This window comes from Paraburkholderia elongata (assembly GCF_013177735.1).
Classification (GTDB): Bacteria; Pseudomonadota; Gammaproteobacteria; order Burkholderiales; family Burkholderiaceae; genus Paraburkholderia; species Paraburkholderia elongata.
In genome coordinates this window covers 1-56951 of record NZ_WOEZ01000064.1, presented here as the reverse complement: position 1 = coordinate 56951, position 56951 = coordinate 1, and the positions used below count along the sequence as shown (strand labels likewise).

Here is a 56951-nt window from a genome sequence, read left to right as displayed (position 1 = left end):
TGGCGCAATCGAACGCATGGCCACAGCGCGGACAAAGCGCGCTGCTTTCGGAGCGGGAAGCTGACGATTTCATGACGAGCCGGTGGCCTCGCTTCAGCCTGGATTACAAAATGATGCCACGACTGGCGTGCCAGGGTGAGTCGGCCGTTCGGCCAATTCACGGGCAGTTCTGAACGGCGATAAGCTTGCTCGCCGGTAGCCGCTGCGGGCCGTCCATTGCGCAGTGCGCAAAGCCCGCGCCGCCCGTCACCGGTGCCGGTGTCGAAAACCCTGTTGCAGCGCGCCAGTCCTGTACAATTCGCCCTGTTTTAACTGTTCCGTGCCTGAGCCTGCCGCCATGTCCGAGCTTCCTGACCTTTCGCAGATCGCGCCCACCCTGAAGGCTGAAATCCTGGCCGAGGCGCTGCCTTACATTCGCCAGTATCACGGTAAGACTGTGGTGATCAAATACGGCGGCAACGCCATGACTGAAGAACGGCTGAAGCAAGGCTTCGCGCGCGACGTGATCCTGCTGAAGCTGGTCGGTATCAATCCGGTCATCGTGCACGGCGGCGGTCCGCAAATCGACCAGGCGCTGAAGAAAATCGGCAAGCAGGGCACGTTCATTCAGGGCATGCGCGTCACCGACGAAGAGACGATGGAAGTCGTCGAATGGGTGCTCGGCGGCGAAGTGCAGCAGGACATCGTCACGCTGATCAACCATTTCGGCGGTCACGCCGTCGGTCTGACCGGCAAGGACGGCGGCCTGATCCACGCGCGCAAGATGCAGATGCCGGATCGCGACAATCCGGGCCAGTACGTCGACATCGGTCAGGTGGGCGAAGTCGAGGCGATCAATCCCGCGGTCGTGAAAGCGCTGCAGGACGACGCGTTCATTCCGGTGATCTCGCCGATCGGCTTCGGCGAAGACGGCCTGTCGTACAACATCAATGCGGATCTGGTCGCGGGCAAACTGGCGGTCGTGCTGAACGCCGAAAAGCTTGTGATCATGACCAACATTCCGGGCGTGATGGATAAGGAAGGCAATCTGCTGACCGATCTGTCGGCGCGTGAAATCGACGGCCTGTTCGCAGACGGCACGATCTCCGGCGGCATGCTGCCGAAAATCTCGTCGGCGCTGGATGCAGCGAAGAGCGGCGTGCGTTCGGTGCACATCATCGACGGGCGCATCGAGCACTCGGTGCTGCTGGAAATTCTCACCGAACAGCCGTTCGGCACGATGATCCGCTCGCATTGATTCCTGCCTCAAACCCGGCCCACACGGCTCGCCAGTCAGGCGTGCCGTGTGGGCCGTGCAGTTGCGCTGCCGCTGCGTCCCGCGGTACACAGCGCGCCGCCCTTCGGCGCAAAAACGCTCTCCCGTCTTTTATCGCCTTCCGCGTCGCGAACCGTCGTCAGCGTTCGCTGCGTGAAGCGACTGCCTGCGCCTGAACGGCGTCCTCCATCATGCGCACCCCCACTTCCCGACGCCGTCGTCCGCACATCGCAGGCGGCAGTCCGGTCTGGCTGTTCGATCTCGACAACACACTGCATCACGCCTCGCACGCGATCTTCCCGGCGATCAATCAGGGCATGACGCAGTACATCATCGACGCATTGCAAGTCGACATCGACGAAGCCAACCGTCTACGCACCGGCTACACGCAACGCTACGGCGCGACGCTGCTCGGTCTGGCGCGCCATCATCCGCTCGACCCGAACGACTTCCTGAAAGTCGTCCACACCTTCCCCGATCTCGGTTCGATGATCCGTCACGAACGCGGCGTCGCCCGGCTCGTCGCGTCGCTGCCCGGTCGCAAGATCGTGCTGACCAATGCGCCCGAAACCTATGCGCGCGCGGTGCTCGCGGAGTTGCGCCTCGAGCGTCTGTTCGAACAGGTGATTGCCATCGAACATATGCGCGATCGCCGCCACTGGCGCGCCAAACCTGATCATTCGATGCTGCGCCGGGCGATGCGCGACGCGCACGTCTCGCTCAAAGACGTGATCCTCGTGGAAGACACGCGCTCGCATCTGAAGAACTACCGGCGGCTCGGCATCCGCACCGTGTGGATCACCGGCCACCTGCCGCGCAAACCGTACGCGGACGGCGTACCGACGCGTCTGCCGGGCACCGGCCGGCCGCACTATGTCGATCGAAGCATTCGTTCGTTAAAATCGCTACGACTGGGCACCCGCTCGGTTCGATTGAAGGGACAGCAGACGGGACGACAGCCATGCAGCCGATCGACAAGCCTGACGAAGCCGTAGCCGAAGACGAACCCCCCCCGTCGCCCGCCCCGCGTACGCCGCGCCTGAAGCCGGGTGAGCGCCGCGTGCACATCCTGCAGACGCTTGCCGCGATGCTGGAGGCACCGAAGAGCGAAAAGATCACCACGGCGGCACTCGCCGCCCGGCTCGGCGTCTCGGAAGCCGCGCTGTACCGCCATTTCGCCAGCAAGGCGCAAATGTTCGAAGGGCTCATCGAGTTCATCGAGCAGACCATCTTCGGCCTGATCAACCAGATTGCCGACAAGGAAAGCAACGGCGTGCTGCAAGCCCGTGCGATCGCGCTGATGCTGCTCAACTTCCCCGCGAAGAATCCCGGCATGACGCGCGTGCTGACCTGCGAAGCGCTGGTCGGCGAGCACGAGCGGCTGACCGAGCGGGTCAATCAGATGCTGGAGCGAGTCGAGGCGTCGTTGAAGCAGTGTTTGCGGCTGGCTCAGATGGAGGCAAACGCAAGCGCGGGTGAAAACGCAAGCCCCAGCGCAAATGCGCATGCTGCCCCGCTGCCCGCCGGCTACGATCCCGCGATCCGCGCGAGCTTGCTGCTGAGCTACATCATCGGTCGCTGGCATCGGTATGTGCGCAGCGGCTTTGCGCGGCCGCCGGCTGAACACGCCGATGCACAGCTGCTGCTGATTCTTCAGTAGTCCGCGCCGCCCGCGCAACGGCGCGGCAGCGCCCGCGACGCTGCCGCATGAAATTTTCCGCTATACTTTGCGCCTGACTTCGGCACCTCGATACTCCTGAGACCGCTGTCCAGAACACCCTGAACACCTATCACGCGCCGATTTGCTGACTCGATTGCGGGCGCGCGAACTGCCGGGAACGTTTCCCGCGGTTCACTATAAATGCGGCTAAAGAGGTCGTCAGCCGCGCACACCGTTTCTCCTCCGTGCCTCGCCGACGCCAATCTAGCCGCCCTGTATTTGTTAAATGGCGGAATGAATGGAATCGATCGGTATCGTCGCTCCCCAAAAAATGCATTTCACCGAGCCGCTGCTCATGCAGAACGGCAGCTCGCTGGCCGGTTACGACCTGATGGTCGAGACCTACGGCACGCTCAACGGCGCGCGTAGCAATGCCGTGCTGGTGTGCCACGCGCTCAACGCCTCTCACCACGTGGCGGGCGTGTACGCCGACAATCCGAAAGACATCGGCTGGTGGGACAACATGGTCGGCCCGGGCAAGCCGCTCGACACCAACAAGTTCTTCGTGATCGGCGTGAACAATCTGGGTTCGTGCTTCGGCTCGACCGGGCCGATGAGCATCGATCCGGCTACAGGCAATCCGTACGGCGCGACCTTTCCTGTCGTGACGGTTGAAGACTGGGTGAACGCGCAGGCGCGCGTCGCCGATGAGTTCGGCATCACGCGCTTCGCGGCGGTGATGGGCGGCAGCCTCGGCGGCATGCAGGCGCTCGCGTGGAGCATGATGTATCCGGAGCGGGTGGGCCATTGCATCGTCGTTGCGTCCACCCCGAAGCTGTCCGCGCAGAACATCGCGTTCAACGAGGTGGCGCGCTCGGCGATTCTGTCGGACCCCGACTTCCACGGCGGCAACTACTATGCGCATAACGTGAAGCCGAAGCGCGGCTTGCGCGTCGCGCGCATGATCGGCCACATCACGTATCTGTCGGACGACGACATGGCCGAAAAATTCGGCCGTTCGTTGCGCCGCGCGGAAGGCGCGGTGGACGCGTACAACTTCAACTTCGATGTCGAATTCGAGGTGGAGTCGTATCTGCGCTATCAGGGTGACAAATTCGCCGACTACTTCGACGCGAACACGTACCTGCTGATCACCCGCGCGCTCGACTATTTCGATCCGGCCAAAGCCTTCGACGGCGATCTGACCGCCGCCGTCGCGCACACCACGGCGAAATACCTGATCGCCAGCTTCTCGACCGACTGGCGTTTCGCGCCGGCCCGCTCGCGCGAACTGGTGAAGGCGCTGCTCGATCACAAGCGCACGGTGACCTACGCGGAAATCGACGCGCCGCACGGCCACGACGCCTTCCTGCTCGACGATGCGCGCTATCACAACCTGATGCGCGCCTATTACGAACGTATTGCGAACGAGGTGAACGCATGAACCAGCGAGCACTCGATTATCTGGCGCTACGCCCGGACTTCCGCGCGATCGCCCGCTGGGTCGAACCGCGCGCCACCGTGCTCGATCTGGGCTGCGGCGACGGCTCGTTGCTGTCGCTCCTGACCGAAGAACTGGACGTGCAGGGCTATGGCATCGAAATCAACGACGCCGGGGTTTTGGCGTCGACGCAGAACGGCGTCAACGTGATCCAGCAGAATCTGGAAGACGGCCTGCGTCTGTTCGAAGACAGCAGCTTCGATTTCGCGGTTTTGTCGCAGACGCTGCAAACCATCCATCAAACGGCCGCGATCCTGCGCGAGACAGTGCGGGTGGGCAAGGAATGCATCGTCTCGTTCCCGAATTTCGGTTACTGGGCGCACCGGCTGTCCGTGCTGCAAGGCCGCATGCCGGTGTCCAAGTCGTTGCCTTACCAGTGGCACAACACGCCGAACGTGCGGGTGCTGACGATCAAGGATTTCGAGGCGCTGGCGCCGGAAGTCGGCATCGAGATTCTCGACCGCGTGGTGCTTCACGATGGTCAGGTGGTGCGGTGGGGGGTGAACTGGCGTGGTAGTCTTGCGGTCTATCGCGTCAAGAAAAGCTAACGCCACTTATCCACATGTCGAACCCGCCGCACGAGGCGCCTGCACTTACCGCTCACGAAGAACATCCCGGCTGGCGCGCGTTCCTGAATACGCGCATGCTGATCTGCGTCTTTCTCGGCTTTACGTCGGGACTGCCGCTGTTCACGCTCGTCTATCTGGTACAGGCATGGCTACGCTCCGAAGGCGTCAATCTGAAGGAAATCGGCCTGTTTGCGCTGATCCAGTTCCCGTACACCTGGAAATTCGTCTGGGCCCCGTTGATGGACCGCTACGTGCCGCGTTTGCCGGGCTGGCGTCCGGGCAGACGGCGCGGCTGGATGCTGGTTACGCAGATTCTGGTCGCGGGCGCGATCGCCACTCTAGGGGTCGTCTCGCCGCGCGATTCCATCTGGACAGTGGCCGCGTTGACGGCGCTGGTCGCGTTGTTCGGCGCGAGCCAGGACATCGCGATCGACGCCTACCGGCGTGAGTTGCTGAGCGACACGCAGCAGGGTCTCGGCAATGCAGTGCACGTGAATGCTTACAAGATTGCCGCATTGGTGCCGGGTTCGCTGGCGCTGATCCTCTCCGACCATCTGCCCTGGGCTACCGTATTCGCGGTCACCGCTGCGTTCATGCTGCCGGGCATGATCATGACGCTGGTGGTACGCGAACCCGAGGTACACGGCGCGCCGCCGAAAAACCTGCGCGATGCGATCGTGCTGCCGTTCCGCGAATTTATCCAGCGCGATGGTTGGCGTGGCGCGCTCTTTGTGCTGGCGTTCATCTTCCTGTACAAACTCGGCGACACGATGGCAACCACGCTATCGACGTCATTCTTTCTCGACATCGGTTTCTCGCGCACGCAGATCGGCGTGATCGCCAAGACCACCGCGTTCGGTGCGAGTCTCGCGGGTGGGATTATCGGCGGGATCTGGCTGATGCGCATTGGCATCGGCCGTGGGCTGTGGATTTTCGGCATCCTGCAGATGGTGTCGACGCTCGGCTTCGCGTGGCTCGCGCATATTGGCCCAGCCTCGCCTGGATTGGCTGTCGTCTATGACATCGCGGTTTGGCTGAGTCAAGGTACGACGAAATTGCTGTCGGTGTTCGGCATCGACTGGACCGTGCAACTCGATCCGCGCTCGGTGGCGCTCGCGCTCGTCTATGGCCTTGAAACCTTTGCGACCGGCCTGACGATGTCTGCCTTCGTCGCATATATCGCCAGTACCACTGATCCGCGCTACACGGCCACGCAGTTCGCGCTCTTCACGAGCCTCGCTTCGGTGCCGCGCACGCTCGCGTCCGCGGCAAGCGGCTACGTCGTCGCGCAGATCGGCTGGTTCGACTACTTCATCGTGTGTACTGCGCTGGGGCTGCCCGGCATGCTGCTTCTGCTGCGCATCGCGCCCTGGAGAACACAGTCGTGACGGTGCTTCAGTCAACGCGCCTGGTGCGTCTGGAATCGGATGCCTCAAGGATTCGTTCGCCCAAGGCCGGCCGCGCGGTGCTGCGTGCGGCCTTGGCGCTCAGTTGCGCAAGCCTGACGTTGGCGGCGCCATTGAGCGCCTACGCGACCGCTATGTCCACGGTCGGCACCGGTGCGGCAGCGCCGGCCACCGCCACCACGCCGGTGCCAGTGCCGACGCCGGCGGCAAAGTCGGCGCCGAACACAGCGAGTCCTGAAAACGCGACATCGGCGGCAACCGGCGCGGCCAGCGCCACGAACGCCCTCAGCGCACCTGCGGCCGCCACGCCGCCCGCTTAAACCCACCCCCCCCCCCCGCCTGTAACGGCCAAAACGCCCGCAGCCACCTCGGCGCCGGCAGCGACCGCAAAAGCGCCTGCCGCGACTTCCTCGCCTGCCGCAACCGCCAACGCCCCCACGCCCCCGTCTTACAGTGCTCCGAACACACAGTTGCGCTACGGCGGCTACCTCGTGTTTCGCAACCTGATCCCGTCGCCCATGCTCGAGGCGCAAGCCGCCGAAGAGTTCAGCCAGATCGTGTACGGCGCAGAGCACGCGAACCGCCTGTACGGCGACACCGACGCCCACGTCACGCGGGTTCGTTCGATCGTCGACAAGCTGATTCCCTACTCGCTGAAGTGGAACGAGCGGGCGAAGGGCTGGAAGTGGAATGTGGCGGTGGTGCGCTCGCCCGATATCCGCATGTACTGCCTGCCGGGCGGCAAGATCGTCGTGTATAGCGGCCTGCTCGATCGCGCGCGTCTGAACGACAACGAACTCGGCATGCTGATCGGTCACGAGATCGCACACGCGTTGCGCGAGCATGCGCGCGAGCGGCTCGGCGAACTGCAGGCCAGTCAGCTCGACTCATCCGGCACGATCCCGCAGCTATTCGGACTCGCCGATCTGGGCGCGGCGCCGCTCGGCATCGGTTCGCGATTGCTGGAGATGAAGTACGAGAGCACCGACGAAACCGAGGCCGATGTAATCGGCAGCGATATCGCCTCTCGCGCCGGCTTCGATCCGCGCGCGGCGGTCACGCTATGGGACAAGCTGGCCACGGCGACGCGCAGCAATCGCGACCAGGGCTATATCTACGTGCACCCGTACACGCCGGTGCGGCGCCAGGACATCATCAAGCGTTTGCCAGATATGCTGCCGCTCTATGCGAAGGCAATCGGCAAGAGCGTCGACGTGCTGCCGGACTATGCCGGCATAGGGCGCCCGCGCCGCAAACCGGTCAGCGAGTGAGTTGCGTGAGCCGCGGCGCTTGCGGCCTCGCCTGTGACTTACGCGGTTCCTTTGCAGTTCAAGCCGTACTTATTTCTTGACCTTGTGGTCGTAATCGACCGTCAGCGGCGCATGGTCGCTGAACTTGATATCGCGGAACACGTCGGTGCGTTTCGCCTTGCCGGCGATGCCCTGCGTCGCGATCTGATAATCGATCCGCCACCCCACGTTCTTCGCATACGCCTGACCGCGATTACTCCACCACGTGTACTGTTCCGGCCGCTGATCCAAAGTACGGAACACGTCGACGTAACCCACTTCGTCAAACAGCTTGGTGAGCCACTCGCGCTCTTCCGGCAGGCAGCCTGAATTCTTCTGGTTGCTCTTCCAGTTCTTGATGTCGATCTCTTTGTGGACGATGTTCACGTCGCCGCACACGATCACTTCGCGCTCCTGGGCCAGTTCCCCGAGATGCGGCATGAACTCGTCCATGAACCGGAACTTGGCCTGCTGGCGATCTTCCCCACTCGACCCCGACGGCACGTACACCGAGATCACCGACAGTTTGCCGAAGCGCAATTCGACATAGCGCCCTTCCGGATCGAATTCCTCGCTACCGAACCCGATCACCACTTCATCCGGCTCATGGCGCGTGTACACGCCCGCGCCGCTATAACCCTTCTTCACCGCATGCTGGAAATAACCGGTGAAACCGTGCGGCGACATGAATTCCGGCGTCAGATCGTCTTGCGAGCATTTGATTTCCTGCACGCACAGTACGTCGGCTTTCTGTTCGCCGAACCAATCGAAAAAACCCTTCTTCGCCGCTGAGCGGATGCCGTTCAGGTTGGCGGTAATCACACGCAACATGTCGTTCCTTTTATGTTCGATTCGTTGTTAGAGCAAAGGGCAAAAAGCATACGGTCATTCGACCTTGACGCCCTTCAGCGATTCTTTGGCAGGCGGATATTCGAGCTTTAGCGCTTCGAACGTGCGCAGCAATAACTCGGCGACCATCACATTGCGATGAGTCTTCGAATCGGCCGGAATCACGTACCACGGCGCGTAGTCGGTCGACGTCGCGGCTAGCGCATCGCGGTACGCCGCCTGATATTTGTCCCACTGCTTGCGGGCTTCGAGATCGGAGACGTCGAATTTCCAATGCTTGCTCGGATCGTCAATGCGCGCTTGCAGACGCTCACGCTGCTCATCTTTTGAAATGTGCAGCATGCACTTGATGATGGCCGTACCGCTGTCGGCCAGCAGTTTTTCGAACTGGCGAATGTGACAGCAGCGTCGCTCGAATGCGTCGGCATCCAGATTGCCGAGCACGGTCGGCACCAGCACATCTTCATAGTGACTGCGATTGAAGATCGTCAATTCACCGGCAGCGGGCGCCTGCGCATGCACGCGCCAGAGAAAATCGTGCGCCAGTTCGACGGGCGTCGGCGCCTTGAACGGCACGATGTGCAAACCGAGCGGATCGACTTCATGAAACACCGCGCGGATCGTGCCGTCCTTGCCGCTCGTGTCCATGCCTTGCAGCACCAGCAATACCCGACGCTTCTGCTGCGCGTGCAGGCACTCCTGCAACGTGTCGAGCGTAGCTCCAATCTCCGACAAACGCGCCCGGTCGGCATCTTTCGAACCGGTCGAAAAAGGCTTCGCGGCCGGGTCGAAAGCGTCGAGCGAGAATTTGCTGTTCTTCTTGGCGTCGTCGAAATACGGCACGCGGAAATCGTCGAGTTCGGGTTGTTTCGCCATTCACACTCCGTGATCTGCGTTCAGCGGTACATAAAATAAAAGCGGGCCCGCAAAATGAAACGGGCCGTTGCCCCACTTTCGTTTCCGGCAACAGCCCGCGGTGACCGAAGCTCGCGCTTCAGCCGCTACATTCAACCGGGGTTCAACCGAGGTTCAACTCAGCCACAACCCAAGTTCATTCAGGACAGCTTCTTCTTCAGCAGTTCATTCACCTGCGCCGGATTGGCCTTGCCCTTGGTGGCTTTCATCGCCTGCCCGATCAGTGCGTTGAACGCCTTTTCCTTGCCGGCGCGGAATTCCTCAACGGACTTCGGGTTCGCGGCGAGCACTTCGTCGATGATCGCTTCCAGCGCGCCGGTGTCCGAAATCTGCTTCAAACCCTTCGCTTCGATGATGCGATCGGCAGCGGCTTCGTCGGTGGCCTTCTCTTCCCAGATCGCGAGGAAAATTTCCTTGGCGATCTTGTTCGAGATCGTGCCGTCGGCGATACGTTGCAGCAACAGCGCGAGTTGCGCCGACGAAACCGGGCTCTCCGCGATGTCCAAGTCTTCACGATTCAGTTGCGACGACACTTCGCCCATCAGCCAGTTAGCCGCGACCTTCGCCTGCGCCGGGCCGACCTTGACGACAACCGCTTCGTAGTACGCAGCCATGGCCTTGCTCGACGTCAGCACGTTGGCGTCGTACGGCGTGAGGCCGTATTGCGACACGAAACGCTGCTGAATCGCCACCGGCAGTTCCGGCATTTCGCTCTTCACGCGCTCGACCCATGCCGCGTCGATCACGAGCGGCATCAGATCGGGATCGGGGAAATAGCGGTAGTCGTGCGCGTCTTCCTTGCTGCGCATCGAACGCGTTTCGCGCTTGTCCGGATCGTACAGACGCGTTTCCTGCACCACCGTGCCGCCGTCTTCGATCAATTCGATCTGACGGCGCACTTCGTACTGAATCGCTTCTTCGAGGAAGCGGAACGAGTTCAGGTTCTTGATCTCGGCACGCGTGCCGAATTCCGCCTGACCGACCGGACGCACCGACACGTTCGCGTCGCAACGGAACGAGCCTTCCTGCATGTTGCCGTCGCAGATGCCGAGCCATGTGACCAGTGTGTGCAGCGTCTTGGCGTAGGCGACCGCTTCCGCCGCGCTGCGCATTTCCGGCTCCGTGACGATTTCGAGCAGCGGCGTGCCGGCGCGATTCAGGTCGATGCCGGTCATGCCCGCGAAGTCTTCGTGCAGCGACTTGCCCGCGTCTTCTTCGAGGTGAGCGCGCGTCAGGTTGACGACCTTCTCGTACGCTTCCTTGCCCGCCTTCTCGTTAGCCGGGACCTGAATCGTCACCTGACCGCCTTGCACGACAGGGATTTCGTACTGGCTGATCTGATAGCCCTTCGGCAGATCGGGGTAGAAATAATTCTTACGCGCGAAGATGCTGCGCGGTGCGATCGTCGAGCCGATCGCGAGGCCGAACTGAATCGCGCGCTCCACGGCGCCGCGGTTCATCACCGGCAGCGAGCCCGGCAATGCCAGATCGACGGGGCAGGCCTGCGTGTTCGGTGCAGCGCCGAATTGCGTGGCGGCACCCGAGAAAATCTTCGATTGGGTCGACAGTTGCGCGTGGGTCTCCAGACCGATCACGACTTCCCATTGCTTGGCCATGGTGCTCACACTCCTGCCGGTGCTTTACGGTGCCAATCGGTCGCGCGCTGGAACGCGTCGGCTACTTGCAGCATCCGGGCTTCATTGAAATAGTTGCCGATGATCTGCAGACCCACCGGACGCTGCGCATTCGCGCCCGCGCCGAAGCCGCACGGCACGCTCATGCCCGGCAAGCCGGCGAGGCTCACCGACAGCGTGTAGATGTCGGCCAGATACATCTGCACCGGATCGTCGCCCTTCGCGCCGAGGTCCCACGCCACCGACGGCGCCACCGGTCCCATGATCACGTCGCACTGCTTGAACGCTTCCTGGAAGTCTTGCGCGATGATGCGGCGGATCTTTTGCGCCTGCAGGTAGTACGCGTCGTAATAGCCGTGCGACAGCACATAGGCGCCTACCAGAATACGACGCTTCACTTCCGGACCGAAGCCTTCTGCACGCGATTTCTTGTACATGTCGAGCAGATCGCGGTATTCCGCGGCACGATGGCCGAAGCGCACGCCGTCGAAACGCGACAGGTTCGACGAAGCTTCCGCCGGTGCGATCACGTAGTACACCGGGATCGACAACTCGGTTTTCGGCAGCGAGACTTCTACCAGCGTCGCGCCGAGCGCTTCGTATTGCTTCAAGGCGGCGTCGATCGAGGCGCGCACGTCGTCGGCAAGGCCTGCGCCGAAATACTCTTTCGGCAGGCCGATGCGCAGGCCGGCGAGCGGTTTGTCCGCGCCACCTTCCTTCCACGTCTTGCCGATGTAGCGCGTGAAGTCTTCATCGTCGCGCGTGAGGCTGGTCGAATCGCGCTCGTCGAAACCGGCCATGGCGTTGAGCAGCGTCGCGCAATCCACAGCGGTCTGGGCCATCGGGCCGCCCTGATCCAGCGACGACGCGAACGCGATCATCCCGTAACGCGACACGCGGCCGTATGTCGGCTTGATGCCGGTGATGCCGGAGAACGACGCCGGCTGACGAATCGAGCCGCCCGTATCCGTGCCTGTGGCAGCGGGTGCGAGGCGCGCCGCGACCGCGGCCGCCGAGCCACCCGACGAACCGCCCGGCACAGCCTTACGATCCCACGGATTCTGCACGGGACCAAAGTACGAATTCTCGTTGGACGAGCCCATCGCGAACTCGTCCATATTGGTCTTGCCCACGCACACCATGCCGGCGTTCTGCAGACGCGCGACCACCGTCGCGTCGAACGGACTTTCGTAGTTCGACAGCATCTTCGAGCCGGCCGTGGAGCGCCAGCCCTTGGTGACGAACACGTCCTTGTGCGCGATCGGCAGGCCGACCAGCGGGCCGGCGTGGCCGGTGTGAAGCAGCGCGTCGGCCGCTTTCGCCTGCGCGAGCGTCAGGTCGGCGTCGACCTGAATGAAAGCGTTCAGGCTATTGGCCGCGTCGATCCGCTTCAGATACAGCTGCGCCAGTTCGACTGCGGAGCATTCCTTGGCCGCCAGTGCGGCGCGCAGTTCGGTCAAGCTTTTTTCATGCATTGCGTTTTATCCTGGGCTTGATTCGCGAGTCTTGGTCGATCACTTACTCGATCACCTTCGGCACGAGGTACAGGCCGTCCTGGACGGCCGGCGCCGGGCGCTGGAAAGCTTCACGGTCGACCGTTTCGGTCACTGCGTCGTCACGCAGACGCAGTGCGACGTCTTCGATCTGCTCGATCGGATGGGCAAGCGGGGCGATGCCGGTGGTATCGACCGCCTGCATTTGCTCGACGAGCCCGAAGAAATCGTTGAGCTGGGCAAGCGTGTGCTCAGCGTCGGCGTCAGCCAGTTCGAGCCGCGCGAGGTGCGCGATGCGTTTAACATCGGTCAGGGTCAGAGCCATGCAGTCACCGGAAAATGTGGTGGACCGCCGCAGCGCGGGAAAAACGATGCTGCGACAGCGGGTTACGACACTGGAGGAAGACCTCGGAAAAGGGGCCAGCGGCGGCAAAAAGTGCCGTCCGTTTCCTTCAAAACATCCAAAATTATAAGGTATCATTACGCGTTCGACCCAAACCCGGACCGACTTACCAAGGCCTTTCTGAACAATTCCCAAAGATAGTTCGGATTTTTCTGACTGGGCCTTGCTCCGGCCTCCGGTAGACTCCCTCGCAGCTTCAAGTTCCTGTGGCGCCGCATCCGCCCGGTTGAAGCTGTTATTTTTCCGCTGCCGCCCTGCGCATACGTTGCGAGGGCCGGCCCCAAGCGAGACAGGATTTTGAATGTTCGGTTTTCTGCGCAGCTACTTCTCCAACGATCTGGCGATTGACCTTGGCACTGCCAACACGCTCATTTACATGCGTGGCAAAGGTATCGTTCTTGATGAGCCGTCGGTGGTCTCGATCCGCCAGGAAGGCGGTCCCAACGGCAAAAAAACCATTCAGGCAGTCGGTAAAGAAGCCAAGCAGATGCTTGGCAAGGTGCCGGGCAACATCGAGGCGATCCGCCCGATGAAAGACGGCGTGATCGCCGACTTCACCGTCACCGAACAGATGATCAAGCAGTTCATCAAAACTGCTCACGAATCGCGCATGTTCTCGCCGTCGCCGCGCATCATCATCTGCGTGCCGTGCGGCTCGACCCAGGTCGAGCGTCGCGCAATTAAAGAAGCGGCACACGGCGCGGGCGCTTCGCAGGTCTACCTCATTGAAGAACCCATGGCTGCGGCAATCGGCGCAGGCCTGCCGGTGTCGGAAGCAACCGGCTCGATGGTCGTCGATATCGGCGGCGGCACGACCGAAGTCGGCGTGATCTCGCTCGGCGGCATCGTGTACAAGGGTTCGGTGCGCGTAGGCGGCGACAAGTTCGACGAAGCCATCGTCAACTACATCCGCCGCAACTACGGCATGCTGATCGGCGAACAAACCGCAGAAGCGATCAAGAAAGAAATCGGCTCCGCGTTCCCGGGTTCCGAAGTCAAGGAAATGGAAGTGAAGGGCCGCAATCTGTCGGAAGGCATTCCGCGCAGCTTCACCATCTCCAGCAACGAAATTCTCGAAGCCCTCACCGATCCGCTGAACCAGATCGTGTCGTCGGTGAAGATCGCACTCGAACAAACGCCGCCGGAACTGGGCGCCGACATCGCCGAACGCGGCATGATGCTCACGGGTGGTGGCGCACTGCTGCGCGATCTGGACCGCCTGCTCGCCGAAGAAACCGGCCTGCCGGTGCTTGTCGCCGAAGACCCGCTGACCTGCGTTGTGCGCGGCTCGGGCATGGCGCTCGAACGCATGGACAAGCTGGGCAGCATCTTCTCGTACGAGTAAGCGAGCCCGTCTCCATGTCAGTAGCGCGGATCAGGCAAACGGCCCCTTGCGGGCCGGTTTGCCGTTGGCTGGGCCTGCCAGCCTCTGCGCGCTGAACGCGCGTCTCTCGCGCGCCGCCGTCTCACCCAACCGCTCACGCCCCCGGCGACCATGGAATACAGTCCGCCGCCCCTGTTCAAGCAAGGCCCTTCCGCCCTCGCACGGCTGGTGTTTTTCGTCGTGCTGGCGCTCGCCCTGTTGATCTCCGATGCACGCTTCAAAACGCTCGAAATCGTTCGCGGCGTGCTCGGTGCGGGTCTTTATCCGTTGCAACGCGCAGCCCTCGTGCCGCGCGACGTCTTCATGGGCGCTGCCGACCTCGCCGTGACCAGCGCCACATTACGCAGCGAGAACGACAAACTGCGCGCCAAAGATCTTCAGCTCTCGCAGCAAGCCAATACGGCCGCCGAACTGGCTGCCGAAAACACCCATTTGCGCGCGCTGCTGCAACTCTCGCAGCGCTCGACCACGCAATCGCTGCCTGCTGAAATCCAGTACGACACGCGCGATCCGTTCACGCAAAAGGTCGTAATCGGCCGCGGCGCCCAGCAAGGCGTCCAGGGCGGTTCGCCGGTCGTCAACGAAGACGGCGTGATCGGGCAGGTGACGCGGGTGTTCCCGCTGCAAGCCGAAGTGACGCTGCTCACCGACAAGGACCAGGCAGTGCCCGTGCAGATCGTGCGCACCGGCTTGCGCAGCGTGATTTACGGCACACCGAAGGGCGATACGCTCGATCTGCGCTTCGTGCCGATCAGCGCCGACGTGCAAACCGGCGACGAACTCGTCACCAGCGGGCTCGACGGCGTTTATCCGCCGGGGCTGCCGGTCGCCAAGGTCGTGCGCGTCGACAAGCAGGCCGATACGGCGTTCGCGCGGGTGATCTGCTTGCCGGTTGCGCCCGTGCGCGGCGCGCGTCAGTTGCTGGTGCTGCACTATCTGAACAACGTGCCGCCGCGTCCGGCGGAAGAGCCCGATGCGGCCACGGCCGCCAAGGACGCGAAAGCGAAGAAGGGCGGCAAGCCCGCGGACAGCAAGGCTGCGGCGGATAAATCCGCTGCGAAGCCTGCTGAAAAGCCGGCCGCTGCTGCCAAGCCCGCTGAAAAACCGCCGGCCAAAGCCACTGCCGCGGAGAAGAAAGCCGCTACCGAAAAGAAACCGGCCGCTGACAAGAGCGCGAAGCCGCAAGCCACGCCGGGGGCACAGCCATGAACCGTCCGCAATACATCCTGCAGCCGGTCAATCCGTACTTCATCGCGTTCAGCCTCGCTGCGGCGTTCTTGCTGAACCTGATGCCGTGGGGGCGCCTCGCCGGCGTGCCGGACTTCGTGGCGCTCGTGCTGCTGTTCTGGAACGTGCACCAGCCGCGCAAAGTCGGCATGGGTATCGCGTTCTTTCTCGGCTTGCTGATGGACGTGCACAACGCCAGCCTGCTCGGCGAGCACGCGCTGGCGTATACGTTGTTGTCGTATGGCGCGATTACGATCCATCGCCGGGTGCTGTGGATGTCACTCGGCGTGCAGACCTTCGCGGTGATGCCGCTCCTGGTCGTCGCGCAACTGGTGCCGTTCGTGATCCGTCTGCTGACGGGCGCGGCGTTTCCGGGCTGGAGCTACCTGATCGACGGCTTCGTCGAAGCCGCGCTGTGGCCGGTCGCCAGCGTGCTGCTGCTGATGCCGCAGCGCCGCCCGGCCGACCCGGACGATACGCGGCCGATTTAATCACGCATTGAGCACGCCGGCCGTTCCGATAGAACCTCGGTACCCGGCCCGCTCGACGCGCATCGCTGTTCATGCCTCCCGGTTCCGGCCGGTTTGGGCGCACACTCATGATGGCCGTCACGCGGCCTTTTGCAGAATCGCATGACCGAATTCAAGGACACTCAGCAACAGCTCTCGAAGTTCCGCCTGCGCGTCGCGGCGGCGGGCGTGTTCGTGTTCGTCTGCTTCGGGCTGATCGGCTTCCGTTTCCTGGTCCTGCAGGTCTGGCACTACAGCAAGTACTCGCTGCAAGCCGACGAAAACCGCATCTCGGTCGCGCCGATCGTGCCGAACCGAGGCATCATCACCGACCGTAACGGGGTGGTGCTGGCCAAGAACTACTCGGCGTATACGCTCGAAATCACGGCGTCGAAGCTGAACGACACGCTCGAAAACGTGATCGACAACCTGGCCACCGTGGTTTCGATCGACGCACGCGACCGCCGCCGCTTCAAGAAGCTGCAGGAAGATTCGAAGAATTTCGAAAGCCTGCCAATCCGCACCCGCCTCACCGACGACGAAGTCGCGCGCTTCACTGCGCAACGCTTCCGCTTTCCGGGCGTGGAAGTGCGCGCACGGCTGTTCCGCCAATACCCGCTCGGGCCGACCGCGGCGCACGTGATCGGCTACATCGGCCGGATTTCGCAGCGCGATCAGGACCGCATCGACGACGCCAGCGATCAGAACGACAGCGATCCGGACCACTACGATCCGCGCCTCGACGCGAACAACTACAAGGGCACCGACTACATCGGCAAGATCGGCGTCGAGCAGAGCTACGAGACGGAACTGCACGGCCAGACTGGTTTTGAGGAAGTCGAAGTAACCGCCGGTGGCCGGCCTGTACGCACGCTGTCGCGCACCCAGGCAACGCCCGGCAATAACCTCGAACTGTCGATCGACATCGGCCTGCAGCAGGTCGCCGAGCAGGCGTTCGCGGGCCGCCGCGGGGCGCTGGTCGCGATCGAACCGGCAACCGGCGACGTACTCGCGTTCGTGTCGGCGCCGAGCTTCGATCCGAATTCGTTTGTTGACGGCATCGATCAGCAGACCTGGGACGAGCTCAACAATTCGCCCGACCATCCGCTGCTGAACCGCCCGCTGCACGGCACCTATCCGCCGGGCTCGACCTACAAGCCGTTCATGGCGCTCGCCGCGCTGACGCTGCATAAGCGCACGCCCGGCTGGGGCTTCCAGGATCCGGGCTCGTACACGTTCGGCGGCCATACGTTCCGCAACGACGTGCGCTCGGGCCAGGGCTGGGTCGACATGAACCGCGCGATCGTGGTGTCGAACGACACGTATTTCTACATGCTTGCGCACGATCTCGGCGTCAACAACATCGCCAACTTCATGAAGCCGTGGGGCTTCGGCCAGATCACCGGCATCGACATATCGGGCGAAGCGCGCGGCATCCTGCCGTCGACGGAATGGAAGCGCAAGGCATACCGCAAGCCCGAACAGCAGCGCTGGTATGAAGGCGAAACAATCAGTCTGGGTATCGGCCAAGGCTATAACTCGTTCACCATTCTGCAACTCGCTCACGCCACGGCCACGCTCGCGAACAACGGTGTCGTGATGAAGCCGCACCTCGTGCGCGACATCGAGAATCCGATTACGAAAGATACGCGCCCGGTCGTGCGCGATCCGAGCGACAAGATCGCCGTGAAGCAATCGGACATCGACATCATCAAGCGCGCGATGGAAGGCGTCGTGACGAACGGCACGGCGTCGAAGCTGTTCATCGGGGCACCGTATCAGGCGGCCGGCAAGACAGGTACGGCGCAGGTCTACTCGCTGCAAGGCGCGAACTACAAAGGCCACGCGATCGCCGAACATCTGCGCGACCATGCGCTCTTTATCGCCTTCGCGCCGGCCGAACAGCCAAAGATCGCGCTCGCGCTGATCGTCGAAAACGGCGGCTGGGGTGCGGAGTCGGCCGGTCCGATCGCACGTCGTGTGCTCGATTACTACCTGGTCGGCAAGAACAAGCCCGGCGCAGAAGCGGCGGCGGTCGCGGCAGCGGCCTCGGCGACCCAGGATGCGTCCGCGCCTGAAGTGGGTGACGCACCGACGCCGCAGGACGCGGCGCAGCCGGTCAAGATCGCGGCGGGCTTCACGGCACTGCCGATGCCGGGCGCCGCTTCGGCCGCGGCGGCGGCTTCCGCGGCGGCGGCCGCATCGGCTACAGCCGCTGCATCGGCGGCTGCGGCCGCGACATCGCCGGCTACTGCTGCTTCCGCATCCAGCGCGTCGGCGGCCGTCGCCGCATCCGCGTCCGCCGCCACAAAGAATCCGGCGCCGCGTAAATCCGGCGCCCCGCACAAACCCCGCCCGAGCAGCGAGCCGGTACCGACCGCCGCCGCCCCGTCGCGGGATGACAGCATTCAGCCTACGTCGCCACGCCAGCCGGTTTCCGGCGGCATCGACGAGTAAGGAGAAAGGCATGCAATTCGACAAGCGCGCCTGGCTCGACCGCATCAAGCGGATGTTCGTGGGCTTTGACCGGCCGCTCGCCCTGATCGTGTTTCTGCTGCTGTGCGTCGGCATCGTCACGCTATACAGCGCGACGCTGGACATGCCCGGCCGGGTGGAAGACCAACTGCGCAACATCATGCTGACGTTCGTACTGATGTGGGCGCTGGCCAATGTGCCGCCCACCACGCTGATGCGCTTCGCGGTCCCGCTCTATACGTTCGGGATCGCGTTACTGGTTGCGGTAGCGCTGTTCGGCCTCACGCGCAAGGGTGCCAAACGCTGGATCAACGTCGGCGTGGTGATCCAGCCGTCGGAGATTCTGAAGATCGCCACACCACTGATGCTGGCCTGGTACTACCAGCGCCGCGAAGGTGTGATGCGCTGGTACGACTTTCTGGTCGGCTTCCTGATCCTGATTGTGCCGGTCGGTTTGATCGCGAAGCAGCCTGATCTCGGCACCGCCGTACTGGTGTTCGCGGCCGGCTTCTTCGTGATTTACTTCGCGGGGCTGAGCTTCAAGCTGATCGTGCCGGTGTTGATTGCCGGCGTGATCGCGGTCGGCTCCATTGCGGCGTTCCAGGACAAGATCTGTCAGCCGGAAGTGCAGTGGCCGCTCATGCACGATTATCAGAAGCACCGTATCTGTACGCTGCTCGATCCGACGTCCGATCCGCTTGGCAAGGGCTTCCACACGATCCAGGCGGTGATTGCCATCGGCTCGGGCGGCCCGCTCGGCAAGGGCTGGCTCAAGGGTACCCAGGCGCATCTGGAGTTCATCCCCGAGAAGCACACCGACTTCATCTTCGCGGTGTTTTCCGAGGAGTTCGGGCTGGCGGGCGGGATCGTGCTGCTCACGCTTTATATGCTGCTGATTGCGCGCGGTCTGTATATCGCGGCCAATGGGGCGACGCTGTTTGGGCGGCTGCTGGCCGGATCGCTGACGATGGCGTTCTTCACCTACGCGTTCGTCAACATCGGCATGGTGAGCGGGATCTTACCGGTGGTGGGCGTGCCGTTGCCATTCATGAGTTATGGCGGCACCGCGCTCACTACGCTGGGGGTCGCGATCGGCCTCATCATGAGCGTCGCGCGGCAGAAGCGGTTGATGCAGAGTTAGAGCGGGGCGGAGCTTAGGGCTTACAACTCAAGGCGCAGACCGCAGAGCCGAAGGCTGCAGAAGCGAGGGATGCCGAGCCAAATGACGCGAAGTCAAAGCAGACCACAGCTGGCCCAATAAACAAAAGGGGCGCACCGTCAGGAGCGCCCCTTTTTCATTGACTGCGGCTTCATTTACTGCGGTTTCACTTCCTTCTGATCCCGCAATTGCGCGCTCAGTTGCTGATACTTGAGCTTCGCCGCCGGATCGCCCTGTGCCGCCGCTGCCGCATAATACGCGCGCGCTACGTTCAGGTTCTTGTCGACACCATCGCCACCGCGTTCGTAGAACGAGCCGGTCACGTACTGCGCAGTCATGTCGCCACCTTGCGCGGCCTTCTTGTACCAGATGAACGCCTGCTGGTTATCGCGAGTCGTGCCGCGGCCATCGAGGAACTGGTTGGCCAGCGCGAGTTCCGCCTGCACGTGCCCCTGCTGCGCGGCCTTCAGGAACCACCGATGCGCTTCGACCGGATCACGCCCGACGAACTCACCGTCGTCGTACATCTTGCCGTACACGTACTGCGCGTGCGACATGTTGGCATCGGCGGCTTTGCGCAGCCACTTCTTGCCTTCGTCGACGTTCGCTTTGGTCCCTTCACCGTTGAGCAGCATCATCGCGTAATTGAACTCGGCAAGCCGGCTGCCGTGCTCCGCCGCTTTACGGAACTCAGCAAGCGCCGCGCCCATATTGCCGGCGTTGTAATCGGCGACCGCGTTTTGCGTCTCCGGATCGTTCGACTTCGCGACGCGGTTGTCCTGCGCATACGCCGTCACATTCGCCATCAACGCCGCTGTGACCGCCAGACGCACCGCGACGCACTGCACCATCCCCTTCATGTCCTCACCTCCTGCAACGCCTGGCGGGTCGCGCGCAACATCCACATGACGTCGGCGGCCAGAGCGATAAAACGAAAACCTGCATCGCGATGCTGCTTTGCGCTCGCGACATCCATAGCAAAAATTCCCGTGGCGATACCGGCCTTGTCGGCGGCGCTGACAATGCGCGCCATCGCCGTCTGCACGTCGGCATGCTTCGAATCGCCGAGGTGGCCAAGGCTCGCGGCGAGATCGGCCGGCCCGACGAACAGGCAATCGACGCCCGGCGTCGCCGCGATCTCCTCGACTTCCTGCAAGCCGCGCGCCGACTCGATCTGCACGATGATCGCGATCTGCGCGTTAGCAGTCTGCACGTAGTCGCGCCGCATGCCGTACGAAGCCGCCCGCACCGCGCCGGCGACGCCGCGCTGGCCGTCGAGCGCATTGGCGGTCGGATACTGCGTCAGACGCACGGCGTGTGCCGCCTCTTCCGCGCTTTCGATGTTCGGGAACATCAGCGTGCGCGCGCCGGCGTCGAGTACGCGCTTGACGAGCCACGCCTCGCTCGCGGGCACGCGCACGACCGGTTCGCTCGGCAGATGCGCGGCGGCGATCGCGCGCAATTGCGAGGTGACGTCGCCGCTATCGTTGGGCGCATGCTCCATGTCGATCAGCAGCCAGTCGAAACCGGCGTGCGCGAGCGCCTCGGCTGCAGAATCGCTGCCGAGCGAAAGCCACAGACCGAACAGCGGATCGGCTTCTTTCAGACGTTGCTTGAGGGGATTCGTGAAGGTGCTCATTGCCGCGCTCCCTGGCGATGGGACACATCGCCTGAAACACGGGTGAAGATGCTGGCGTGGCGGAACCGGCCAACGCCAAGGCCGTGACGGCCTGAATGCCTGCTGCGACGCAATGCGGTGACCGGCATGTCTCGCTCCGTGTGGTTATCGGAGCGATCATACCGTGACAATAACGCGGAGGTTGGGCCGCGGAAGTTGCGGCCGTGAGCTTGGGTCGTGCGGCCCCGAGTTTAATCGCGGACCACGTCGGCCCAACAGTTCGGCGTCTCGAACAAACGCACCTTATGCAAACGCAGATTCACGCCGTAATGCGCGTCGTAGACGTTCGCGAGGATGTCGAACGCGACGGCGGCGAGATTTTCAACGGTCGGGATGCGATCGAGCACGACCGTCTTGTGCCCCGCCATGGTTTCCAGAAAACCGCGCACCTGCGTATCGCCTTCGTAGACGAGGAACGCGTGGTCCCACTTGTCGACCAGATGCTCGACCGCGAGCGACTTCACGTCGGCGAAGTCCATCACCATGCCGCGATCCGGCGCGCCTTCAGTGTCGACCAGGTCGCCTTGCAGCGTGATTTCGAGCACATAGCGATGCCCGTGCAGATTACGGCACTGGCTGCGGTGATCGGGGATGCGGTGGCCCGCGTCGAATTCGAGTTTTCGTGTAATCGTCAGCACGGCAAATCAGGGAATGTTCAGATACTTGTGGGTCTGCATCGACAGGCGCCATTGCGGATGGCGTTTGCACCAGTCGATCGCGAGCTTGGTGTTGAGCTCGCGCGACGGGCCGTCCATCGGCTGGACGAGGAAATACTCGAAGTCGAGCTTCGCATACTCGGACAAACGCTGGTTGTCCTGCGGAATCACGACCTTCAGTTCGTTGCCCTTGGTGACGACGAGCGGCGCGTCGGCCTTCGGGCTCACGCAAATCCAGTCGATCGTCTCGAGCACCGGCAGCGAGCCGTTGGTTTCGATGGCGATTTCGAAGCCGGCGGCATGCAGCGCATCGACAAACGGCTGATCGATCTGCAGCATCGGTTCACCGCCCGTGCAGACCACGAAGCGCTCGCCCTCGCCTTCCGGCCATTGCGACGCGATCATCTGCACCAGCTCTTCGGGCGTACGGTACTTGCCGCCGTTCTCGCCGTCGGTCCCGACAAAATCCGTGTCGCAGAACTGGCAGACAGCTTCCGCACGATCTTCTTCGCGGCCCGACCACAGATTGCAGCCGGCGAACCGGCAGAACACGGCCGGACGCCCGGCATTCGCGCCCTCGCCCTGCAATGTGTAGAAGATTTCCTTGACCGCGTAAGTCATGCTGCTTTCTGCCTTGTGTTCCTGAAAATAATCGCCTGCGCTGCGCCCGCTCGCACGGTGCGCTAGCGTAAAACTGTCGTGAGACCGTCAGACCGGCTCGGTCACCTTCTCGCCGGCCAAGTACGCTTCATAACCTCGTTTGCGCAAGCGGCAGGCCGGGCATTCGCCGCAGCCGAAGCCCCATGCATGCAACTCGGCACGCTCACCAACATAGCAGGTATGCGTTTCGACGCGCACCAGTTCGACCAGTTCGTCGCCGCCCAGCTCGTGCGCGAGACGCCACGTGTCGGCCTTGTCGAGCCACATCAGCGGCGTTTCGAGCAGGAAACGCGTGTCCATGCCGAGGTTCAGCGCGACCTGCAATGCCTTCATCGTGTCGTCGCGGCAATCGGGGTAGCCCGAGAAGTCAGTCTCGCACATGCCGCCGACCAGCACCTGCAAACCACGCCGATACGCGATGGCCGCAGCGATCGTCATGAACATCAGATTGCGGCCCGGCACGAACGTATTCGGCAAACCGTTCGTGGTAGCGTGGATCTCGATCTCGCGCGTCATCGCGGTATCGCTGATCGAACCGAGCACCGACAGGTCGATCATGTGATCTTCGCCGAGACGGTCGGCCCACGCCGGAAAAGCGCGCACCACTGCGTTACGAAACCCTTCGCGGCATTCGAGTTCGACTCGGTGCCGTTGGCCATAATCGAAGCCCAGTGTCTCGACCGTTTCATAACGTTCGAGCGCCCAGGCGAGGCACGTGGCGGAATCCTGGCCGCCGGAAAACAGCACCAGAGCGCTCCGTTTAGCGTCTTTGCGGATCACCGTGAAACTCCGTGAATGATGAGTGCCACGTCGCGCTGCGCGAGGTGCGCCATGCAAGCAACGCGGCGTGACGCGTGCCGGCACTGCTGCCGGCCCAAAGCAGTATAGGCCGCGCCTTCCACATGCAGAGTCGCTGGGCGCTTATACCGTTAATCGTCGGGCGAAGGGTTCGCCACCTGTTGCAGCCTTGCCGTGTTGCGGCAGAGTGCGCAAAAGGTCCAGCTTCAGGATACGAAAAGACGAGTCTGGTGCGTTGGCGCGCCAGTGGCGCACTCGCATGCAAGTCCTTGAACTGTCGCGATTTTATCACGCGACGCCCAATGCCGCCGAGCACGCCCCGCGTGCCGCGGCAAGCAAGCCATGCCGCCACGAAGCCCGTCAGAAACCGGACATAAAAAGGAAAAGCCCCAGGAATCTTGCGATTTCCTGGGGCTGAATCCTGGTGGCCTGGGACGGAATCGAACCATCGACACGCGGATTTTCAATCCGCTGCTCTACCAACTGAGCTACCGGGCCAACGAAGAACGAAATAATATCAAAGGGTCAGCAGCACGGCAAGCCCCTTCTCGAAAAAATCTGCCGCGCCCGAACCTGCGCGCATTGCGCGTGCCGCTCCCCCTTCTCACTCTCCTTTGTTCTTACCGAGATCAACACCGAGCTGCTTGAGCTTGCGATACAAGTGCGTGCGCTCGAGGCCAGTCTTCTCCGCGACGCGCGTCATGCTGCCATTCTCGCGCGCGAGGTGATATTCGAAGTAAGCACGCTCGAACGCATCGCGCGCGTCGCGCAACGGGATGTCGAACGAGATCGACGCCGTTTGCGCGGCCAACGCACCGCTGCCCATGCCGTCCGACGACAGCATCGGCAACGCGGCAGCCGATGCCACGGCCGAAGCGCTGACCGGCAACACCGGCTTGGCGACCGCGCCGCCCGGCGCACCTGCCGCATTGCCGCGGGCCAGGCCTTGCTCGACTGCCTTCAGCAGCTTCTGCAACGCAATCGGCTTCTCGAGGAAATTGAGTGCGCCGATCTTGGTTGCTTCAACCGCCGTATCGATGGTTGCGTGACCGGACATCATGATCACCGGCATGGTCAACTGCCCTTGCGCGGCCCATTCCTTGAGCAAGGTCACGCCGTCGGTATCGGGCATCCAGATGTCGAGCAGCACCAGGTCTGGCGCCTGGCGCAAGCGGAATTCGCGCGCTTCCTGCGCGTTTTCCGCGGCCTCCACGACATGCCCCTCGTCGCTCAGGATCTCCGAGAGCAATTCCCGGATGCCCATTTCATCATCTACCACCAGGATGGTTGCCATTTACGCTGCCCTTGTCTGCACTGTTGCTTTTGTCGTTCCCTGCGACGCATTCTCATGCGTCGGCCGCGGCCCTGCTCCAGGCGCCGTAGCATCGTCTGCCAGCTGAAGGAAGAGGATCGAAATCTGCGCGCCTTCGATCACATCGCCCGCTTTCATGCGGTTGCGAATGTCGATGCGCGCGCCGTGTTCGTCGACGATCTTCTTGACCATCGCAAGACCGAGACCTGTACCTTTGGCCTTGGTCGTCACGTAAGGTTCGAATGCACGTGTGAGGATACGCGCGGGGAAGCCCGGTCCGTTATCCGATACTGTCAGACGCACCGCGACGTGTACCTTGCCTTCCGCGTCGGGGTCTCCGTATTCTACTGTCCTCGTCTCGAGCAACACATGCGGTTGTTCGACGTCGGCTACGGCGTCCTGCGCATTCTGCAGCAGGTTGTGAATCACCTGACGCAATTGCGTCGCGTCGCCGCGAATCGCCGGCAAGTCTGCGAGCTCCACTTGAATCGCGCCCTTGCCTTCCTCGATACCGTACAGCGTTAGCACTTCGCTGACCAGTTCGTTCAATTGCAGATGCGCGAGCACCGCCGGCGGCGTACGCGCATAGTCGCGGAAATTGTCGACCATCTGCTTCATCGCCGCGACCTGATTGACGATGGTGGTCGCGCCGCGCTTCAGCACATCGGCATCCGATGGCGAGAGCTTGTCAGCAAGCTTCATCTGCAAACGCTCGGCGGAGAGCTGAATCGGCGTGAGCGGATTCTTGATCTCGTGCGCAAGACGCCGCGCCACTTCGCCCCAGGCGATTGAACGCTGCGCGGAGATCACATCCGAAATATCGTCGAACACGATCACGTAGCCGGAAGTCTGCATGTCTTCCGCGTCGCGGTCAGTGGCTGACACAAGGCGCGCGCCGCGCACAAGCAAGGTGAGCGGTTCAGTCTCGCCCGGCACCTGCACCGAAAACTGCTGCTGCCAGTGGCCGCGGTCGTCGTGACCGTCGCCGCTCGCGGCTTCGCGATCGGCAAACGCCTTGCGCACCATTCCGCCGAATTCGCTCAACACGCCGATCTGCTCAAGCGCAGAACCCAGCACTTCCTGGAACTGCTGACGGAAAATCCGCTCAGCGCCGCGGTTCGCGGTGGTGAGGCGGAACTGCCGGTCGAACACGAACACGCCAGCGGTCAGGTTCGCGAGAATGCTTTCCAGATAGGCCTTGGAATGCTCGAGCGCGATGCGGTTGTTCTCGACCGCCGCGCGCGCTTCGGACAGCTGCCGCGTCATCGCGTTGAACGACTGCGTGAGAAAGCCCAATTCGTCGCGCGATTTGATTTCACGCTTCGGCGTGTAGTCACCCTCGGTCACTTCCTTGGTGCCCTGCGCGAGCAGGAACAACGGCCGCGCAAGCTGATTACCGAGCGCAAGTGCCAGCATCATCGCGATGAAGGTGGCGAGGAACAGCGCAAGCGTCAGCGTGCCGATGTACATCTTGCGCAAGCCGGTGCGGCCCAGCGCCTTCTCCTGATACTCGCGATAGGCCCGCTGCACCGCATCGGCATTACGCGCGAGCGTGGGCGACACCGGCTGCGTGAGTTGCAGGAAGCGTTCGGTGGGCTGCAGCAGCGACGCGTTCGCATCGGGAATGCGCTGCACGACGCGCAGCCGCAACGCGCCCTTGCTGCCATGCGCATGCGGATCGCCATCGAGTTCGCCTTCGATCGCTGCGTAACCGCGGCCACGCGCCTGATCGATCATCAGCGGCGTGGGCAAGTCGTTCGGCACGAGGGTCGCGTAATTGCCGGACGCCTGCGCGATCACGTGCATATCCGGCGTCGCGCCCGACATGCTGCGCGTGGGTTCGACGATCGTTGCCTCCTGCACGCCGAACTGATCGCGCAAGCGCAAGAGCGTGAGCGTCGTGCCGGCGGCATCCGCGCTTGCGAGCTGCTCGGACATCAAGCGGCCCTTGGTCTGCAGATCGGACAGCGAGGCGTCGAGCATGCCGCGGCCAAGATTCAGGCCCGAGGTCAAGGCGGTTTCGACGTTCACGTCGAACCACGATTCGATACTGCGAGACACGAACTGGTACGAGACAACGTAAATGATGCCGCCCGGCACCACGCCAACCAGCGCCATGAAGAACGCGAGTTTCGCTAATAGCCGCGTGCCGAACTTACCTTTCCTAAGGCGCGCAATGATGATGATGACGAGCGTCGCCACCACCAGCAAAAAGATCATCGCGACCACGAGGTTGGCCGCATACAGCCACTGGTAATAGCGGTCGAAGAATTCTGTATTCGCGCTCGCTGCTGCAAGCAGCACGAGCAGCAGCACGGCCGTCACGGCGACCGTGGACACCAGCACGCGCACGACGATGCTGCTGACGCTGGTGGCTCGGCGCACTCTATTTAGCACGTTCGGTCACCGTGAAGGTAAAGCGTTTCCACTCGGACGATAGGCTCCAGTCGCGGTTGTTCACCGCGTCGATCTGGAACGGCTTGGGCATCAGCGCGATGTCGAGCTGCATGCGCACCGACGCGTTGTACGTCTCCCCGACATGCACCTGATTGCGATCGATCACATGCCATGACGTAATGTGCTTGATCACGGCGAGCGCATCTTTCAGCGTCGTGAAGCCGAGCTGCAACCCACCCGACGACACGCTCGACACACGGTACTCACGCGTGAGCGGCTGGAACGACAGGCGAATGCTCTGCGACACGCTTACCGGCTGCTCGTCGAACCAGTACCAGCGTGGCCTGCTCAGTTCGAAGTCGGTCGTGAAGTACAGCGGAATGCCCTTGTTGACGGCGTCTTCGAGATTGCTGTTCAGGTCGAAGTCGAAACGCGCGTCGAGGTTCCAGCCGGTGTTGTCCGATTGTAGCGAGGCGCGCTGCACCGCGATCGAATCGGCATACGCCGCGCCCGGTACGGCGAGCCATACGGCCAGCACGATCCAGAGCACGGCAGCGAGCCGAAGCGGGAAGAAGCGTTTTATATTCACCGTTTCTGAAAGCGCGCGTAGAAAAATCCGTCGTGGTCTGAGTTCGAGCCGGCGCTGTCTTCAGCGGCGTGTCCGGCATGGGAACCGGCCGATGTGTCGGCGGGCGCGCGAGCGACTGAGGGTAAAAGTTGCCCCGGCGCGTCCAATCGTACCGCATCCTGATACTTGTTTCCAAACCACTGCGCCTGCAACTCGCCTTCTTCGGGGAAGATCGAACACGTAACGTAGAGCAACTCGCCCCCTGGCTTCACGAGCGGCCACAGCGCGTCGAGAATGCGGCGCTGCTCGGCGACCAGCGCGGGAATATCAGACGCGCGGCGCAGCCAGCGGATATCCGGATGACGTCGCACGATGCCCGAGGCCGAACACGGCACGTCAGCCAGAATGCGGTCGAACGGCTGGTCGATGTCGTCATGCCATTTTGCCGGCGCACCCGCATCGCCGATACGCACTTCCGCTTCGAGCTTGAGCCGCTGCAAGTTTTCACCAATGCGGCGCGCGCGCGACGCGTCGCTTTCGAGCGCCACGAGCTGCAGGTTGGCGAGTTCGAGCAGGTGGCCGGTTTTGCCGCCAGGCGCGGCGCACGCGTCGAGCACGCGCATGCCGTCACGCACGCCGAGCAGTTGCGCGGCGAGCTGCGCGCCGGCGTCCTGCACGGACACCACGCCGTCGTTGAAACCGGGGATGCGGTCGACCGGCATCGGTGTAGCGAGCTTGACGGCGTATTCGCCGGCTCTGCTCGCGGGGATGTGATTGTCGTGCAGCACCTGCAAATAGGCATCGACTGTCGAGCGGCGTGCGTTCACGCGCAACGTCAGCGGACCTTGCGTATTGCCGGCAGCGAGCACGGCTTGCCATGCCTCGGGCCACGCAGCTTTGACCGCATCGATCCACCACGCCGGGTAGTTCCAGCGCGCGACTTCGTCGGCTTGCGCTGCGCTCAGCAGCGCCTCACGCTCGCGCAGGAAATTGCGCAGCACGGCATTGACGAGACCCTTTGCGAACGCGAATTCACGGCGCGCGGCGATTGCGCTCACCGCCTGATCGACAACCGTGAACGGCGCATAGGCGGCGTTCGCTTCGTCGTCGACGAGCAAGGCGAGCGCACAGGCGAGCACATGACCGACGTGCGGCGGCGGCGCCTTCTTCACCAGCTTCGCGATCAGCCACTCGGCGGTCGCCAGACGCCGCATCGTGCGGTACGCGATGTCCTGCACTGCGCCGCGCGCAGCGGCGGCGCTGCCTTCAGGCGCGGAGACGAACACGGATTGCAGCGCAGCCGGCAAGGCCGCGCCGAGGCGCACGGCGCCAACGGCCTGGCCCGCGCAGTCGAGCGCAAAACCGAGCGATTCGGGCGCGAGGTGCAGCATCGACAAACGGGATTCGCGCGGACGCGCCGATGGAGTAGCAGAACGCGAAGAAGGCTTTGGAGTCATGAAAGAGGCAAAGGCAGGCCGCGCGGTACGCGCGACGCAAACAGCACACATTGTAGCGTGGCGCGGGTTGGAGGCCGCCGAGGGCGGACCGGGGGTGGTGCTCGAACAAAAAAGGCGAGCCCGCAGACTCGCCTTTCGTCACGCCGGATCAGTGCGCCGTTACTCGAAGCGCCCCGTGCGCGCCATCTCCATCAAACGCGCGATGCGTTCCTCGGTGGCCGGGTGCGTCGAGAACAGATTCGCGATGCCGCCGCCCGACAGCGGATTCATGATCATCATCTGTGCGGTGGCCGGATGCTGCTCGGCCGTGGGGAACGGAATCCCGCTCGCGTAGCGATGAATCTTGTCGAGCGCCGAGGCGAGCGCCTGCGGGTCGCCGGAAATCTGCGCACCGCCGCGGTCCGCTTCGAATTCGCGTGCACGCGAGATCGCCATCTGAATCAGCGCACCGGCGATCGGCGCGAGCAACGCAACGGCGATGCCCGCGATCGGGTTCGTCGGACGGCCGTTTTCGTCGCGGCTGCCGAAGAACATCGCGAAGTTCGCCAGTGCGGAAATGGCGCCCGCCATGGTGGCTGAAACCGTGGAGATCAGGATGTCGCGGTGCTTCACGTGCGCCAGTTCATGCGCCATCACGCCGCGCATTTCGCGCTCGGACAGCACACGCAAGATGCCGGTGGTGGCGGCGACGGCCGCATGCTCCGGATTACGGCCGGTGGCGAACGCGTTCGGCGCGTCTTCGTTGATCAGGTAGACGCGCGGCATCGGCAAATTCGCGCGGGTGGAGAGCTCGCGCACCATGCGGTAGAACTGCGGCGCACTGTTTTCGTCGACTTCCTGCGCGTTGTACATGCGCAGGACCATCTTGTCCGAGAACCAGTACGAAAAGAAATTCATCCCAAGGGCGATCACGAGCGCGATCGTCATGCCGCGCGACCCGCCGATCATCCCGCCGATCACGATGAAAAGGGCCGTGATCGCGGCCATCAACATCGCGGTTTTGACCCAATTGAACATGTCTGCAACTCCTTGCCCTGACGCGGGTTCATATCTGCGCCGCATGATCGCGGCTGCTGATTGTAAGCGAAATGTTAGATATGGGCGCGTGAGGAAAATTCAATCATCTTGATGCAGTGGCGAGCTTGAGGCCCAAGCCGACGAATGCACTGCCGACGCCGCGGTCCAGCCACTTCTTCACCAACGGCTTGCCGGAGAAACGGCGGGTCACGCTGCCGGCAATCCACGCGACAAAACTGTTCCAGACCATGCTCATCATGACGAAGACCACGCCGAGCGTGAGGAACGCCAGCGCCTTATGGTCGCTGCTCGTGGTGACGAATTGCGGAAAAAACGACACGAAGAACAGCACGACCTTGGGGTTCAGCACATTGGTCCAGAAGCCTTGCAGGAACAACTGACGCAACGATTTCGGCGCACCGGCCGCGCGCGCTTCGCCCACCGCCTGGTCTGCCGCCGGCTTGGCGAAAATCAGGCGCACGCCCAGATAGATCAGATAAATAGCGCCGACGAACTTGATGACCGTGAACGCGGTGGCCGAAGCGGCCAGCAGCGCCGTCAAGCCGAACGCACAAGCAAGCGAATGAACGCAGCAACCGGCGGAGATGCCGAGCGCGGACATCAGGCCTGCGCCCCGGCCCTGCGCGACGCTGCGCCCGACGATGTAAGCCGTATCGGGGCCGGGCGTCACGTTCAGCAGAAAGACTGCGACGACGAAAAACTCGAAATGGGTGATGCCAAACATGGGGATCCTCTAAACGCGGGCCGTTGCATAGAGGATTCTAACGCGCGGCAGGCCCGCGGCGGGGCTCTTGAACATCGGCCGAATGGACGATATTCAAGGATTGCGCAAGGCGGTTATTTTGCTTCGGGAAGCTGGAAACGCTGACCCGCGGCCAGCGTTGCGCCGGCCAGGAATTCGCGCACCGGCAAGCGCTTGCCACCGGGCTTTTGCAGTTGCGTGAGACGCAGTGCGCCTTCACCACAGGCGACCACGACGCCTTCAGGGGAGACGTCGGCGACCGTGCCGGGCGCGCTGTTGCCACGCGCCTCGACCGGAACCGCCGCCCAGATTTTGATCGACGTGTCGTCTTCCAGCGTGCTCACGCCACCGGGGAACGGGTCGAACGCGCGCACCTGGCGCGCGAGAACTGCGGCCGGCTTACGCCAGTCGAGCGCAGCCTCGTGCTTGCCGATCTTTTCCGCGTAGGTCACACCGTCCGCCGGTTGCGGCGTTGCCGCCAGCTTGCCGCTGCGCTCGAGTTCGATCAGCGCCTCGACAATCAGCCTCGCGCCGTCTTGTGCGAGACGGTCGTGGAGGGTGGCCGTGGTGTCGTCGTTGGAAATCGGCGTGCGTGCTTCGGAGATCATTGCGCCAGTGTCGAGGCCGACGTCCATTTGCATCAAGGTGATGCCGGTTTCAGCGTCGCCCGCTTCGACCGCGCGGTGGATCGGCGCGGCGCCGCGCCAGCGCGGCAACAACGACGCGTGAATGTTGATGCAGCCCAGCGGCGGAATATCGAGCACTTCCTGCGGCAGGATCAGGCCGTACGCAGCCACCACCATCACGTCGTGCGGCGTAGCGCACAACCGGTCGATAGCAGCGGCGGCTTCAGCGGGATATTTGCCGGCGCGGCGCAGCGAAGGCGGCTGCGCCACGGCAAGTTCATGCTCCTGCGCGTAGCGCTTCACCGGACTCGCCTGCAATTTCATCCCGCGTCCTGCGGGCCGGTCGGGCTGGGTCAGCACGAGCGGCACCGGAAACCCGGCGCTGTGGATCGCGGCCAGCGCGGCCGCGGCGAACTCCGGCGTACCGGCAAAGATGACGCGCAACGAATGACTCATGAACGGGGGCGGTAGGCGAGGTGGACGCGCATTACATCGCGTGGGCGAGCTTCTTCATCTTGCTCTTGATGCGCGTCTGCTTCAGCGACGACAGGTACTCGACGAACACGCGGCCCATCAGGTGATCCATTTCGTGCTGAATGCACACGGCCAGCAACCCTTCGCAATCCAACTCGAAGGTTTCGCCCTTTTCGTTCAGCGCCCGCACGCGCACTTTCTCAGCGCGCTCGACGTTGTCGTAAATGCCCGGCACCGAGAGGCAGCCCTCTTCCGAGAGCTTCTTCTCGTCGCTCGACCAGACGATTTCCGGGTTGATGAAAGCGAGCAGTTCGTCGTGCGTTTCCGACACGTCGATCACGACCACGCGTTCATGCACGTCCACCTGGGTCGCCGCGAGGCCGACGCCGGGCGCGGCGTACATCGTTTCGGCCATGTCGGCGACGAGCCGGCGGATGCGGTCGTTGACCACTTCGACCGGCTTCGCAATCTTGTGCAGCCGCTTGTCCGGGTAATTGATGATGTTTAGTAAAGCCATGATCTTGAGTGTGTTTTATAGGCGCCGCTGACCGGTGGAAGGCTAGCGTTGGCCATTCGGCCAGGTTGTGGGCGCATCGCGTTACGCAGACGATAGAGGGTGTCGAACCGGTTCGATTCAACGCGCCACGTGCGCTAAACGACGAGCCCGCGCGGGTGGGCGCGGCGCTGCAGTTATTTCGGATGATGAAAATTTTAGCATGGCGCCCGCCTGCCCGCTGGCCCTGTAAGAGGATCGACTTTCAATGCGTACCTTGCCCGCAACCGATATTGAACTCGCCGCCTGGCTGCGGCTTTCGCTCGCGCCGGGGCTGAAACCCGCTGCCCTGCGTTTACTGCTGAGCGCTTTTGGACTGCCGGAAGCGATTTTCAATCAATCGCCCGAGGCACTTGCCGCGATCGCGGGCGAGGCTACGGCGCGCGCTGTGCTGGCACCGCCCAGCCCAGACTTCGACACGCAACTCGACGCGGTGATCGCATGGCGCGAGCTGCCCGGCAACCACGTGGCGACCCTCGACGATCCTGCCTACCCGCCCGCGCTGCTGACCATGCCCGATCCGCCGCCGCTACTATATATAAAGGGTCGGCTGGATATGTTGCACACGAGGGCGGTCGCCCTGGTGGGCAGCCGCAGCGCGACACCGCAAGGTGTTGAAGACGCCGAGCGCTTCGCGCGTGAGCTTTCGCAAGCCGGCGTCACTATCGTGTCGGGGCTGGCGCTGGGTATCGACGGTGCCGCGCATCGGGGCGGACTGGAAGGTGTCGGCGGCACGGTGGCCGTGATCGGCACTGGCGCGGACCTCGTGTATCCGGCCGCGCATCACGCGCTGGCGCGGCAGATTGCTGCGCAAAGCGCGATCCTTTCGGAATGGCCGCTCGGCACGCCGGCGCGCGCCGCCAATTTTCCGCAGCGTAACCGCTTGATCGCCGGCCTCGTCAGCGGGGTTGTGATCGTCGAGGCTGCTATGCGCTCGGGCTCGCTGATCACGGCTCGGCTTGCCAATGAAATGGGGCGCGATATCTTCGCATTGCCCGGCTCGATCCACGCACCGTTGTCGCGCGGTTGTCATCGAATTATCAAGCAGGGCGCCAAGTTGGTGGAAACGCCCGATGAGGTGCTGGAGGAATTGGGCTTCGACAAACCGGCGGTCGCGGCGCCTGCATCACCAGCAACGCAGCCGCCGGCCATGAGCGCCGAAGCATTGCAACTCCTCGACGCACTCGGTCATGCCCCCGCTACGCTTGAAATTCTTGCCACCCGCACCGAGATGGGGGACGCGGCATTGCAAAACACGCTGCTGCAACTCGAACTCGCCGGCCAGGTGACCGCGCTGCCCGGCGGCCGCTTCACGCGAGGGACCCACGGCTGACCCCGCATTGACGAGGGTTGACCACGATTCGGGATCGGCCATGCTACATTCGCGCCAAAGCACCTGACAAAAGTACGCAAGGAACCACCATGCCCGCGCTAAATCTCGACACGGACCCTGACCGGATTGCCGAGCGCGTCAATGAACCCGACACGCTGTTCGTTGCCTGCTTGTGCGCGGAGTGGTGCGGGACCTGCCGTGAGTATCGGGATGCCTTCAACCGGCTGGCGGATAAGCATCCGGAGATCTGTTTCGCCTGGATCGACATCGAAACCCATGCGGACCGCTTCGACGATCTGGATGTCGAGAATTTCCCCACCATCCTGATCGAAGACTCAGTAACGACACGTTTTTTTGGCACGGTTTTGCCGCAGGCAGCGATTGTGGAGCGGATGTTGTCTGACCTGACGGCCGTGCCCGGCGTCAGCGGCGCGCCCAAATTGCGGCCCGCGCTGGCCGTCGCATGAATCTGACCACCAGCCGCTGAACCTTGCGGCACGGGCGTTGCGAGCGGTACACGGCGCGTTTACCGCAGCTTGCCCAGTTACGGAGCGCGCAACTATCATGGCGCGCTTTTTATGGCACTTGACACGCCGCTCTCGCGCCGTGTGCTATAAAGCGGTCGTTATTGGGTCGCAAAGGTCGCAAACGAGGGTCGCGCGCTTATTCGCGCACTCAAGGCCATCAACCCGGATCTACCAACCTCACATCGAGTCATGTCCAAAGCACTGATCATCGCCGAAAAGCCTTCCGTCGCGAACGACATCGCGCGCGCTTTGGGCGGTTTTACCAAGCATGACGAATACTACGAAAGCGACGACTATGTCCTTTCCTCGGCAGTCGGCCACTTGCTGGAAATCGCCGCGCCCGAAGACTATGAAGTCAAACGCGGCAAGTGGAGTTTCGCCAACCTGCCCGTCATTCCGCCGCATTTCGATCTGAATCCGATCGCCAAGAGCGAGTCGCGCCTGAAGGTGCTGACCAAGCTGCTCAAGCGTAAAGACATCGACCGCCTGATTAACGCATGTGACGCGGGGCGCGAGGGCGAGCTGATTTTCCGCCTGATCGCGCAGCACGCGAAAGCCAAGCAGCCAGTGCAGCGCCTGTGGCTGCAATCCATGACGGCCGGTGCGATCCGCGACGGCTTTGCCCGTCTGCGTAGCGACGAAGAAATGCAGCCGCTCGCCGACGCGGCGCGCTGCCGCTCGGAAGCGGACTGGCTGGTCGGCATCAACGGCACGCGGGCCATGACCGCGTTCAACAGCAAGGGCGGTGGCTTCTTCCTGACCACGGTCGGCCGGGTGCAAACACCGACGCTGTCGATCGTCGTCGAGCGCGAAGAAAAGATTCGCCGCTTCGTGCCGCGTGATTATTGGGAAGTGAAGGCGGATTTCGTCTGCGCGGGCGGCTTCTACGAAGGCCGCTGGTTCGATCCGAAATTCAAGCGCGACGAGTTCGATCCTGAAAAGCGCGATTCGCGTCTGTGGGCACTGCCTGCAGCTGAGACAATCGTCGCGGCCTGCCGTGGCCAGATCGGCACGGTGACAGAAGAATCGAAGCCATCCACGCAACTGTCGCCGGCGCTATTCGACCTGACCAGCTTGCAGCGTGAAGCCAACGGCCGCTTCGGCTTCTCGGCCAAGAACACGCTTGGCCTCGCTCAGGCGCTGTACGAAAAGCACAAGGTGCTGACCTATCCCCGTACCGACGCGCGCGCGTTGCCGGAAGACTATATGGATACGGTCAAGGAAACGCTCGGCATGCTCAAGGAGAGCAACAACTATCTCCCGTTTGCCAAGCAGGTGTTGGACAAGGGCTGGGTAAAGCCGAACAAGCGCATCTTCGATAACTCGAAGATCAGCGACCACTTCGCAATCATCCCCACGCTGCAGGCGCCGAAGAATCTGTCCGAACCGGAACAGAAGCTCTACGACCTGGTTGTGAAGCGCTTCCTGTCGGTATTCTTCCCGGCCGCCGAATTTCGTGTGACGACGCGGATCACGGAAGTGGTCGGCCATCACTTCAAGACTGAAGGCAAGGTGCTGGTCGAACCGGGCTGGTTACAGGTCTATGGCCGCGAAATCAGCGGTGAAGACGCGAACCTCGTGCCGGTGCAAAAAAACGAGAAGGTCAAGACGGACAAGATCGCCGCCCAGCAACTGGTGACGAAACCGCCCGCACGCTACAACGAAGCGACCTTGCTGTCGGCCATGGAAGGCGCGGGCAAGCTCGTCGAAGACGACGAATTGCGCGAAGCCATGGCGGCCAAGGGGCTCGGCACGCCTGCCACGCGCGCCGCCATCATCGAAGGGCTGCTCGGCGAAAAGTATCTGATCCGCGAAGGCCGCGATCTGATTCCGACCGCCAAGGCTTTCCAGCTAATGACGCTGTTGCGCGGCCTCGGCGTGAAGGAACTGACCGCGCCGGAATTGACCGGCGAATGGGAATACAAGCTCTCGCAGATGGAGCGTGGCAACCTGCCGCGCGACGCGTTCATGCAAGAAATCGCCCGCATGACGCAAACCATCGTCAAGCGCGCGAAGGAATACGATTCCGACACGATCCCGGGCGATTACGCGACGTTGCAGACGCCATGTCCGAATTGCGGCGGTCAGGTGAAGGAAAACTATCGGCGCTTCGCGTGCTCGAAGTGCGAGTTCTCGATCTCCAAGATTCCGGGCGGACGTCAGTTCGAAATTCCGGAAGTTGAAGATCTGTTGCAGAACAAGACGATCGGACCGCTGTCGGGTTTCCGCAGCAAGATGGGCCGTCCGTTCTCCGCGATCCTGAAGCTCTCGTTGGATGACGAGATCAAGAACTACAAGCTCGAGTTCGACTTCGGTCAGGATTCGGGCGGAGAAGACGGCGAACCGCCTGACTTCTCCGAGCAACAATCGATCGGCGCATGCCCGAAGTGCAAGGGTCGCGTGTTCGAACACGGCATGAGCTATGTCTGCGAGAACTCGGTTGCAAATCCGAAGACTTGCGACTTCCGCTCGGGCAAGGTGATTCTGCAGCAGGAAATCGCGCGTGAGCAGATGGCGAAATTGCTCGAAGAAGGACGCACCGACCTGCTGACGAACTTCAAGTCGTCGCGTACCGGCCGCAACTTCAAGGCGTTCCTCGTCAAGCAGAACGACGGCAAGATCGGCTTCGAATTCGAGAAGAAAGAGCCGTCGGCCAAGACAGCAGCGAAAACCGCGGCCGCTAAGACGGCAGCGAAGACAGCGCCGGAGTCGGACGATGAAGATGCAGCGGTCGCAGTGAAGGCTGCACCAGCCGCCAAGAAGGTAGCAGCGAAGAAAGCGGCCGCGACCAAGACTGCGGCTGCAAAGACCGCAGCGGCCAAGAAAGCACCGGCCAAGAAAACGGCAGCGCGCAAGACCGGTTCGTAATCCGGACGGGTGGCCGGAAGCGCATTCAGCTTGCGGCCAGCTCCGAAATTGCCAGGAAAAAAGGCGCAGTCACTTACGTGACTGCGCCTTTTTATTTGTCGGCCAGACAGCGCTTACCTCAAGCGCCGCCAGCGCCATCGCCAGACTAGTTACAGCGGCGACAGAGCGGTGGGCCGTGGACGATTCGTCGTCTTTCCCAAAGTCTTCGGCACTGGCGACAACTCGCTATCCAGCAGCCGTGACAGCGGCTCAGCGCCGTCGAACGCTTCCGGCGGCATGGGGTCCGCCGAATCGAGCGCTGTGGACGTGGCGGGCCTCCCAAGGCCGTCCTTGATCCACTGCTCGCCGAGCAGACTGTTCGGCGTCTGGCTGAAATGCTCGACCAGATGATCGATAAACGTACGCACCTTTGCCGGCAAGTGACGACGGCTCGGATACGCGATGTTGATCTCGACTTGCGGCAAACGGAAATCGCCGAGCAAACGCACGAGCCTGCCGCGCGTCATGTCGCGGCCGATCAGATAGCTCGGCAAAATCGCGATGCCCATGCCGAGCAACGCGAACTGACGCAGCATTTCCGTGTTGTTGGCCACGATCACGTTGACCGGCCGCACGCGCAGTTCACCTTCGGAGCCCGTGAATACACGCTCGTCGCCCCAATACTCGGAGGGCAAGCTCAGGCACGGATGCTCGAGAAGATGCTCGGGACGCGTGGGCGTGCCGTGCTTTTCCAGATACGCGGGCGTCGCGCACACCGTCATACAACCGGTGGTCAAACGACGCGTGACGATGCTCGCACTGCGCATTTGCCGCGTGACCACCACGCCCACGTCGAAACCTTCTTCGACCAGATCGACCTGACGGTCCACCAGCGTGACATCGGGAATGACTTTCGGATAGCGCTCCGCGTACGTCTGTAGCACGGGCGCGAGGTTATGTAACCCGAACACGACCGGTGCGACTATTCGCAATGTGCCGACGGGTTCGTGATTGCGCGCGACCACCATCTGCTCGACGTCTTCCAGTTCGTCGAGAATCTGGCGCGCACGCTCGAGATAAACCTGGCCGGATTCGGTCAGAGACAAGCTGCGGGTTGTGCGATTGAGCAGCCGCGTACCAAGACGGCCTTCGAGGTCGGCAACGTGACGGGTGGCAACTGCGTTGGAAATATCCATCGCGCTCGCAGCGCGGGCAAAACTGCCGAGATCCGCCACTTTGACGAAAACTCGCATCGACTGCAAATGATCCATAGGACAACTCCTGCCGTGTTACTGCTTCCTGACAATTAGTGAAAACCAGTGAAGCGAACTTGGAATTCTCCTACGACTCGCGAAATCGTGCAGAAGTTGCCCGCCAAAGCGGAAATATTGTCGATATTTGTGCCACTGTACTCCCCAGTGTGGGGCATGAACCTCGATTGTTTCGAAGGAAGCAACAATCTGCTGCACTGCAGCTTGCACTGTCTTTTTTGTTCGAACAGATGCAAAGGTCGCCCCGGCATTGCGAAATCCGAAAAAGTCGCGATGCGGGGTCGGACTGGAAAAGAAAAGCCGCCCGAAGGCGGCTTCCGTGCGAAGTGAACACTCACCTAATCAGGCAGCGAGTTTTCCCTCAAGCGCGCGTTTTGCCTCGGTCAAAGCCGGCGGCAGACCTTGCTGCAATGTGTCAAACAGCGCGGCATGCAGCGCGAGTTCGTCGCGCCAGGCCGCGTCGTCGACCGAGATCACCTGCTGGAATTGCTCGCGGCTGAAATCCAGGCCGCTCCAGTCGATGTCTTCGTAGTGCGGCGACACACCGAACGCGTGCTCCTGACCTTGCGCCTTGCCTTCAACGCGCCCGACCATCCAGCTCAACACACGCATGTTCTCGCCGAAGCCCGGCCAGACGAACTTGCCGTCCGCGCCCTTGCGGAACCAGTTGACGCAGAAGATTTTCGGCAGCTTCGCGCTCAGTTTCTCGAGACGCTCGCCGGTTTTCAGCCAGTGCCCGAAGTAGTCGCTCATGTTGTAGCCGCAGAACGGCAGCATCGCGAACGGGTCGCGGCGCACCACGCCTTGCTGCCCCGCCGCCGCCGCGGTTGTTTCCGAGCCCATGGTCGCCGCCATGTAGACGCCTTCGACCCAGTTGCGTGCTTCGGTGACGAGCGGCACTGTGGTCGAACGGCGACCGCCGAAAATGAACGCGTCGATCGCGACACCCGCCGGGTTCTCCCAGTCGGCGTCGATCGACGGACATTGCGAGGCTGGCGCCGTGAAACGCGCGTTCGGGTGCGCGGCCTTGCGCCCGCTCTCCTTCGCGCTCGCCGGCGTCCAGTCCTTGCCCTGCCAGTCGATCAGGTGCGCGGGCGGCTCGTTGGTCATGCCTTCCCACCAGACGTCGCCGTCGTCCGTCAGCGCGACGTTCGTGAAGATGACGTTTTCCTTCAGCGTGGCCATCGCGTTGAAGTTGGTCTTTTCGCTCGTGCCCGGTGCGACGCCGAAATAGCCCGCCTCAGGGTTGATCGCGTACAGACGGCCGTCCTTACCCGGTTTGATCCACGCAATATCGTCGCCGATCGTGGAGATTTTCCAACCGTTCAGGCCTTCCGGCGGAATCAGCATGGCAAAGTTGGTCTTGCCGCAAGCCGACGGAAACGCCGCCGCGACGTGATGCTTGCGCCCTTCCGGCGACGTCACGCCAAGAATCAGCATGTGTTCGGCGAGCCAGCCTTCGTCGCGACCCATCGTGGACGCGATGCGCAGCGCGAAGCACTTCTTGCCGAGCAGCGCATTACCGCCGTAGCCCGAGCCGTAGCTCCAGATTTCGCGCGATTCGGGGAAATGGACGATGTATTTGGTGTCATTGCACGGCCACGATACGTCTTTCGCGCCGGCCGCGAGCGGCGCGCCGACCGAATGCACGCATGGCACGAACTCGCCGTCTTCGCCCAGCACCTCGTACACCTTGCGACCCATGCGCGTCATGATGCGCATGTTGGTCACCACGTACGGGCTGTCGCTCAACTCGACGCCGATATGCGCGATCGGCGAACCGAGCGGCCCCATCGAGAACGGCACAACGTACATGGTGCGGCCGCGCATGGCGCCGTCGAACAGGCCGTCGAGCGTCGAGCGCATCTCAGCCGGTTCGATCCAGTTGTTGGTTGGCCCGGCATCTTCCCGGCGCTTTGAGCAGATGAACGTGCGGTCTTCGACGCGCGCCACGTCCGACGGATCGGAGCATGCGAGATAGGAATTAGGACGTTTGGCGGGATTGAGCTTCTTGAGAGTGCCGGCTTCGACCATCTGGGCACACAGGCGGTCGTACTCTTCCTGTGAACCGTCGCACCAGACGATTCGATCGGGCTTGGTCTTGGCGGCAACGCGCTGGACCCAGTCGATCAGTTTTCGGTGTTTGACCCACTCGGGCGCCCCTGCGGACGCCTCGACGGTGGGTTGTCCTTCGAATGAGGGATGATTCATCGACTTGTCTCCGTTTTGAAAGCAATAGAAAAACGGTACAAGCCCAGCGATGCTGCATGCGAGAGGCGTTCAATTCATCGCGCCGACATTTCTACAAACCGACGCGCAATTGTGCAGATCATCGTGGGCCACACGGCCTGTTGCGCGGAGGTGCCCGAACGGCCTTGCCGACGGCCTTCTGCAACCGTCTGTAAAGCGACTTGCCTCAACACGCAACAAACTGTTAAAAACGATGTCAATCGGCCTTGCCGTGGCGCTGCCGTTCTTCGCGGCAACTTCTACGGTAAGGCATCCAGCCAGACCGGCATGTGACCTAGGTCACATGGTGGGACAGTCAGCATAACACTCCGTTCCGCACCGCTAAGGTGCGCCGCAAGACACATACCATGAAGATTGCCATCCTCGACGATTACCAGGACGCCGTCCGCAAGCTCGACTGCTTTCAACTGCTTGCCGACCATGAGGTCAAAGTTTTCAACAACACCGTCCGCGGTCTCGGTCAGCTGGCGAGCCGTCTCTCCGAAGTCGACGCTCTGGTCCTGATTCGCGAACGTACCCGCATCAGCTCCCAACTACTCGACAAGTTGCCGCGTTTGCGCATGATCAGTCAGACTGGCAAGGTCTCCAGCCATATCGATCTGGCAGCCTGTACCGAGCGCGGCATCGCCGTGCTGGAAGGCAGCGGCTCACCGATCGCACCGGCCGAACTGACGTGGGCCCTCATCATGGCGGCTCAGCGGCGGATTCCGCAATACGTAGCAAACCTTAAGCAAGGAGCCTGGCAGCAATCCGGTTTGAAGACGTCGGCACTGCCGCCGAACTTTGGTTTGGGTCAGGTATTGCGTGGTCAGACGCTGGGGATCTGGGGTTACGGCAAGATCGGCCGGCTAGTTGCCGGATACGGCAAGGCGTTCGGTATGAACGTGCTGATCTGGGGTCGCGAGCATTCGCGTGAAGCGGCAAGCGCTGATGGATATGGTGTGGCCGAGAGCCGCGAGGCACTGTTCGAGCAGAGCGATGTGCTGTCGCTGCACCTGCGTCTGCATGACGACACGCGCGGCATCGTCAAGCAGGAAGATCTGATGCGGATGAAGCCGACCGCGTTGCTCGTGAACACGAGCCGGGCCGAACTGCTCGACGAAAACGCGCTGGTGAGCGCGCTGTCGCACAACCGTCCGGGGATGGTCGCGATCGATGTCTACGAAAGCGAGCCGATTCTGCAGGGCTACAGCCTGCTGCGCATGGAGAATGTGATCTGCACTCCGCACATTGGCTACGTGGAGCGCGAGAGCTACGAGTTGTATTTCACCGCGGCATTCCAGAACATTCTGGCTTTCGACGCCGGCGATACGACCAGCGTGGCGAATGCGGAAGCGTTGCAGGGTGGGCGTCGGCGTTAATCCTTCGCGGTAGTTTCGGGCTTCAACCTGCGCGCCAATCTCGTTGGCGCGCGGCCTGCGACCCGCGCAGCGGTCCTGGAAACCGAGCCCCCGTTGCTCACCTCAGCGCGCTTCGTGCGCGCCGGCTTCCAGCAGATCGGGCATGCGTTCCAGAAAGGCCTCGCCGTCGGTGCGGCCGAGGTTGTACGCGTGCACCATCTGCGACGGACTCGTGTAATCCCAACTCGAAATCGGCACCTTGCGCGACGGCTGCACGTAGAGCCGTTGCTGCACGCCGTGCGGCACGACGAACATCTGCGGCCGGGGATAAAGGCGCGTGACCATCACCAGCACGTTGCCGGGCGCCTCGGCGTCGAGCGCCCCGACCGGCACGTTGTCGACCATCCCGCCATCCAGCACCGGCCGGCCATTGCGCCGTAAAACCGGCGTGAACGGCGGCGTACTCGACGATTGCAGAATCAGATCGGCGAGATCCTCGACCGTCGCGCAATCCTGCGCGCGCACGAATTCCGGATGAAAACCGAGCGTCTGACCCAGTGTCGGATGCAACGTTTTGCGCACGTATTTCTCGATGTTGTACGCGATCAGGCCCGCGGCGACCGCGCTTCGCGCGCCCAGCCAGCGCGGTAGGTGCGAGACCCCGATGCGGATTTCAGGCGCTTCGGCGAGCGTGGAGAATTTGTCGCTGTAGATGTCGAGCAGCGCCTGCCGGTAGATCCGGTAATGCGGAAAAACCGATTCGCCGCGCAGCAGATTGCCCCAGTACGCGTTGCGGGTGTTGTGGCGCAGCGCGTCTTCGTAATAGCGCATGACCCAGTCGGAATCGCGCGTGTAGAGCATGCACGCGGTGGCGGCGCCGGCCGAAATGCCGGCGATGACGCGCGGACGGATATCCAGCTCCGGCTGCACCACGTCCCAGAATCCCGCCTGCCACCAGCAGCGATTGCCGCCGCCGGCGAATACGACCTGATCGAACATCTTGGCTTTTTCCTCTAATGCAGCTTGCGGGCCCGTTTCGGGCCTCAGTCGAACAGCGCGTAGGTAGTGGTGGCATGGACGGCCATGTTGCCGGCTTCGTCGAATAACTCGACTTCGCCGAACACGAGATTGCGGCCCATGCGCAGCACGCGCGCGGTGATCAGCACGTCGCCGTTGCGAACCGCGCGCATGAAACTGATGTTGAGCGAGACGGTGCTCATCGGCTTGAAGCCGCCAAGCGCGGCCGAAATCGCGACAATCATTGCCGTGTCGGCGGCCGCCATAAAGACCTGGCCGCAGATCACGCCGCCGGAATGGCGCAGCCCGCCGGAAAACGGCAGGCGCAAAGTCGCACTTTCTTCGTCGACCTTGACCGGGGTCAGCGTGAGCGCGCGGACCCACGGGGCGAGGATGCGGTCGAGCAGCTCGGTAATTTCTTTGTCATCCATGGCGGTCCCCGGTCGAATGCCGCGCGACGGTTCGTGCGGCAGATATCCGCGACATGATACCGGGACGGTGAACCGCGCGCCTTCCCGGTGCGTGACGGCAGGCAGCGCACGCGCCGGGCAGCCCAGTCCAGATTTTTTTAAGAAATCTGCTAACGGGGGCTTGGCAATCTCGGAAAGTTACTGCATAATTTCGCTTCTGTTTGGGGCGTTAGCTCAGCTGGTAGAGCAGCGGACTCTTAATCCGTAGGTCGACAGTTCGAATCTGTCACGCCCCACCAAAGTATTCAACAAAAAGCCCGGTCCTTGCGACTGGGCTTTTTGCTTTGCGGCGCCGGTACCGTGTGAGCAAGCCGACTCCGCATTCCCCCGACATGCCATCGGGACCCACGATTTGAAGCGCCGGAGCCTCACTATGTCCAAGTCAAAGTTAAGCCCGGGCGATCTGGGTGCCCCGCTCTCCGAAAAAGAGTTCGAAGAACTCGATGAGTTTCTGATTTCCGATCAGACGTCGGAAGAGACACTGACGATCGAGGGCTTGGACGGTTATCTGACCGCGTTGGCCATCGGGCCCACTACCGTACCGCCCAGTTACTGGCTGCCAGGCGTCTGGGGCCCCAGCGAGGATGACGCTCCTGCATTCGAAACAATGGAACAGGCGCAGCACATTCTCGGACTGATCTTGCGGAACATGAACGGCATCATTACCAGCCTGGAAAATGACCCGGATGGGTTCGAACCGGTGTTTGGCTTCAGCCGCACTGACGACAATGAGCGCGAATACATCGACGGCGAAGCGTGGGCTTTCGGCTTCATGCTGGGCCTCGCGGTGGTTCGGGCAGATTGGCAACCGCTGTTCGATAGCGAGCAGGGCCTGAACTGGCTGCGTCCGCTACACCTGATGGGCTCAGAGGGGCTTACGCCGGAAGAGTTGCAATTGATCGGCACGGCAGAACAGCGCGAAGTCCTTACCAAACAGATTTCCGCCAGCGTCGCCGCGATCTATCGTTACTGGCTTCCCCACCGTCAGGCCGTCCATGAGCGAAAGCTCGCCGCGGCAATGCAACGCACCGAACCGAAGGTCGGCCGCAACGACCCCTGCCCTTGCGGCAGCGGCAAGAAATTCAAGAAATGCTGCGGCGCTGCGGCGACGCTTCACTGAAAGCAATTTCCTTCAATACACCCCGCCCCACTGCCCGATACCGTTGAGCGTCGCAAATCCTGCGCACTCACGTATCGAGGCATCAGATGACCGTCTTACTCTCCATGGCCGCGTTTGCGTTGGCCTCGTCGATTTCTCCCGGTCCGGTCAATGTCGTCGCGCTCAGCGCCGGCGCACAACATGGATTCACCGCCAGCATGCGGCATGTGACCGGCGCGACCGTCGGGTTCACGCTGTTGCTGTTGCTCATCGGTCTGGGCCTGCATGCGTTGCTCGCGCATTTCCCCAATCTGATCGACATCGTCAAATGGGCAGGCGTGGGGTTCCTGCTTTACATGGCCTTCAAACTCGCCGTCGATGACGGCAAGCTCGGCGCGGACAAGCCCACCCGAGGGCCATCATTCGCCTACGGCGCGGCAATGCAATGGCTCAATCCGAAAGCCTGGCTCGCTTCATTAGCCGGCATGGGCGCCTACGCGGCCGATGGCGACGGGCAACTCGTCTGGCAATTCACCGTCGTGTACTTCGTGGTTTGCTATCTGTCGATTGCCAGTTGGGCGTATGCCGGCACGTTCCTGCGTCGATACTTGCAGGAGCCGAAGCGCGTGAGGTTATTCAATCGTGTGATGGCGGCTTTGCTCGCGGCAAGCGCGTTGTATCTGCTGATAGCGTGAAGCCGGCGTCAACTGCGATACTGCCCCGGCGTCGCCGCGACCAGCCGCTTGAAGGTCCGCTGCAAATGCGCCTGATCGGAAAAGCCTGCATCGAGCGCGACGTCCGCTATCGGGTAGCCGCGCCGGAGTTGCGCGCGGCTGTACTGGATGCGTCGATTGATCAGATACGCGTGCGGCGTCATGCCATAACGCTGCTTGAACGCGCGGATCAAGTGCGACGCGGACAGCTCAGCCGCCTTGCAGACATCCTCCAGCTTCAGCGGACGGGTGCAGTTTTCGGCGATGAATTCCGCGGCTCGCGCGAGTTGGCCGCTCGCGTCGTAAGCGGGCAAGGGTGCCGGATTCAGCTTCTGTTGTACTTCCGAGAAAAACGTGAGCGCAGCGCTTTCCTTGCGCATCGGCTCGCGATCGTCGTCGATGAGGGTCGCGTATAGACGGTTCAAACCGTCGAACAACGCCGGGTCCGTCGTCATGGTCTGCGAGAAAGCGCGAAACGCGTGGTTGTCGCTGAAACCTAGGTCGTGTTGTAAAACCTTGAGCCAATCGACATCGACGTGCAGCATCCAATACGACCAGCGCTCGTCGGCAACCGGGTTACACGCGTGCACGTCGTCCGGATTCATCATCACCACCGCACCGGCGCCGATCCATTCACTCGCGTGACGATTTACATACACGCTATGCCCGCCGGTGACGGCGCCGATCGAGAACGTCTCGTGCGAGTGTTTGGCATAGCAGACCTCGCGGCCATCTTCGATAGAACGCGCCTCGATGAACGGCAACGCTTCATCGCGCCAGAACTTCGGCGCCGCAGCTGTAACCGCTGAATCACTCCAGTCGCTCGTCCCGCTCATCGTGTGGTCCTCGGTCATGTGCTTTATCCCATCGCGGCTTGGTCGCCTGCGCACGTCGGCGCGCATCACATTCATGCGCTTCATCCCATCGCAGCTTCGTCGCCTGTGCACGACGTCGTCGGCGTCGCATCACATCGTAACGGGGCAATCCGCCGCGTGCCAGCGCTGGAAACATTAGGCCCACAGAAAACCCGACATTCCGTGCTTGCCAACCTCGAAAATCTATAGTTATATTATGACTAGCTAAACAAAGACTAGCTCGCCGCCGCCCTAACTATGGTCCGCCACTCTCCGCTCGCCCTCGCCGTCCTCGCCATGTTGACTGAAATGCCGATGCATCCGTACCGAATGCAGCAGCTCATCAAGGCACGCGGCAAGGACGAGGTCATCAACGTCGGTCAGCGCAACAGCCTGTACCAAACGATCGATCGCCTGGTGCGCGGTGACCTGATTGCCATCCGCGAAACGGAACGCGACGGCGCGTTCCCCGAACGCACGATCTATGAAATTACCGAAGCCGGCCGCGACACCGGCCGTCTGTGGTTGCGCGAGCAGCTCGCGCAACCCGCCCGCGATTTCCCGGCCTTTCCGGCCGCGCTCTCCTTCCTGCCGCTGCTCTCGCCTGACGACGTGTGCCGCCAACTCGAGACCCGCATCGGCGCGCTCGAACGGGAATTGACCCGGCTCGACGACGCCACTGCCCACGCCACCCGGATGCAAGTGCCGCGGCTTTTCCTGCTCGAAGGCGAACTGGTGCGCGCGCAATTGGTTGTCGAGCTGGACTGGGTTCGCAGCGTGGTGACCGATCTGAAAGCCGGCACGCTGACCTGGAGCCCGGCATGGCTCGAAGAAATTGCTCAACGTTTCACGCTGCCGGCCGGCGAATACAAGTACAGGCTGGCCCAACCTGGCGCAAAGAAGGAGGCGAAGTCATGAATCGTGAACCCATGGAGGTGATCGTGATCGGGGCCGGCACGGGTGGCCTCTGTCTTGCGCACGGATTGAAGCGCGCCGGCATCAATGTGAATGTCTACGAACGCGACCGCACGCGCGCGGGCGGTTTGCAGGGCTATCGCGTCGGTATCAATCCGCACGGGCTGGCGTCGCTGAAAGCATGCCTTCCACCAGAACTTTATGCGACGTTTCTGGCGACCTGCGCACGCACGCCCGGCCACTTCAACATCCTGACCGAACGAATGACCGAATTGCTCACGGTGCCGCTCGAAGACGAATCGATGAGCGGCGGCAAATCGGTCAGCCGAATGACACTCAGGCAAGTGCTGCTCACGGGCCTCGAAGCGCACGTGCATTTCGACAAGACTTTCACGTCGTATGAACAGCATGCCGACGGCAACGTCACCGCGCATTTCGCGGACGGCACCCACGCGACCGCGGATCTGCTGATCGGTGCTGACGGCGCGCGCTCGAAGGTGCGCCGCCAATTGCTGCCACACGCGCGGCTGGAAAACACCGGCATCGTCAGCGTCGGTGCAAAGGTGCCCATGGACGAAACGTCACGCGCGTTGCTGCCGCCCAAGGTGCTCGACGGCATCACGCTGATCAACGCGCCGAAGGGCTTTGGCGGCATCGTGCATGTGATGGAATTTCCGTGGCGTGCGGACGGCGACGGAATGAAGGAAGGCACCGGCAATAACGACGCCGAGTTGCTCTCGCGCTGGCCGGGATTGCTCTACGACAACACGCGCGACTATCTGATGTGGGGTGTCTGGGGCGCATTGCGCAACTTGCCGGCCGATCCCAAACCGCTCGGACAGGCCGCGTTACTCGCGCTCGCCACGCAGATCACCGATGGCTGGCATCCCAATCTACGCGCCCTGATTCGCGCATCGGATCCGTCCACCGCTTTCAGTGTCGATGTGCGCACGTCGGTTCCCGTCGACGCATGGCCGACCACCAATGTCACGGTCCTGGGTGATGCGGTGCATCTGATGACGCCGGGCCGCGGCGTCGGTGCGAACACCGCACTGCGCGATGCCGCGCTGCTTGCTGCGCGTCTGGCCGATGCACAACAAGGCAAGCTGTCGGGTCACGACGCCGTCGCGGGTTACGAGGAGGAGATGCGCCGCTACGGCTTTCACGCGGTCGCGGAATCGCGCAAGCAGTTCGATGCGCGCGGCGCGCTGCATCGGCCGGTGGTCGGACGGATGGCGTTGAGCGCCATGCGCACCAGCTTGCGCGTGGTGAACAACGTGCCGATGCTCAAGCGCCGCATGATCGACGCCGAAAACGAATTTCGCGGCGCCGATCGTCACGCGGCGCCCACCGCGCAAGGGCAGTAATACGGTCAATAAGTTACTTCGACGAGACGTCGATATTGCCGAGATACTTCGCCGCCAGCGTCTTCACCGTACCGTCTGCCTGGACCTTCGCAATCGCTGCGTTCAGCTGATCACGCAGCGCGGTGTCGCCCTTGCGAATCCCATACGCGATGCCGCTGCCGAGGATCTTGTCATCGCGCACCGGCTGACCGACGAACGCGTAGTCCTTGCCGTTAGGCTTCGACAGAAAACCCGTCTGTCCAGCCGGCGCGAGAACGAGCGTCGCATCGAGTCGGCCCGCCACGAGATCGGTATACACCTGGTTCTGGTCCTGATACGGCACGACGGTGACGCCAAGCGGTTCCCAATGTGTCTTCGCGAAGGTTTCCTGTATCGACGCCTGCAACACGCCGACGCGTTTGCCCTTCAACGATGCCGGCGTCGGCAGCAAACCGCTGTCGCGCTTCGCGATCAGTTGCGTCGGCACGCGATACACGACGGTCGTGAAATCGATCGCCTGACGGCGCTGTTCGGTGGCGTTCATCGCCGAATTGATCGCGTCGAACTTGCGGCCCTGCAGCGCGGGAATCAAACCGTCGAACGAGGTCTCGACCCATTTGCACGTCATATGCGCAGCGACGCAGACAGCATTGCCGACGTCGATGTCGAGACCTTGCAGGTCACCGTTCGGCCCTTTCGATTCGAACGGCGGATACTGCGCCTCGAGTCCGAAACGTAGCGTCGACGTGTCGGCGGCAATCGCGGCAGACGAGGCGGCGATCGCTGCGAATGCGCAAGTCAGCGCCCATAGCGGCTTGAGCAACTTCATATCAGGTCCCTTTCCCTTTGTTTCGTTGTAACAGCAACCGCGCGACGATCATACTGCGGCCAAAATGCCGCTGTTTCGTGCAGCCGGTCAATCAAATTTCGCACAAACGCCGCGCGCCTTCGATCAAGGTCGCGTCGTCCTTCGAGAAGCTCAGGCGAATCAAACCGGAATCCGTGCTGTCGGTATAGAACGCCGACAACGGGATCGTCGCGACACGCGCATCGCGAATCAGGCGCAGCACGAAATCGCTATCGCTTTCCTCGGAGAAACCGCGAAACCGCGCGAGCATGAAGAAGCTGCCTTCGCTCGGCAACAATTCGAAGCGCGACTCGCGCAACGCATGGGCGAGCAGATCGCGCTTCTTCTGATAGAACGCGGACAGACCGAGATAGCTTTCGCGATTGGCCAGCGCATCGACAAACGCGTACTGCATCGGTGTATCGGCAGAAAACACCATGAACTGATGGACTTTGCGAATCTCGTCCATGAGCGCGGCAGGCGCGAGGCAATAGCCGACGCGCCAACCGGTCACGTGATACGACTTGCCGAACGACGACACGATCACGCTACGCTCCGCAAGTTCGGAGTCGCAGGCCATGCTCTGATGTTTGGCGCCGTCGAACACCACGTGTTCATAGACTTCGTCGGAAAGAATCACGATATCCGTGTTGCGCGTCACGGCCTTCAGACGCGCGATGTCGGCCTCGCTGAACACGGTCGCGGTCGGGTTGTGCGGCGTGTTGATGATGATCATGCGCGTCTTCGGCGTGATCGCGGCGGCGACCTCATCCCAGTTCACGCGGAAATCGGCGAGCGACAGTTTGATCGGGATCGGCGTCGCGCCTTGCAGGCGAACGATCGGGCCGTAGCTATCGAATGATGGCTCGAAGTAAATCACTTCGTCGCCAGGATGCACCAACGCGCTGATCGTCGAATACAGGCCTTCGCTGGCGCTGGCGATCACGGTGACTTCACTCGACGGGTCGTAGCGCACGCCATACAGCGTCTCGACCTTGTTGGCGAGCGCTTCGCGCAGGGCGAAGATGCCGGCCATCGGCGCGTACTGGTTATGACCGGCGCGCATGGCTTGTGCGACACCGTCGATCAGTTTCGCGTCGGGCGCGAAATTCGGCGCACCTTGCGACAGGTTCAGCGCGTCGTGTTGGGCGGCCAGTTGGCCGATCACGGTAAAAATTGTCGTGCCTACGTCAGGCAGTTTCGAGCGGGCTTGCATGGCGCTCTGCATAAGGCTTTCTCCCTTTCTCCATCCGGCAGCGGATTCGCGGACCGCTTACAGCGCGGCGGTCTCATCCGGTTTGATGAATTAGGCATCAGCCAAAGAACGGTCACAATCGAAACTTTGTCATGCACGGCATGCATTTACGTCATGGCTCGCGCAATGCCGCGCTGGGGCAGGCTAAAGCAATGAAATCGGGGGTTTGGCGGGAGAAATATAGCCGCGCGGGGAGCGCGTAAAACAGCCGAGGTATGACGTAATGTGATGCGGGTGGAACGGCTGCGATCGCGCGATCGCAGCCGTTGTCGACCGTAACCCGCCGAATAATCGACTGGTTAATCGATTAGCCGACGATCAGGCCTCATCCATCATGCGGACTTTGACCTTCTTGCCCTTCACCTTGCCGGCGCTGAGCTTGCGCAATGCCTCGCGCGCGACGCTGCGCTCCACGGCCACATAGGTCGACATTTCGGTCACGTTGATCTTGCCAATCTGCGAACCGGCGAAACCTGCTTCGCCGGTCAGTGCGCCGAGCACATCGCCCGGACGGATCTTTTCCTTGCGGCCGCCGAGAATTTGCAGCGTTTCCATCGGCGGCAGCAACCGCTCGTTGCTCGCGGGCTTGAGATCGGCCAGCTTGTGCCACTCGACTTCCCGCTTCTGCGCCTGTTCGAGACTGCCCACGCGGCCCATCTCGTTCATGCTGGCGAGACTGAGCGCCCAGCCTTCCTGATCGGCGCGACCCGTTCGGCCGATGCGGTGCACGTGCACTTCCGGGTCCGGCGTCACGTCGACGTTGATCACCGCTTCGAGCTCCGCGATGTCTAGACCGCGCGAGGCAACGTCGGTGGCGACCAGCACCGAGCAGCTGCGATTCGCGAACTGGATCAGCACCTGATCGCGTTCACGCTGATCGAGTTCGCCGTGCAGCGCGAGCGCGTGAAAACCCTGCGCGCGCAGCACGTCGAGCAGATCGCGGCATTGCTGCTTGGTGTTGCAGAACGCCAGCGTGCTCACCGGACGATAGTGGTTCAGCAGCAGACCGACAGCATGCAGACGCTGGTCTTCGGTTACTTCATAGAAGCGCTGACGAATCTTGGTGTTGTCGTGCCGCTCGGCGAGCTTCACTTCTTTCGGATTACGCAGGAATTGCTGGCTGAGTTTGACGATGCCTTCCGGGTACGTCGCGGAAAACAGCAGCGTTTGCCGCTCTTTCGGACATTGCTTCACCACGGTCGCGATATCGTCGAAGAAACCCATGTCGAGCATGCGGTCGGCTTCGTCGAGCACCAGCGTGTTGAGCGACTGCAACGGCAGGCTGCCGCGCTCGAGGTGATCCATGATCCGGCCCGGCGTGCCGACCACGATGTGCGCACCGTGTTCGAGGCTGGCGGTTTGCGGACGCATCGGCGTGCCGCCGCACAGCGTCAGCACCTTGATGTTTTCTTCGGCGCGCGCCAGACGGCGGATTTCCTGCGTGACCTGATCGGCGAGTTCGCGCGTCGGGCACAACACCATCGCCTGCACGGCGAAGTTGCGCACGTCGAGGCGGTTGAGCAGCGCCAGCGAAAACGCCGCGGTCTTGCCGCTGCCGGTTTTCGCCTGGGCGATCAGATCGTTGCCTGCCAATGCGATCGGCAGGCTCGCGGCCTGAATCGGCGTCATCTCAACATAGCCGAGCTGCGTCAGATTGGCGAGCGTCGCGGGCGGTAGCGGTAGCTGGCTAAACGGCGCGCCGGCTTGGGTGGGAGTGTTCATAGGGTGATGGCTCGCTATCGACTGAAGAGGCTAAAGGCCAGGGACTATTCGGCCATGGGGCCGGTGGCGGGACGGCCTTCGATCTGCTCGTACAGTACCGAGCCATCTTCCCCGTCGAAACGTTCGACGTAATTGCGCGCGCCGCACATCGGGCAACGGAACAGGAGTCCCTGCCCTTCATTCTTGATGACTACGTCCGACATCTCCCACTGCTCGCCACAGGGCTGGTTTCTACAGGTAAACACGTTGATTCTCCAACTGGATTCGATTGTTTATTGGGCGGGCCGGATAAATGGCCCAGCCGTGAATGCTGTCACTGCCATGGTCGGCGGCGCCGTCAGTACCGGCGGAGACCTTCAACCCAAATGCGTATGCCGCACCCGCGTTGCGCTCACGTCCATCTCGTTGAGGCCCTGGACGATGCCGCAGTCCTCAACGGCCTGTTCGCCGTGGCATTGCTCGCGCAGCGTGGTCAGTTGTGCTTTCAGTTGCTTCAATTCGTCGATACGCGTGTCGACGTGCGCAATGTGCTCATCGATCAAGGCATTGATGCTGCCGCAGCCGTCCGCCGGTGCGTCCGTCAGACGCAGCAACGCGCGGATTTCGTCGTGGGTCATATCGAGCGCACGGCAATTGCGAATGAAGCGCAGGCGTTCGACGTGCCTCGCCGTATAGCTGCGGTAATTGGCCTCGGTGCGCTCCGCTTCGGGCAACAGGCCCTCTTTTTCGTAGAAACGGATGGTTTCGGTCGTGCAATGGGCGATTTTCGCCAGTTCGCCAATTTTCATGGACCCTCCCGGATTGCGGCCTTGACCTTGTAGTGGCTTCAAGGTGTTTACTAGACCACAAATCGAACCAGGAAGCCACCCATGCCTCACGCCGACCTCGCCGAAGCGGACCGCCCGGAACAAGCCAAAGCCTTTGCCCACGGGCACGAAGGGCATGCCCACGCGCATGCCGATGAAAATGCTCACGTTCATGGGCACGGCGAAAACTGCGGTCACGACCACAAAGCGCGTGCTCAGGGGCCGGATCATGAACATGCTCACGCACACGGCGACAGCTGCGGCCACAGCCACGAAGCGCACGCTCAGGAACAGGAGCACGAACACGCTCATGAGCACGGTGAAAGCTGCAACCATGAGGCCAAAGCGCACGCTCACGAGTCCGATCATGCTCACGGCGACAGCTGCGGCCATGACCACAAAGCGCACGGCCATAGCCATGCGCACGCCCACCGCCATGCCGAGGCAGGCTGTTGCGGAACGGCGCATGTCGCGCCCACGCCGATCAAACTCCCGCAATCCGAAGCCGTCGGCAGCGACCTGCGCACCGCAATCCGCATCATGCAGATGGACTGTCCGACCGAAGAAGCGCTGATCCGCAAGAAATTCAGCCGCATGCCGTCCGTGCGCAGCATGGACTTCAACCTGATGCAGCGCGTGTTGACCGTTGTCCACGCACCGGACGCCCTCGACTCGATCCTCGCCGCGATCCGTTCGCTCGACTTCACGCCTGAGTTGGCAGACGCGAACCCAGACGCAGCAGCCGCTCCTCAAGCGCCGCCCAAGCCGTGGTGGCCGCTAGCGCTCGCAGGCATCGTTGCGGTGGGCTCAGAGGCCGCCGGTTGGCTTGGCGCCCCTGTCTGGCTGGCTGCGGGTCTGGCGCTCCTCGCGATCGCCTCCTGCGGCCTCACGACCTACAGAAAGGGCTGGCTCGCGATCCGCAACGGCAACCTGAACATCAACGCGCTGATGAGCATTGCGGTGACCGGCGCGCTGATCCTCCAGCAGTGGCCGGAAGCCGCGATGGTGATGGTGCTCTTCACGATTGCCGAACTGATCGAAGCGAAGTCGCTCGACCGCGCCCGCAATGCCATCCATGGGCTGATGCAACTTACGCCCGAACAGGCCAGCGTGCAGCAAGCCAACGGCAGCTGGCTGCCCACGGACCTCAAGTCGATCGCGCTCGGCGCAGTGGTGCGCGTGAAGCCGGGTGAGCGGATTGCGCTCGACGGCGAAATCGTCACGGGCCGCTCGAGCGTCGATCAGGCGCCGATCACCGGCGAAAGCCTGCCGGTCGACAAGACCGTGGGCGATGCGGTGTTCGCCGGCACGATCAACAAGGCCGGGTCGTTCGACTATCGCGTCACGGCCGCAGCCAGCAACACGACGCTCGCGCGCATCATTCACGCGGTCGAAGAAGCACAAGGCAGCAAAGCGCCGACCCAGCGTTTCGTCGACCAGTTCGCGCGCGTCTATACGCCGATCGTGTTCGCTGCTGCACTCGCCGTGGCGGTGTTGCCGCCGCTGCTGTTCGGCGGACAGTGGCACGAATGGGTCTACAAGGCGCTGGTGATGCTGGTGATCGCTTGTCCGTGCGCGCTGGTGATCTCGACGCCGGTGACGATCGTCAGCGGCCTCGCTGCTGCCGCGCGCAAGGGCATCCTGATCAAAGGCGGCGCCTACCTTGAACAGGGCCGCAAGCTGAGCTGGCTCGCGCTCGACAAAACCGGCACGATCACGCACGGCAAGCCGGTGCAAACCGAGTTTGAGATGCGCGCCGACGTCGACGTGGTTCGTAGCAGGACACTCGCGGCGAGCCTTGCGGGTCGCTCGGATCATCCCGTGTCGATGGCGATCGCGGCAGCGGCGAAAAGCGAAGGCATCGCCAGCGCCAGCCTCACAGTCGACGCCTTCGAGGCACTGCCAGGCCGCGGCGTGCGCGGCGAAATCGACGGCTTGCCGTATTGGCTCGGCAATCATCGGCTGGTCGAAGAGCTCGGACGTTGCTCGGCGTCGCTCGAAGCGCGGCTGGACGCGCTCGAGGGGCAAGGCAAAACCGTCGTGATGCTGCTGGATGCCGAACGCGTGCTCGCTTTGTTCGCCGTCGCCGATACGGTGAAGGACACGAGCCGCGCCGCCATCGCCGATTTGCACCGCCTCGGCGTGCGTGCCGCCATGCTCACCGGCGACAACCCGCACACGGCAGCCGCGATCGCGCAGCAAGTCGGCATCGACGAAGCACGCGGCAATCAGTTGCCCGAAGACAAGCTGAACGCGGTAGCGCAGTGGTCGCAGGAAGGCACGACGGTCGGCATGGTCGGCGACGGCATCAACGACGCCCCCGCATTGGCGCGCGCCGACATCGGCTTTGCGATGGGCGCGATGGGCACCGACACCGCGATCGAAACCGCCGACGTCGCCTTGATGGACGACGATCTGCGCAAGATTCCGCAGTTCATCCGCCTGTCGAAGGCAACGCATTCGGTGCTGGTGCAGAACATCGCGCTGGCATTGAGCATCAAGTCCGTCTTTCTCGTGCTGACGTTGATGGGCCTGGGCACGATGTGGATGGCCGTATTCGCCGATGTGGGCGCGAGCCTGCTGGTGGTGGCGAACGGCTTGCGGCTGTTGCGCAAATAGCGCGCATTCGCGGAACAACGACGCATGAAAAAAGGGCGACCCGCAGGTCGCCCTTTTTTATCGCCTCACGTCAGCGCATCAGAATGCCGCTGTATCTGAACCATAAGCCTTGTCGTACGGTCCCGCCGGCAAACCTGTGCCGTACACACCCACCGCGTTAAAATTCGCCTGACGGGCGAGCGGAATATAGTCCGGCTTCGCCTTTTCGATTGCCGCAGCGACCGCCGCCGAAATCAACACGCCGATCAAGCCGCCGCTCGAATTCACCTGCGGCGAATAATTCAGCACCTCATGGTTCTTCCACAACTCCTCGCCGGTGGTGCCGCTCTTCAGCGAGTAGTCGAGCTCGACCGTCGTAGTGGTTTTCAGCACCACGTATTTCGATTCCCAATGCTTGATGCGGATGTACATGATCGCATCGGCACCGAACATCTTACCGAGCGCGGTCGGATCGTTCGAGTGAACCATGTTGGCGTCGGACAGGCCATCATCGGCCATGACCTTCTTGGTCAGATTGACCGGGAACACGTAGTAGCCGCGCTCGGCGATCGGACGCGAGATGGTCGACAGGAAGAAGTCCGGCGCGCTCACGTCGACGCTTTCGTTGACCACCGGCACCACCAGGATCGAGTGCGGCGCCTGAGCGCGGAACGCAGTGTAGTCGGCATGTTTTTGCGCCGTCTTGACCGGCGCACAAGCGGCCAGTGCGGCCACCACCACGGCAGCAACGGCCGTACGAAGTAAGGAATGAATGCGCATCATGGTTTTTGGGTCGGGTTAGCCCAACTTTCGCTATTCGCGGCCTCGGCTGATGCCAAGTCATTGATTTTAAATGACGTGCATATCAACAGTCTTCACTACAGGGCGTACGTTTTGGTAGCGGCCACTGGCGATGGCCGGGCCGTAATTTTCGGCGGTGGCTGTGCGGGCAAGGTCAGGCGCAAATGGTCAAGCAGCAGGCGGTGCTCTGGTTCTGGCTGGGTGTAGCGAGACAGGATCAGGTCGCGTCCGTCAGTGGTCGGCAGATGAACGT

Annotated in this window: 50 protein-coding genes, 2 tRNA genes and 1 pseudogene (1 of these 53 running past the window's edge); 22 read left to right on the top strand and 31 right to left on the bottom strand. The window is 62.4% G+C overall.

What is annotated here, in order from left to right:
• A protein-coding gene (locus tag GNZ13_RS13305) for a cysteine-rich CWC family protein (RefSeq protein WP_172164716.1) crosses the window boundary here: on the bottom strand, positions 1–73 show its beginning. The gene continues 152 nt to the left of window position 1, outside the view; only the first 73 of its 225 coding nucleotides appear in the window; the start codon lies at positions 71–73; its stop codon lies off the left edge, out of view.
• Between the two features lie 264 nt (positions 74–337).
• Between GNZ13_RS13305 and argB the strand changes: the two genes are divergently transcribed.
• From argB to GNZ13_RS13265, 7 genes and pseudogenes are all read left to right on the top strand, one after another.
• Entirely contained in the window at positions 338–1237 is a 900-nt protein-coding gene (gene argB, locus GNZ13_RS13300) for an acetylglutamate kinase (protein WP_028197732.1), read from the top strand.
• A 209-nt stretch (positions 1238–1446) separates the two neighbouring features.
• Positions 1447–2250 (top strand): pyrimidine 5'-nucleotidase, encoded by an 804-nt coding sequence (locus tag GNZ13_RS13295; protein WP_172164713.1) that lies wholly within the window; start codon positions 1447–1449, stop codon positions 2248–2250.
• On the top strand, positions 2217–2915 hold the full coding sequence (gene slmA / locus GNZ13_RS13290) for a nucleoid occlusion factor SlmA (protein WP_172164710.1): 699 nt from the start codon (positions 2217–2219) through the stop codon (positions 2913–2915). The genes GNZ13_RS13295 and slmA overlap by 34 nt, the downstream gene beginning before the upstream one ends.
• Positions 2916–3213: 298 nt before the next feature.
• On the top strand, positions 3214–4359 hold the full coding sequence (metX, locus tag GNZ13_RS13285; protein WP_172164707.1) for a homoserine O-succinyltransferase MetX: 1146 nt from the start codon (positions 3214–3216) through the stop codon (positions 4357–4359).
• A complete protein-coding gene (gene metW / locus GNZ13_RS13280) occupies positions 4356–4964 on the top strand; it encodes a methionine biosynthesis protein MetW (RefSeq protein ID WP_120297324.1) in 609 nt (202 codons plus the stop codon). Before metX ends, metW begins: the two co-directional genes overlap by 4 nt.
• Positions 4965–4978: 14 nt before the next feature.
• Positions 4979–6373, top strand: coding sequence for an AmpG family muropeptide MFS transporter (locus GNZ13_RS13275; RefSeq protein WP_172164704.1), 1395 nt, complete (start codon positions 4979–4981; stop codon positions 6371–6373).
• Between the two features lie 20 nt (positions 6374–6393).
• A pseudogene (locus tag GNZ13_RS13265) lies at positions 6394–7662 on the top strand (M48 family metallopeptidase).
• A gap of 69 nt (positions 7663–7731) precedes the next feature.
• Here GNZ13_RS13265 and GNZ13_RS13260 read toward each other — a convergent pair.
• The 5 genes from GNZ13_RS13260 to gatC all read right to left on the bottom strand — a co-directional run bounded on the left by GNZ13_RS13260 (position 7732) and on the right by gatC (position 12896).
• Positions 7732–8511 carry an exodeoxyribonuclease III gene (locus GNZ13_RS13260; protein ID WP_172164695.1) on the bottom strand — a complete coding sequence of 260 codons (780 nt, stop codon included), beginning with the start codon at positions 8509–8511 and terminating at the stop codon, positions 7732–7734.
• Positions 8512–8565: 54 nt separating this feature from the next.
• Entirely contained in the window at positions 8566–9405 is an 840-nt protein-coding gene (locus GNZ13_RS13255; RefSeq protein ID WP_172164692.1) for a PPK2 family polyphosphate kinase, read from the bottom strand.
• Positions 9406–9584: 179 nt separating this feature from the next.
• Complete coding sequence (gene gatB / locus GNZ13_RS13250) at positions 9585–11060, bottom strand: Asp-tRNA(Asn)/Glu-tRNA(Gln) amidotransferase subunit GatB (protein ID WP_172164689.1); 1476 nt, start codon at positions 11058–11060, stop codon at positions 9585–9587.
• A 5-nt stretch (positions 11061–11065) separates the two neighbouring features.
• Positions 11066–12553, bottom strand: coding sequence for an Asp-tRNA(Asn)/Glu-tRNA(Gln) amidotransferase subunit GatA (gene gatA / locus GNZ13_RS13245; protein ID WP_172164686.1), 1488 nt, complete (start codon positions 12551–12553; stop codon positions 11066–11068).
• Between the two features lie 43 nt (positions 12554–12596).
• On the bottom strand, positions 12597–12896 hold the full coding sequence (gatC, locus tag GNZ13_RS13240; protein ID WP_063494470.1) for an Asp-tRNA(Asn)/Glu-tRNA(Gln) amidotransferase subunit GatC: 300 nt from the start codon (positions 12894–12896) through the stop codon (positions 12597–12599).
• Between the two features lie 379 nt (positions 12897–13275).
• Between gatC and GNZ13_RS13235 the strand changes: the two genes are divergently transcribed.
• The 5 genes from GNZ13_RS13235 to rodA all read left to right on the top strand — a co-directional run bounded on the left by GNZ13_RS13235 (position 13276) and on the right by rodA (position 19710).
• Positions 13276–14319, top strand: coding sequence for a rod shape-determining protein (locus tag GNZ13_RS13235; protein ID WP_004189550.1), 1044 nt, complete (start codon positions 13276–13278; stop codon positions 14317–14319).
• Between the two features lie 150 nt (positions 14320–14469).
• A complete protein-coding gene (gene mreC / locus GNZ13_RS13230) occupies positions 14470–15567 on the top strand; it encodes a rod shape-determining protein MreC (RefSeq protein WP_172164683.1) in 1098 nt (365 codons plus the stop codon).
• Complete coding sequence (gene mreD, locus GNZ13_RS13225) at positions 15564–16076, top strand: rod shape-determining protein MreD (protein WP_172164680.1); 513 nt, start codon at positions 15564–15566, stop codon at positions 16074–16076. Before mreC ends, mreD begins: the two co-directional genes overlap by 4 nt.
• Before the next feature lie 141 nt (positions 16077–16217).
• The gene (gene mrdA, locus GNZ13_RS13220) at positions 16218–18551 is read left to right on the top strand and encodes a penicillin-binding protein 2 (RefSeq protein WP_172164677.1); all 2334 of its coding nucleotides are present in this window, start codon (positions 16218–16220) and stop codon (positions 18549–18551) included.
• A gap of 10 nt (positions 18552–18561) precedes the next feature.
• Entirely contained in the window at positions 18562–19710 is a 1149-nt protein-coding gene (gene rodA / locus GNZ13_RS13215) for a rod shape-determining protein RodA (RefSeq protein WP_172164674.1), read from the top strand.
• A gap of 173 nt (positions 19711–19883) precedes the next feature.
• On the opposite strand, the gene GNZ13_RS13210 is transcribed toward rodA, so the two are convergent.
• From GNZ13_RS13210 to def, 14 genes are all read right to left on the bottom strand, one after another.
• Positions 19884–20588, bottom strand: coding sequence for a tetratricopeptide repeat protein (locus tag GNZ13_RS13210; RefSeq protein WP_172164671.1), 705 nt, complete (start codon positions 20586–20588; stop codon positions 19884–19886).
• On the bottom strand, positions 20585–21367 hold the full coding sequence (locus GNZ13_RS13205) for an HpcH/HpaI aldolase family protein (RefSeq protein ID WP_172164668.1): 783 nt from the start codon (positions 21365–21367) through the stop codon (positions 20585–20587). The genes GNZ13_RS13210 and GNZ13_RS13205 overlap by 4 nt, the downstream gene beginning before the upstream one ends.
• Positions 21368–21597: 230 nt before the next feature.
• Positions 21598–22041, bottom strand: coding sequence for a 6-carboxytetrahydropterin synthase QueD (queD, locus tag GNZ13_RS13200; RefSeq protein WP_093634683.1), 444 nt, complete (start codon positions 22039–22041; stop codon positions 21598–21600).
• A gap of 9 nt (positions 22042–22050) precedes the next feature.
• On the bottom strand, positions 22051–22683 hold the full coding sequence (queE, locus tag GNZ13_RS13195) for a 7-carboxy-7-deazaguanine synthase (protein ID WP_063494463.1): 633 nt from the start codon (positions 22681–22683) through the stop codon (positions 22051–22053).
• Positions 22684–22770: 87 nt separating this feature from the next.
• Complete coding sequence (gene queC, locus GNZ13_RS13190; protein ID WP_172164665.1) at positions 22771–23502, bottom strand: 7-cyano-7-deazaguanine synthase QueC; 732 nt, start codon at positions 23500–23502, stop codon at positions 22771–22773.
• A gap of 440 nt (positions 23503–23942) precedes the next feature.
• Positions 23943–24018 (bottom strand) — tRNA-Phe (locus tag GNZ13_RS13185).
• A 106-nt stretch (positions 24019–24124) separates the two neighbouring features.
• Complete coding sequence (gene esaR, locus GNZ13_RS13180; protein WP_172164662.1) at positions 24125–24814, bottom strand: response regulator transcription factor EsaR; 690 nt, start codon at positions 24812–24814, stop codon at positions 24125–24127.
• On the bottom strand, positions 24815–27229 hold the full coding sequence (locus tag GNZ13_RS13175; RefSeq protein WP_172164659.1) for a sensor histidine kinase: 2415 nt from the start codon (positions 27227–27229) through the stop codon (positions 24815–24817).
• Entirely contained in the window at positions 27219–27818 is a 600-nt protein-coding gene (locus GNZ13_RS13170; protein ID WP_172164656.1) for a DUF4390 domain-containing protein, read from the bottom strand. Before GNZ13_RS13170 ends, GNZ13_RS13175 begins: the two co-directional genes overlap by 11 nt.
• The gene (rsmB, locus tag GNZ13_RS13165) at positions 27815–29254 is read right to left on the bottom strand and encodes a 16S rRNA (cytosine(967)-C(5))-methyltransferase RsmB (RefSeq protein ID WP_172164653.1); all 1440 of its coding nucleotides are present in this window, start codon (positions 29252–29254) and stop codon (positions 27815–27817) included. The genes GNZ13_RS13170 and rsmB overlap by 4 nt, the downstream gene beginning before the upstream one ends.
• Before the next feature lie 159 nt (positions 29255–29413).
• Positions 29414–30271 (bottom strand): zinc metalloprotease HtpX, encoded by an 858-nt coding sequence (htpX, locus tag GNZ13_RS13160; protein ID WP_172164650.1) that lies wholly within the window; start codon positions 30269–30271, stop codon positions 29414–29416.
• 103 nt (positions 30272–30374) lie between these two features.
• Positions 30375–31016: a LysE family translocator gene (locus GNZ13_RS13155; protein WP_172164647.1), complete on the bottom strand. Its 642-nt coding sequence runs from the start codon at positions 31014–31016 to the stop codon at positions 30375–30377.
• Positions 31017–31129: 113 nt separating this feature from the next.
• A complete protein-coding gene (fmt, locus tag GNZ13_RS13150) occupies positions 31130–32116 on the bottom strand; it encodes a methionyl-tRNA formyltransferase (RefSeq protein WP_172164644.1) in 987 nt (328 codons plus the stop codon).
• Between the two features lie 31 nt (positions 32117–32147).
• Entirely contained in the window at positions 32148–32651 is a 504-nt protein-coding gene (def, locus tag GNZ13_RS13145) for a peptide deformylase (protein ID WP_172164641.1), read from the bottom strand.
• Positions 32652–32895: 244 nt separating this feature from the next.
• Here def and dprA point away from each other — a divergent pair, with 244 nt between their 5' ends.
• The 3 genes from dprA to GNZ13_RS13130 all read left to right on the top strand — a co-directional run bounded on the left by dprA (position 32896) and on the right by GNZ13_RS13130 (position 37415).
• On the top strand, positions 32896–34020 hold the full coding sequence (gene dprA, locus GNZ13_RS13140) for a DNA-processing protein DprA (protein WP_172164638.1): 1125 nt from the start codon (positions 32896–32898) through the stop codon (positions 34018–34020).
• A gap of 89 nt (positions 34021–34109) precedes the next feature.
• Positions 34110–34487 carry a thioredoxin family protein gene (locus tag GNZ13_RS13135; protein ID WP_172164635.1) on the top strand — a complete coding sequence of 126 codons (378 nt, stop codon included), beginning with the start codon at positions 34110–34112 and terminating at the stop codon, positions 34485–34487.
• 249 nt (positions 34488–34736) lie between these two features.
• Positions 34737–37415, top strand: coding sequence for a DNA topoisomerase III (locus GNZ13_RS13130; protein WP_172164632.1), 2679 nt, complete (start codon positions 34737–34739; stop codon positions 37413–37415).
• A gap of 149 nt (positions 37416–37564) precedes the next feature.
• Here the strand turns inward: GNZ13_RS13130 and GNZ13_RS13125 are convergent, their stop codons facing one another.
• A complete protein-coding gene (locus GNZ13_RS13125; RefSeq protein WP_172164629.1) occupies positions 37565–38665 on the bottom strand; it encodes a LysR family transcriptional regulator in 1101 nt (366 codons plus the stop codon).
• A 342-nt stretch (positions 38666–39007) separates the two neighbouring features.
• Complete coding sequence (locus GNZ13_RS13120; protein ID WP_172164626.1) at positions 39008–40876, bottom strand: phosphoenolpyruvate carboxykinase (GTP); 1869 nt, start codon at positions 40874–40876, stop codon at positions 39008–39010.
• 386 nt (positions 40877–41262) lie between these two features.
• Here GNZ13_RS13120 and GNZ13_RS13115 point away from each other — a divergent pair, with 386 nt between their 5' ends.
• Entirely contained in the window at positions 41263–42276 is a 1014-nt protein-coding gene (locus GNZ13_RS13115) for a D-2-hydroxyacid dehydrogenase family protein (RefSeq protein WP_172164623.1), read from the top strand.
• A gap of 102 nt (positions 42277–42378) precedes the next feature.
• Here GNZ13_RS13115 and GNZ13_RS13110 read toward each other — a convergent pair whose 3' ends face one another.
• Together GNZ13_RS13110 and GNZ13_RS13105 are read right to left on the bottom strand one after the other, a co-directional pair.
• Positions 42379–43254: a patatin-like phospholipase family protein gene (locus GNZ13_RS13110; protein WP_172164620.1), complete on the bottom strand. Its 876-nt coding sequence runs from the start codon at positions 43252–43254 to the stop codon at positions 42379–42381.
• 44 nt (positions 43255–43298) lie between these two features.
• Positions 43299–43703 (bottom strand): PaaI family thioesterase, encoded by a 405-nt coding sequence (locus GNZ13_RS13105; protein ID WP_172164617.1) that lies wholly within the window; start codon positions 43701–43703, stop codon positions 43299–43301.
• A gap of 202 nt (positions 43704–43905) precedes the next feature.
• Here GNZ13_RS13105 and GNZ13_RS13100 point away from each other — a divergent pair.
• The 3 genes from GNZ13_RS13100 to GNZ13_RS13090 all read left to right on the top strand — a co-directional run bounded on the left by GNZ13_RS13100 (position 43906) and on the right by GNZ13_RS13090 (position 45536).
• Positions 43906–43981: transfer RNA gene (locus GNZ13_RS13100), tRNA-Lys, on the top strand.
• A 134-nt stretch (positions 43982–44115) separates the two neighbouring features.
• A complete protein-coding gene (locus GNZ13_RS13095; protein ID WP_236001980.1) occupies positions 44116–44862 on the top strand; it encodes a UPF0149 family protein in 747 nt (248 codons plus the stop codon).
• An 86-nt stretch (positions 44863–44948) separates the two neighbouring features.
• Positions 44949–45536, top strand: a complete 588-nt coding sequence (locus tag GNZ13_RS13090) for a LysE family translocator (protein WP_172164614.1) — start codon at positions 44949–44951, stop codon at positions 45534–45536.
• 8 nt (positions 45537–45544) lie between these two features.
• On the opposite strand, the gene GNZ13_RS13085 is transcribed toward GNZ13_RS13090, so the two are convergent.
• Complete coding sequence (locus tag GNZ13_RS13085; protein ID WP_407945628.1) at positions 45545–46390, bottom strand: helix-turn-helix transcriptional regulator; 846 nt, start codon at positions 46388–46390, stop codon at positions 45545–45547.
• A 276-nt stretch (positions 46391–46666) separates the two neighbouring features.
• On the opposite strand from GNZ13_RS13085, the gene GNZ13_RS13080 reads away from it, so the two are divergent.
• Entirely contained in the window at positions 46667–47326 is a 660-nt protein-coding gene (locus GNZ13_RS13080; RefSeq protein ID WP_172164608.1) for a PadR family transcriptional regulator, read from the top strand.
• The gene (locus GNZ13_RS13075) at positions 47323–48690 is read left to right on the top strand and encodes an FAD-dependent oxidoreductase (RefSeq protein ID WP_172164605.1); all 1368 of its coding nucleotides are present in this window, start codon (positions 47323–47325) and stop codon (positions 48688–48690) included. The genes GNZ13_RS13080 and GNZ13_RS13075 overlap by 4 nt, the downstream gene beginning before the upstream one ends.
• Before the next feature lie 13 nt (positions 48691–48703).
• Here the strand turns inward: GNZ13_RS13075 and GNZ13_RS13070 are convergent, their stop codons facing one another.
• From GNZ13_RS13070 to cadR, 5 genes are all read right to left on the bottom strand, one after another.
• Positions 48704–49498, bottom strand: coding sequence for an ABC transporter substrate-binding protein (locus tag GNZ13_RS13070; RefSeq protein ID WP_172164602.1), 795 nt, complete (start codon positions 49496–49498; stop codon positions 48704–48706).
• A 91-nt stretch (positions 49499–49589) separates the two neighbouring features.
• The gene (locus tag GNZ13_RS13065) at positions 49590–50744 is read right to left on the bottom strand and encodes a pyridoxal phosphate-dependent aminotransferase (protein WP_172164599.1); all 1155 of its coding nucleotides are present in this window, start codon (positions 50742–50744) and stop codon (positions 49590–49592) included.
• Between the two features lie 345 nt (positions 50745–51089).
• Positions 51090–52493, bottom strand: a complete 1404-nt coding sequence (gene dbpA / locus GNZ13_RS13060) for an ATP-dependent RNA helicase DbpA (protein WP_172164596.1) — start codon at positions 52491–52493, stop codon at positions 51090–51092.
• A 44-nt stretch (positions 52494–52537) separates the two neighbouring features.
• On the bottom strand, positions 52538–52738 hold the full coding sequence (locus GNZ13_RS13055) for a hypothetical protein (RefSeq protein ID WP_028197690.1): 201 nt from the start codon (positions 52736–52738) through the stop codon (positions 52538–52540).
• A gap of 111 nt (positions 52739–52849) precedes the next feature.
• Complete coding sequence (gene cadR / locus GNZ13_RS13050; RefSeq protein ID WP_172164593.1) at positions 52850–53281, bottom strand: Cd(II)/Pb(II)-responsive transcriptional regulator; 432 nt, start codon at positions 53279–53281, stop codon at positions 52850–52852.
• Between the two features lie 81 nt (positions 53282–53362).
• Between cadR and GNZ13_RS13045 the strand changes: the two genes are divergently transcribed.
• A complete protein-coding gene (locus GNZ13_RS13045; protein WP_172164590.1) occupies positions 53363–55918 on the top strand; it encodes a heavy metal translocating P-type ATPase in 2556 nt (851 codons plus the stop codon).
• A 78-nt stretch (positions 55919–55996) separates the two neighbouring features.
• Here GNZ13_RS13045 and GNZ13_RS13040 read toward each other — a convergent pair whose 3' ends face one another.
• On the bottom strand, positions 55997–56680 hold the full coding sequence (locus GNZ13_RS13040; protein ID WP_172164587.1) for a DUF799 domain-containing protein: 684 nt from the start codon (positions 56678–56680) through the stop codon (positions 55997–55999).
• Positions 56681–56951: the final 271 nt, after the last annotated feature.

Excerpts from the sequence above, each read along its gene's own strand:
- argB (WP_028197732.1), top strand. The coding sequence starts at position 338 with ATGTCCGAGCTTCCTGACCTTTCGCAGATCGCGCCCACCCTGAAGGCT.
- GNZ13_RS13295 (WP_172164713.1), top strand. The coding sequence starts at position 1,447 with ATGCGCACCCCCACTTCCCGACGCCGTCGTCCGCACATCGCAGGCGGC.
- slmA (WP_172164710.1), top strand. The coding sequence starts at position 2,217 with ATGCAGCCGATCGACAAGCCTGACGAAGCCGTAGCCGAAGACGAACCC.
- metX (WP_172164707.1), top strand. The coding sequence starts at position 3,214 with ATGGAATCGATCGGTATCGTCGCTCCCCAAAAAATGCATTTCACCGAG.
- metW (WP_120297324.1), top strand. The coding sequence starts at position 4,356 with ATGAACCAGCGAGCACTCGATTATCTGGCGCTACGCCCGGACTTCCGC.
- GNZ13_RS13275 (WP_172164704.1), top strand. The coding sequence starts at position 4,979 with ATGTCGAACCCGCCGCACGAGGCGCCTGCACTTACCGCTCACGAAGAA.
- GNZ13_RS13260 (WP_172164695.1), bottom strand. The coding sequence starts at position 8,511 with ATGTTGCGTGTGATTACCGCCAACCTGAACGGCATCCGCTCAGCGGCG.
- GNZ13_RS13255 (WP_172164692.1), bottom strand. The coding sequence starts at position 9,405 with ATGGCGAAACAACCCGAACTCGACGATTTCCGCGTGCCGTATTTCGAC.
- gatB (WP_172164689.1), bottom strand. The coding sequence starts at position 11,060 with ATGGCCAAGCAATGGGAAGTCGTGATCGGTCTGGAGACCCACGCGCAA.
- gatA (WP_172164686.1), bottom strand. The coding sequence starts at position 12,553 with ATGCATGAAAAAAGCTTGACCGAACTGCGCGCCGCACTGGCGGCCAAG.
- gatC (WP_063494470.1), bottom strand. The coding sequence starts at position 12,896 with ATGGCTCTGACCCTGACCGATGTTAAACGCATCGCGCACCTCGCGCGG.
- GNZ13_RS13235 (WP_004189550.1), top strand. The coding sequence starts at position 13,276 with ATGTTCGGTTTTCTGCGCAGCTACTTCTCCAACGATCTGGCGATTGAC.
- mreC (WP_172164683.1), top strand. The coding sequence starts at position 14,470 with ATGGAATACAGTCCGCCGCCCCTGTTCAAGCAAGGCCCTTCCGCCCTC.
- mreD (WP_172164680.1), top strand. The coding sequence starts at position 15,564 with ATGAACCGTCCGCAATACATCCTGCAGCCGGTCAATCCGTACTTCATC.
- mrdA (WP_172164677.1), top strand. The coding sequence starts at position 16,218 with ATGACCGAATTCAAGGACACTCAGCAACAGCTCTCGAAGTTCCGCCTG.
- rodA (WP_172164674.1), top strand. The coding sequence starts at position 18,562 with ATGCAATTCGACAAGCGCGCCTGGCTCGACCGCATCAAGCGGATGTTC.
- GNZ13_RS13210 (WP_172164671.1), bottom strand. The coding sequence starts at position 20,588 with ATGAAGGGGATGGTGCAGTGCGTCGCGGTGCGTCTGGCGGTCACAGCG.
- GNZ13_RS13205 (WP_172164668.1), bottom strand. The coding sequence starts at position 21,367 with ATGAGCACCTTCACGAATCCCCTCAAGCAACGTCTGAAAGAAGCCGAT.
- queE (WP_063494463.1), bottom strand. The coding sequence starts at position 22,683 with ATGACTTACGCGGTCAAGGAAATCTTCTACACATTGCAGGGCGAGGGC.
- esaR (WP_172164662.1), bottom strand. The coding sequence starts at position 24,814 with ATGGCAACCATCCTGGTGGTAGATGATGAAATGGGCATCCGGGAATTG.
- rsmB (WP_172164653.1), bottom strand. The coding sequence starts at position 29,254 with ATGACTCCAAAGCCTTCTTCGCGTTCTGCTACTCCATCGGCGCGTCCG.
- htpX (WP_172164650.1), bottom strand. The coding sequence starts at position 30,271 with ATGTTCAATTGGGTCAAAACCGCGATGTTGATGGCCGCGATCACGGCC.
- GNZ13_RS13155 (WP_172164647.1), bottom strand. The coding sequence starts at position 31,016 with ATGTTTGGCATCACCCATTTCGAGTTTTTCGTCGTCGCAGTCTTTCTG.
- fmt (WP_172164644.1), bottom strand. The coding sequence starts at position 32,116 with ATGAGTCATTCGTTGCGCGTCATCTTTGCCGGTACGCCGGAGTTCGCC.
- def (WP_172164641.1), bottom strand. The coding sequence starts at position 32,651 with ATGGCTTTACTAAACATCATCAATTACCCGGACAAGCGGCTGCACAAG.
- dprA (WP_172164638.1), top strand. The coding sequence starts at position 32,896 with ATGCGTACCTTGCCCGCAACCGATATTGAACTCGCCGCCTGGCTGCGG.
- GNZ13_RS13135 (WP_172164635.1), top strand. The coding sequence starts at position 34,110 with ATGCCCGCGCTAAATCTCGACACGGACCCTGACCGGATTGCCGAGCGC.
- GNZ13_RS13130 (WP_172164632.1), top strand. The coding sequence starts at position 34,737 with ATGTCCAAAGCACTGATCATCGCCGAAAAGCCTTCCGTCGCGAACGAC.
- GNZ13_RS13125 (WP_172164629.1), bottom strand. The coding sequence starts at position 38,665 with ATGGATCATTTGCAGTCGATGCGAGTTTTCGTCAAAGTGGCGGATCTC.
- GNZ13_RS13120 (WP_172164626.1), bottom strand. The coding sequence starts at position 40,876 with ATGAATCATCCCTCATTCGAAGGACAACCCACCGTCGAGGCGTCCGCA.
- GNZ13_RS13115 (WP_172164623.1), top strand. The coding sequence starts at position 41,263 with ATGAAGATTGCCATCCTCGACGATTACCAGGACGCCGTCCGCAAGCTC.
- GNZ13_RS13110 (WP_172164620.1), bottom strand. The coding sequence starts at position 43,254 with ATGTTCGATCAGGTCGTATTCGCCGGCGGCGGCAATCGCTGCTGGTGG.
- GNZ13_RS13105 (WP_172164617.1), bottom strand. The coding sequence starts at position 43,703 with ATGGATGACAAAGAAATTACCGAGCTGCTCGACCGCATCCTCGCCCCG.
- GNZ13_RS13095 (WP_236001980.1), top strand. The coding sequence starts at position 44,116 with ATGTCCAAGTCAAAGTTAAGCCCGGGCGATCTGGGTGCCCCGCTCTCC.
- GNZ13_RS13090 (WP_172164614.1), top strand. The coding sequence starts at position 44,949 with ATGACCGTCTTACTCTCCATGGCCGCGTTTGCGTTGGCCTCGTCGATT.
- GNZ13_RS13085 (WP_407945628.1), bottom strand. The coding sequence starts at position 46,390 with ATGAGCGGGACGAGCGACTGGAGTGATTCAGCGGTTACAGCTGCGGCG.
- GNZ13_RS13080 (WP_172164608.1), top strand. The coding sequence starts at position 46,667 with ATGGTCCGCCACTCTCCGCTCGCCCTCGCCGTCCTCGCCATGTTGACT.
- GNZ13_RS13075 (WP_172164605.1), top strand. The coding sequence starts at position 47,323 with ATGAATCGTGAACCCATGGAGGTGATCGTGATCGGGGCCGGCACGGGT.
- GNZ13_RS13070 (WP_172164602.1), bottom strand. The coding sequence starts at position 49,498 with ATGAAGTTGCTCAAGCCGCTATGGGCGCTGACTTGCGCATTCGCAGCG.
- GNZ13_RS13065 (WP_172164599.1), bottom strand. The coding sequence starts at position 50,744 with ATGCAGAGCGCCATGCAAGCCCGCTCGAAACTGCCTGACGTAGGCACG.
- dbpA (WP_172164596.1), bottom strand. The coding sequence starts at position 52,493 with ATGAACACTCCCACCCAAGCCGGCGCGCCGTTTAGCCAGCTACCGCTA.
- cadR (WP_172164593.1), bottom strand. The coding sequence starts at position 53,281 with ATGAAAATTGGCGAACTGGCGAAAATCGCCCATTGCACGACCGAAACC.
- GNZ13_RS13045 (WP_172164590.1), top strand. The coding sequence starts at position 53,363 with ATGCCTCACGCCGACCTCGCCGAAGCGGACCGCCCGGAACAAGCCAAA.
- GNZ13_RS13040 (WP_172164587.1), bottom strand. The coding sequence starts at position 56,680 with ATGATGCGCATTCATTCCTTACTTCGTACGGCCGTTGCTGCCGTGGTG.